The organism is Sphaerisporangium aureirubrum, assembly GCF_042658925.1.
Classification (GTDB): domain Bacteria; phylum Actinomycetota; class Actinomycetes; order Streptosporangiales; family Streptosporangiaceae; genus Sphaerisporangium; species Sphaerisporangium aureirubrum.
Genome location: NZ_JBHSRF010000007.1, coordinates 157,796 through 212,357, shown reverse-complemented (window position 1 = coordinate 212,357; position 54,562 = coordinate 157,796). Strand labels below are relative to the sequence as shown.

54 protein-coding genes, 4 tRNA genes and 1 pseudogene (1 of these 59 only partly in view) are annotated in these 54,562 nt (G+C 69.9%); 30 read left to right on the top strand and 29 right to left on the bottom strand.

What is annotated here, in order from left to right; all coding sequences use genetic code 11:
- Positions 1-26: 26 nt before the first annotated feature.
- Positions 27-1,376, bottom strand: coding sequence for a hypothetical protein (locus ACFP1K_RS08300; RefSeq protein WP_380748674.1), 1,350 nt, complete (start codon positions 1,374-1,376; stop codon positions 27-29).
- A gap of 60 nt (positions 1,377-1,436) precedes the next feature.
- Positions 1,437-2,003, bottom strand: a complete 567-nt coding sequence (locus tag ACFP1K_RS08295; RefSeq protein ID WP_380748672.1) for a gamma carbonic anhydrase family protein — start codon at positions 2,001-2,003, stop codon at positions 1,437-1,439.
- 184 nt (positions 2,004-2,187) lie between these two features.
- On the opposite strand from ACFP1K_RS08295, the gene ACFP1K_RS08290 reads away from it, so the two are divergent.
- Positions 2,188-3,486 (top strand): hypothetical protein, encoded by a 1,299-nt coding sequence (locus tag ACFP1K_RS08290; protein ID WP_380748670.1) that lies wholly within the window; start codon positions 2,188-2,190, stop codon positions 3,484-3,486.
- A gap of 145 nt (positions 3,487-3,631) precedes the next feature.
- Here ACFP1K_RS08290 and ACFP1K_RS08285 read toward each other — a convergent pair whose 3' ends face one another.
- Complete coding sequence (locus tag ACFP1K_RS08285; protein ID WP_380748668.1) at positions 3,632-4,039, bottom strand: hypothetical protein; 408 nt, start codon at positions 4,037-4,039, stop codon at positions 3,632-3,634.
- A gap of 125 nt (positions 4,040-4,164) precedes the next feature.
- On the bottom strand, positions 4,165-4,914 hold the full coding sequence (locus ACFP1K_RS08280) for a GntR family transcriptional regulator (protein ID WP_380748666.1): 750 nt from the start codon (positions 4,912-4,914) through the stop codon (positions 4,165-4,167).
- A 606-nt stretch (positions 4,915-5,520) separates the two neighbouring features.
- On the opposite strand from ACFP1K_RS08280, the gene ACFP1K_RS08275 reads away from it, so the two are divergent.
- Both ACFP1K_RS08275 and ACFP1K_RS08270 read left to right on the top strand, forming a co-directional pair.
- Entirely contained in the window at positions 5,521-5,871 is a 351-nt protein-coding gene (locus ACFP1K_RS08275) for a bifunctional 3-phenylpropionate/cinnamic acid dioxygenase ferredoxin subunit (protein WP_380748664.1), read from the top strand.
- Positions 5,868-6,986, top strand: a complete 1,119-nt coding sequence (locus ACFP1K_RS08270; protein WP_380748662.1) for an aromatic ring-hydroxylating oxygenase subunit alpha — start codon at positions 5,868-5,870, stop codon at positions 6,984-6,986. The genes ACFP1K_RS08275 and ACFP1K_RS08270 overlap by 4 nt, the downstream gene beginning before the upstream one ends.
- Positions 6,987-7,002: 16 nt before the next feature.
- Here ACFP1K_RS08270 and ACFP1K_RS08265 read toward each other — a convergent pair whose 3' ends face one another.
- Positions 7,003-7,773 (bottom strand): IclR family transcriptional regulator, encoded by a 771-nt coding sequence (locus ACFP1K_RS08265; RefSeq protein ID WP_380748660.1) that lies wholly within the window; start codon positions 7,771-7,773, stop codon positions 7,003-7,005.
- A gap of 113 nt (positions 7,774-7,886) precedes the next feature.
- Between ACFP1K_RS08265 and betA the strand changes: the two genes are divergently transcribed.
- From betA to ACFP1K_RS08225, 8 genes are all read left to right on the top strand, one after another.
- Complete coding sequence (betA, locus tag ACFP1K_RS08260; protein ID WP_380748658.1) at positions 7,887-9,542, top strand: choline dehydrogenase; 1,656 nt, start codon at positions 7,887-7,889, stop codon at positions 9,540-9,542.
- Positions 9,543-9,752: 210 nt separating this feature from the next.
- Positions 9,753-10,814 (top strand): quaternary amine ABC transporter ATP-binding protein, encoded by a 1,062-nt coding sequence (locus ACFP1K_RS08255; protein ID WP_380748656.1) that lies wholly within the window; start codon positions 9,753-9,755, stop codon positions 10,812-10,814.
- Positions 10,811-12,790 carry an ABC transporter permease subunit gene (locus tag ACFP1K_RS08250; protein ID WP_380748654.1) on the top strand — a complete coding sequence of 660 codons (1,980 nt, stop codon included), beginning with the start codon at positions 10,811-10,813 and terminating at the stop codon, positions 12,788-12,790. Before ACFP1K_RS08255 ends, ACFP1K_RS08250 begins: the two co-directional genes overlap by 4 nt.
- 101 nt (positions 12,791-12,891) lie before the next feature.
- Positions 12,892-13,890, top strand: a complete 999-nt coding sequence (locus ACFP1K_RS08245) for an ABC transporter substrate-binding protein (RefSeq protein ID WP_380748652.1) — start codon at positions 12,892-12,894, stop codon at positions 13,888-13,890.
- Positions 13,891-14,037: 147 nt separating this feature from the next.
- Positions 14,038-16,461: a GcvT family protein gene (locus tag ACFP1K_RS08240; protein ID WP_380748650.1), complete on the top strand. Its 2,424-nt coding sequence runs from the start codon at positions 14,038-14,040 to the stop codon at positions 16,459-16,461.
- 14 nt (positions 16,462-16,475) lie between these two features.
- Complete coding sequence (locus ACFP1K_RS08235) at positions 16,476-17,672, top strand: sarcosine oxidase subunit beta family protein (RefSeq protein WP_380748648.1); 1,197 nt, start codon at positions 16,476-16,478, stop codon at positions 17,670-17,672.
- A gap of 9 nt (positions 17,673-17,681) precedes the next feature.
- Entirely contained in the window at positions 17,682-18,002 is a 321-nt protein-coding gene (locus tag ACFP1K_RS08230; RefSeq protein WP_380748646.1) for a sarcosine oxidase subunit delta, read from the top strand.
- Complete coding sequence (locus ACFP1K_RS08225) at positions 17,999-21,205, top strand: 2Fe-2S iron-sulfur cluster-binding protein (protein WP_380748644.1); 3,207 nt, start codon at positions 17,999-18,001, stop codon at positions 21,203-21,205. Before ACFP1K_RS08230 ends, ACFP1K_RS08225 begins: the two co-directional genes overlap by 4 nt.
- A gap of 9 nt (positions 21,206-21,214) precedes the next feature.
- Here ACFP1K_RS08225 and ACFP1K_RS08220 read toward each other — a convergent pair whose 3' ends face one another.
- A complete protein-coding gene (locus ACFP1K_RS08220; protein ID WP_380748642.1) occupies positions 21,215-21,832 on the bottom strand; it encodes a hypothetical protein in 618 nt (205 codons plus the stop codon).
- Between the two features lie 157 nt (positions 21,833-21,989).
- On the opposite strand from ACFP1K_RS08220, the gene ACFP1K_RS08215 reads away from it, so the two are divergent.
- Positions 21,990-22,262, top strand: a complete 273-nt coding sequence (locus ACFP1K_RS08215; protein WP_380748640.1) for a hypothetical protein — start codon at positions 21,990-21,992, stop codon at positions 22,260-22,262.
- A 124-nt stretch (positions 22,263-22,386) separates the two neighbouring features.
- Positions 22,387-22,764: a VOC family protein gene (locus ACFP1K_RS08210; RefSeq protein ID WP_380748638.1), complete on the top strand. Its 378-nt coding sequence runs from the start codon at positions 22,387-22,389 to the stop codon at positions 22,762-22,764.
- Positions 22,765-22,771: 7 nt separating this feature from the next.
- Here the strand turns inward: ACFP1K_RS08210 and nhaA are convergent, their stop codons facing one another.
- Positions 22,772-24,571, bottom strand: coding sequence for a Na+/H+ antiporter NhaA (nhaA, locus tag ACFP1K_RS08205; RefSeq protein ID WP_380748636.1), 1,800 nt, complete (start codon positions 24,569-24,571; stop codon positions 22,772-22,774).
- 240 nt (positions 24,572-24,811) lie between these two features.
- Between nhaA and ACFP1K_RS08200 the strand changes: the two genes are divergently transcribed.
- Entirely contained in the window at positions 24,812-25,294 is a 483-nt protein-coding gene (locus tag ACFP1K_RS08200; RefSeq protein WP_380748634.1) for an ester cyclase, read from the top strand.
- 64 nt (positions 25,295-25,358) lie between these two features.
- Here the strand turns inward: ACFP1K_RS08200 and ACFP1K_RS08195 are convergent, their stop codons facing one another.
- On the bottom strand, positions 25,359-25,949 hold the full coding sequence (locus tag ACFP1K_RS08195) for a sugar O-acetyltransferase (protein ID WP_380748632.1): 591 nt from the start codon (positions 25,947-25,949) through the stop codon (positions 25,359-25,361).
- An 87-nt stretch (positions 25,950-26,036) separates the two neighbouring features.
- Here ACFP1K_RS08195 and ACFP1K_RS08190 point away from each other — a divergent pair, with 87 nt between their 5' ends.
- The 3 genes from ACFP1K_RS08190 to ACFP1K_RS08180 all read left to right on the top strand — a co-directional run bounded on the left by ACFP1K_RS08190 (position 26,037) and on the right by ACFP1K_RS08180 (position 29,117).
- Entirely contained in the window at positions 26,037-26,870 is an 834-nt protein-coding gene (locus ACFP1K_RS08190; protein WP_380748630.1) for a TSUP family transporter, read from the top strand.
- A gap of 413 nt (positions 26,871-27,283) precedes the next feature.
- On the top strand, positions 27,284-28,312 hold the full coding sequence (locus tag ACFP1K_RS08185; RefSeq protein WP_380748628.1) for an ArsR/SmtB family transcription factor: 1,029 nt from the start codon (positions 27,284-27,286) through the stop codon (positions 28,310-28,312).
- A gap of 94 nt (positions 28,313-28,406) precedes the next feature.
- Positions 28,407-29,117: a helix-turn-helix domain-containing protein gene (locus ACFP1K_RS08180; RefSeq protein ID WP_380748626.1), complete on the top strand. Its 711-nt coding sequence runs from the start codon at positions 28,407-28,409 to the stop codon at positions 29,115-29,117.
- On the opposite strand, the gene ACFP1K_RS08175 is transcribed toward ACFP1K_RS08180, so the two are convergent.
- The 6 genes and pseudogenes from ACFP1K_RS08175 to ACFP1K_RS08150 all read right to left on the bottom strand — a co-directional run bounded on the left by ACFP1K_RS08175 (position 29,099) and on the right by ACFP1K_RS08150 (position 32,053).
- Entirely contained in the window at positions 29,099-29,677 is a 579-nt protein-coding gene (locus tag ACFP1K_RS08175; protein WP_380748624.1) for a dihydrofolate reductase family protein, read from the bottom strand. The two genes, ACFP1K_RS08180 and ACFP1K_RS08175, sit on opposite strands and share 19 nt — an antisense overlap.
- A gap of 438 nt (positions 29,678-30,115) precedes the next feature.
- The gene (locus ACFP1K_RS08170) at positions 30,116-30,340 is read right to left on the bottom strand and encodes a hypothetical protein (protein ID WP_380748622.1); all 225 of its coding nucleotides are present in this window, start codon (positions 30,338-30,340) and stop codon (positions 30,116-30,118) included.
- 88 nt (positions 30,341-30,428) lie between these two features.
- On the bottom strand, positions 30,429-30,614 hold the full coding sequence (locus ACFP1K_RS08165) for a hypothetical protein (protein ID WP_380748620.1): 186 nt from the start codon (positions 30,612-30,614) through the stop codon (positions 30,429-30,431).
- A gap of 374 nt (positions 30,615-30,988) precedes the next feature.
- A pseudogene (locus ACFP1K_RS08160) lies at positions 30,989-31,279 on the bottom strand (HAD family hydrolase); the annotation flags it as partial.
- 58 nt (positions 31,280-31,337) lie between these two features.
- Complete coding sequence (locus tag ACFP1K_RS08155; protein ID WP_380748618.1) at positions 31,338-31,745, bottom strand: hypothetical protein; 408 nt, start codon at positions 31,743-31,745, stop codon at positions 31,338-31,340.
- Positions 31,742-32,053, bottom strand: coding sequence for a hypothetical protein (locus ACFP1K_RS08150; protein ID WP_380748616.1), 312 nt, complete (start codon positions 32,051-32,053; stop codon positions 31,742-31,744). The genes ACFP1K_RS08155 and ACFP1K_RS08150 overlap by 4 nt, the downstream gene beginning before the upstream one ends.
- Before the next feature lie 180 nt (positions 32,054-32,233).
- Between ACFP1K_RS08150 and ACFP1K_RS08145 the strand changes: the two genes are divergently transcribed.
- Positions 32,234-32,644, top strand: coding sequence for a tyrosine-type recombinase/integrase (locus tag ACFP1K_RS08145; protein ID WP_380748614.1), 411 nt, complete (start codon positions 32,234-32,236; stop codon positions 32,642-32,644).
- A gap of 102 nt (positions 32,645-32,746) precedes the next feature.
- Here ACFP1K_RS08145 and ACFP1K_RS08140 read toward each other — a convergent pair.
- Positions 32,747-32,818: transfer RNA gene (locus tag ACFP1K_RS08140), tRNA-Lys, on the bottom strand.
- Between the two features lie 154 nt (positions 32,819-32,972).
- Between ACFP1K_RS08140 and ACFP1K_RS08135 the strand changes: the two genes are divergently transcribed.
- Positions 32,973-33,383, top strand: coding sequence for a PspC domain-containing protein (locus tag ACFP1K_RS08135; protein ID WP_380748612.1), 411 nt, complete (start codon positions 32,973-32,975; stop codon positions 33,381-33,383).
- On the opposite strand, the gene ACFP1K_RS08130 is transcribed toward ACFP1K_RS08135, so the two are convergent.
- Complete coding sequence (locus ACFP1K_RS08130; RefSeq protein WP_380748610.1) at positions 33,380-34,672, bottom strand: MFS transporter; 1,293 nt, start codon at positions 34,670-34,672, stop codon at positions 33,380-33,382. The two genes, ACFP1K_RS08135 and ACFP1K_RS08130, sit on opposite strands and share 4 nt — an antisense overlap.
- A 150-nt stretch (positions 34,673-34,822) precedes the next feature.
- Positions 34,823-35,164 (bottom strand): metallopeptidase family protein, encoded by a 342-nt coding sequence (locus tag ACFP1K_RS08125; RefSeq protein WP_380748608.1) that lies wholly within the window; start codon positions 35,162-35,164, stop codon positions 34,823-34,825.
- Positions 35,165-35,303: 139 nt separating this feature from the next.
- Between ACFP1K_RS08125 and ACFP1K_RS08120 the strand changes: the two genes are divergently transcribed.
- The 4 genes from ACFP1K_RS08120 (at position 35,304) to ACFP1K_RS08105 (ending at position 37,349) form a co-directional block, all read left to right on the top strand.
- A complete protein-coding gene (locus ACFP1K_RS08120; RefSeq protein WP_380748606.1) occupies positions 35,304-36,911 on the top strand; it encodes a metallophosphoesterase family protein in 1,608 nt (535 codons plus the stop codon).
- A gap of 84 nt (positions 36,912-36,995) precedes the next feature.
- Positions 36,996-37,068 (top strand) — tRNA-Glu (locus ACFP1K_RS08115).
- 107 nt (positions 37,069-37,175) lie between these two features.
- A tRNA-Asp gene (locus tag ACFP1K_RS08110) sits at positions 37,176-37,250 on the top strand.
- A gap of 25 nt (positions 37,251-37,275) precedes the next feature.
- Positions 37,276-37,349 (top strand) — tRNA-Phe (locus tag ACFP1K_RS08105).
- Positions 37,350-37,589: 240 nt separating this feature from the next.
- Here the strand turns inward: ACFP1K_RS08105 and ACFP1K_RS08100 are convergent.
- Positions 37,590-37,910: a hypothetical protein gene (locus ACFP1K_RS08100; RefSeq protein WP_380748605.1), complete on the bottom strand. Its 321-nt coding sequence runs from the start codon at positions 37,908-37,910 to the stop codon at positions 37,590-37,592.
- Between the two features lie 181 nt (positions 37,911-38,091).
- On the opposite strand from ACFP1K_RS08100, the gene ACFP1K_RS08095 reads away from it, so the two are divergent.
- Entirely contained in the window at positions 38,092-39,285 is a 1,194-nt protein-coding gene (locus ACFP1K_RS08095) for an Nramp family divalent metal transporter (RefSeq protein WP_380748603.1), read from the top strand.
- A gap of 15 nt (positions 39,286-39,300) precedes the next feature.
- On the opposite strand, the gene ACFP1K_RS08090 is transcribed toward ACFP1K_RS08095, so the two are convergent.
- Positions 39,301-40,350 carry a cupin domain-containing protein gene (locus tag ACFP1K_RS08090; protein WP_380748601.1) on the bottom strand — a complete coding sequence of 350 codons (1,050 nt, stop codon included), beginning with the start codon at positions 40,348-40,350 and terminating at the stop codon, positions 39,301-39,303.
- Between the two features lie 200 nt (positions 40,351-40,550).
- Here ACFP1K_RS08090 and ACFP1K_RS08085 point away from each other — a divergent pair, with 200 nt between their 5' ends.
- Entirely contained in the window at positions 40,551-41,066 is a 516-nt protein-coding gene (locus ACFP1K_RS08085) for a hypothetical protein (protein ID WP_380748599.1), read from the top strand.
- Between the two features lie 48 nt (positions 41,067-41,114).
- Here ACFP1K_RS08085 and ACFP1K_RS08080 read toward each other — a convergent pair whose 3' ends face one another.
- Together ACFP1K_RS08080 and ACFP1K_RS08075 are read right to left on the bottom strand one after the other, a co-directional pair.
- The gene (locus ACFP1K_RS08080; RefSeq protein ID WP_380748597.1) at positions 41,115-42,029 is read right to left on the bottom strand and encodes a hypothetical protein; all 915 of its coding nucleotides are present in this window, start codon (positions 42,027-42,029) and stop codon (positions 41,115-41,117) included.
- 313 nt (positions 42,030-42,342) lie between these two features.
- Entirely contained in the window at positions 42,343-42,918 is a 576-nt protein-coding gene (locus ACFP1K_RS08075) for a helix-turn-helix domain-containing protein (protein ID WP_380748595.1), read from the bottom strand.
- A gap of 94 nt (positions 42,919-43,012) precedes the next feature.
- Here ACFP1K_RS08075 and ACFP1K_RS08070 point away from each other — a divergent pair, with 94 nt between their 5' ends.
- A complete protein-coding gene (locus ACFP1K_RS08070) occupies positions 43,013-43,663 on the top strand; it encodes a class I SAM-dependent methyltransferase (protein WP_380748593.1) in 651 nt (216 codons plus the stop codon).
- On the opposite strand, the gene ACFP1K_RS08065 is transcribed toward ACFP1K_RS08070, so the two are convergent.
- The 5 genes from ACFP1K_RS08065 to ACFP1K_RS08045 form a co-directional block, all read right to left on the bottom strand.
- Entirely contained in the window at positions 43,649-45,088 is a 1,440-nt protein-coding gene (locus ACFP1K_RS08065; protein ID WP_380748591.1) for an MFS transporter, read from the bottom strand. The genes ACFP1K_RS08070 and ACFP1K_RS08065 overlap by 15 nt on opposite strands.
- Positions 45,089-45,161: 73 nt before the next feature.
- A complete protein-coding gene (locus tag ACFP1K_RS08060) occupies positions 45,162-45,650 on the bottom strand; it encodes a MarR family winged helix-turn-helix transcriptional regulator (RefSeq protein ID WP_380748589.1) in 489 nt (162 codons plus the stop codon).
- 66 nt (positions 45,651-45,716) lie between these two features.
- Positions 45,717-46,547 carry a phosphotransferase enzyme family protein gene (locus tag ACFP1K_RS08055; protein ID WP_380748587.1) on the bottom strand — a complete coding sequence of 277 codons (831 nt, stop codon included), beginning with the start codon at positions 46,545-46,547 and terminating at the stop codon, positions 45,717-45,719.
- 38 nt (positions 46,548-46,585) lie between these two features.
- A complete protein-coding gene (locus ACFP1K_RS08050) occupies positions 46,586-47,233 on the bottom strand; it encodes a hypothetical protein (protein ID WP_380748585.1) in 648 nt (215 codons plus the stop codon).
- On the bottom strand, positions 47,233-47,991 hold the full coding sequence (locus ACFP1K_RS08045; RefSeq protein WP_380748583.1) for a MerR family transcriptional regulator: 759 nt from the start codon (positions 47,989-47,991) through the stop codon (positions 47,233-47,235). The genes ACFP1K_RS08050 and ACFP1K_RS08045 overlap by 1 nt, the downstream gene beginning before the upstream one ends.
- Before the next feature lie 282 nt (positions 47,992-48,273).
- On the opposite strand from ACFP1K_RS08045, the gene ACFP1K_RS08040 reads away from it, so the two are divergent.
- A complete protein-coding gene (locus tag ACFP1K_RS08040) occupies positions 48,274-48,669 on the top strand; it encodes a hypothetical protein (RefSeq protein ID WP_380748581.1) in 396 nt (131 codons plus the stop codon).
- A 55-nt stretch (positions 48,670-48,724) separates the two neighbouring features.
- On the opposite strand, the gene ACFP1K_RS08035 is transcribed toward ACFP1K_RS08040, so the two are convergent.
- On the bottom strand, positions 48,725-49,357 hold the full coding sequence (locus tag ACFP1K_RS08035) for a hypothetical protein (protein WP_380748579.1): 633 nt from the start codon (positions 49,355-49,357) through the stop codon (positions 48,725-48,727).
- Between the two features lie 586 nt (positions 49,358-49,943).
- Between ACFP1K_RS08035 and ACFP1K_RS08030 the strand changes: the two genes are divergently transcribed.
- Positions 49,944-50,546 carry a carboxymuconolactone decarboxylase family protein gene (locus ACFP1K_RS08030; protein ID WP_380748577.1) on the top strand — a complete coding sequence of 201 codons (603 nt, stop codon included), beginning with the start codon at positions 49,944-49,946 and terminating at the stop codon, positions 50,544-50,546.
- A gap of 228 nt (positions 50,547-50,774) precedes the next feature.
- Here ACFP1K_RS08030 and ACFP1K_RS08025 read toward each other — a convergent pair whose 3' ends face one another.
- Positions 50,775-51,170 carry a nuclear transport factor 2 family protein gene (locus ACFP1K_RS08025; RefSeq protein ID WP_380748575.1) on the bottom strand — a complete coding sequence of 132 codons (396 nt, stop codon included), beginning with the start codon at positions 51,168-51,170 and terminating at the stop codon, positions 50,775-50,777.
- A 363-nt stretch (positions 51,171-51,533) separates the two neighbouring features.
- Between ACFP1K_RS08025 and ACFP1K_RS08020 the strand changes: the two genes are divergently transcribed.
- Positions 51,534-52,097: a carboxymuconolactone decarboxylase family protein gene (locus tag ACFP1K_RS08020; protein WP_380748573.1), complete on the top strand. Its 564-nt coding sequence runs from the start codon at positions 51,534-51,536 to the stop codon at positions 52,095-52,097.
- Positions 52,097-53,659: an NAD(P)-binding domain-containing protein gene (locus ACFP1K_RS08015; protein WP_380748571.1), complete on the top strand. Its 1,563-nt coding sequence runs from the start codon at positions 52,097-52,099 to the stop codon at positions 53,657-53,659. The genes ACFP1K_RS08020 and ACFP1K_RS08015 overlap by 1 nt, the downstream gene beginning before the upstream one ends.
- A 36-nt stretch (positions 53,660-53,695) precedes the next feature.
- On the opposite strand, the gene ACFP1K_RS08010 is transcribed toward ACFP1K_RS08015, so the two are convergent.
- Positions 53,696-54,562 carry the 3' portion of a carboxylate-amine ligase gene (locus ACFP1K_RS08010; protein ID WP_380748569.1) on the bottom strand. The gene runs 288 nt beyond the window's last position, so only the last 867 of its 1,155 coding nucleotides appear in the window; the start codon falls outside the window, past its right edge; the stop codon is at positions 53,696-53,698.

The window sequence follows — 54,562 nt, the reverse complement described above, 5'->3', positions numbered from 1 at the left end:
AACCCGTTTAGTCGGGCCCATGGGCGTCAGGTGTGGCGTATCCATTGCGACGAGACATCTGGGACTCCAGGTAATGGGTCCGCGGGGTCGTCGCGCTCGTGGATCAAGCATCGTACCGTGGCGGCGGACACCGGGAACCCGTGGGCGGGCGGCTCGGTCCCGGTCAGCCGGCACCACGCCAGCCCGGTGGCGTACCCCGCCCCGAGGAGCGTGGCCGCCGACGCGCGGTCCGGCGGCAGCACGTCCGGCGCGGGCTCGCCGGCGCGCGGCCAGCAGTCCCTGAGCGGGTGCTCGGGGGCCGACAGCGCCATGTGGTACGTCCGGCGCGACTCGGCGTCCAGCCACGGGTACAGCCGCCCCGTGGCCTCCGGGGCGACGGTCTGCACGTCGGCGGCGAGCAGCGCCGCGGCCACCGTCCGGGGGTCGGCGCCCCGGTCGCCGACGAACGCGAGCGCCTGCACCATGTCGTACAGCACGTGCCGGAAGTGCTCCTCCGGCGCCGTCTCCGGCAGCACGGCCCCGGCGAGGTGGCCGGGGCAGCGGGCCAGCCACGTGCGCCGCAGCGTGGCGGCGTCCCTGGCGTGGTGGTCCAGCCAGGGCCGGGCCGCCAGCGGCTCCACCATCGCCAGCAGCGCCTCCGCGCGCGGGGCGAACCGCCGGTCGGCCCGCAGCACCCGTGCCGTCGCCGTCGCCAGCCCGGCGAGGCGCAGCGCGGCGCCCTGCGCGCCCCGGCCGAGCGGGTCGGCGTACAGGTCGATCAGCGCGGACAGCGGCACCGGCGGCAGCCACCGCACCCAGTCGTCACCCGGCAGCGGCCGGGACAGGAACTCCCCGAACATCGACAGCAGCACCTCGTTGCCGTCGAACGCCGGGGCGTAGGCGCACCACATGACGGTGCCCCAGACCATCGCCACCGCGGCCGGCACGTCGTCGTGGAACGACTCGCGCAGCGGCCCCGCGACCCCGATGAACTCGCCGAGGCCGCGCTGCGCGTCCAGCACGCCGCGCAGGCCCTCGGTGATGCCGCGCGGCACGTCGGGACCGACGAACGCCTGCGCCGACCCGCGGTCGAAGGCCAGATGGGCGGCGCGGGGCAGCAGGTGCTCGGGCACCGCGGGCGCGGGGTACGGGGGCCGGGCGGCCGAGCGCACGTCCTCGGCCGCGGGGGGCGCGGACAGGTGCCACAGGCCGTCGGACCGGTCGTGGCGGTACCAGCGGGCGTGCGCGCCGAACAGCCAGCACCCGCCGTCCTCGGTGGCGATCAGCCGGGCGGCCATCGCCTGCGCCTGCGTGGGAGCCGGTACGTCCGCCCACCGGGGGTCCGCGACCATGGCGCGGACGTCCCGTTCGATGGCGTCGAAAGGATCCCACTGCACGGCGGCAATGCTACTGCCGGGAATGTCCCGGCTCCCGTCCCCTGACACACCGCGCGCGTGTCACGAGGACGGCAGCGGGAGGGCGGCGCGGTGGAGGGCGGCCTTGGCCATGTAGTTGGCCGGGGTGTTCGCGAAGGAGGCGCGGTCGGCTTCGGTGAGCTCGCGGACCACCTTGCCGGGCACCCCGGCGACCAGCACCCCGGACGGGACGCGCCTGCCCGGCGTCACCACGCACCCGGCGGCCACCAGCGTGCCCGCGCCGATCCGCGCGCCGTTCAGCACGATCGCGCCGATGCCGACCAGCGCGCCGCTCTCCACGTGGGCGCCGTGCACCGTCGCGCGGTGGCCGAGGCTGACCCGATCCTCAAGGACGGCGGGCAGCCCCGGGTCGGCGTGCAGGCAGCACAGGTCCTGGATGTTGCACTCCTCGCCGACCTCGACGGCCTCGTCGTCGCCGCGCAGCACCGAGCCGTACCACACGCTGGTCGCCCGCCCGAGCCGCACCCGGCCCACGACGACCGCGGTGGGCGCCACGTAGGCTTCCGGGTGCACGGAAGGCACGGCGTCGCCCAGCGCGGCGAGATACGGCGCGGACGGCACGGCGTGGGGACCGGTCGGCTCACTCATGATCGTCATGATGTCACGCGGGCCGGAGCGCGTTCCCGCCCGGCGGGCGGGCCGTAAGGGTTCGCGAACACGTCAGGCGTTCGGGTTGCGGAGTGCGGCCGATGGCAGGAAAGTCGTGTCCTGACGTGTCGCGTCACCGAACGGAACACCCCCACACTCGCATCCAGACCCCCAGGGCTCAGCCATGACGAACCAGCACGACAGCTTTCCCGACATGATGCACGAGGACCTCGGCTTCGAGGTGGTGATGCGCGGATACAGCCGCCGCCAGGTCCACGACCACATGACCCGCATGCGCAACCAGATCCGCGACCTCGAGGAGCGGCTGGCACGTGCCATCGATCAGGCCGAGCAGGGCCGGGTGGAGCTGGCGGAGGCCCGCAGGCGTCTAGCCGAGGCCCCCCAGGACTACGACGAGATCGGCGAGCGCCTGAGCGCCATCCTGAAGCTCGGCGAGGAGGAGGCGCGCGCCAAGCGGCAGGCGGCCGACAACGACGCCGCCAAGGTGCGCGACGACGCCTCCGCCGAGGCCGAACGCATCCTCACCGCCGCGCAGGCCGAGGCGGAGCGCCGGGTGCACGAAGCGACCACCTCCGCCGAGCGCCTGCTCGCCCAGGCCGGGTCGGACGCCGAGGAGACCCTGGGCGCGGCGCGCTCGGAGTCCGAGGACACCCTGCGCAACGCCCGCGCCGAGGCCGACCGCACGCTGACCTCCGCGCAGCGCGACGCCGAGCGGCTGGTCACCGACGCCAACGCCGAGGCCGAGGCCACCCTCGGCTCCGCGCGGTCCGAGGCCGAGTCCACGCTGAAGACCGCGAAGGCCGAGGCCGGGGACACGCTGGGCTCCGCGCAGCGCCGGGCCTCGTCCCTGGACGAGCACACCGGCCGCCGGGTGACGTTCCTCACCGACACCCACACCGAGGTCATGCGCCGTCTCAACGAGATGGGCATCGTGCTCACCGACCTGCTGAAGCGCGAGAACACCGCGGGCCCGCTCATCGACGAGGCCTCCGTCCTGCCCCCGCGCCCCGTCATCGGTACCGTCGACGACCCCGACACCGACCCCGCGCCGTCCCCCAAGGACTCCGGCCAGGCGGACGACTCCGCCGGTGAGCCCGCCGCCGAGGGCGAGCCCGAGGGCCCCGCCGGCACCGGCCCGGCCGACGACCCCTTCCACGACCGTTTCGACCAGGACTACGGCACCGGCGACGACGTGTTCGGTACCGGCGGGACCTTCGGCAAGAAGCCGCAGCCCGAGTCCGTTCCGCAGGACGCCGCCCCTGCCGCGGAGCCCGTCCGTGACCCGTTCGAATCCCTCACGCCCGACGAGGAGACCCGCGACGTCCGCGGCTCCCGCTACGACCGCCCCGTGGCCACGTCGCCCGACGTCCCCGACGCCCACACCCCCGGCCGCATCCGCGGCTTCTTCGAGAAGGTCGACCCGGCCTCGTCCTCGCCCACCGAGGACGGCTCCCACAAGTAAACGCGACGCCGGCCCCCGCCCGCGGCGGGGGCCCATGGGGCCCACGGGGGAACCCGTGGGCCCGCTGGGCTTGTCGCGGAAATCTCCGCCCCCGATCGGGTCGGAGGTTTTCGCGCCTGTCGCCGGCTGGCGCGGGCGATCAGGTCTACGGGGGTGCCGTCCCGTGTGGATCCGGCTCGTCCGGGCCGGGGGCGGCGGGGGGCGCCTCGGGAGTGGCCGGGCCCGCCTCGCGTGTGGCTCCGTCCGGCTCGGCCGCCCCCACGGTGGCCGAGTCAGGGGTGGGTGGCGCCGGAGGCGGATGGCGGGACGGCTCCAGGAGTGGCGCGGTCACCGGGGTCCGGTGGGCGGCGGACATGCATTCGTGTTGTTCCAGCAGGCCGAGGCGCAGGCCGGCCGGGTCGTCGGCGTCGATGGTCATGGCGCAGCCGGCTTTGCGTTCCGCGTCGCTGAGCGGGTGGTGCCTGGTGGCCCACCAGCGTCCGGCGTCACTCCGCCAGATGGTCCAGTCAGGGAACTCCCGGGCGATTTCGGCGAGGTGCCGGTCAAACGACATCCCGTCCACCCTTCCCGCGGTGAGGGCCAGGTTTGTACCGTTCCTCTTCACGTTGCGGGACATCTCTAGAGAAATCAATGTTCGAGGCGGACAGGTCAACCTAACGCCGGGGGAAAGACCTTGACTCAGGCGTCGAAGTCGTACTGAAGTACATAGGACGCCGCGTCCATGATCATCTTGTTCAGCTCCACGGCCGTCCCTCCGGCGGCGTACGCGGCGCGGCACACCACGATCACCGGTGTCCCCGCGGGCAGGTCGAGCTTGGCCGACTCCTCCGGGGTGGGCATGCGCGCCCGCACCTCCTCGGTGAAGTGCGCGGGCGCGTGCCCGAGGTCGCGCAGCCGCGCGTACACGCCGCCGGGGCCGGTGTCCGGCACGACGATCGGGGTGTCGCTGACGAGCAGGGCCGGAAAGTGGGACGCGGCGATCTGCACGGGCCGCCCGTCCACGGAGTAGCGGCGGCGCCGCACCCACACCTCTTCGCAGTCCAGCACCCGGGCGGCCTCGTCCGCCGCCGGTTCCCTGGTGATGCTGAGGTCGTCCACCGTGTACGGCCGGCCGCTGGTGTCGGAGTCCCAGATGGCGCGCCCGGCGCCCCACTGCTCGCGGGACAGGCGGCGCGAGCCGTGCCGGCGGATGGGGCGGAACCGCCGCACGTACACGCCCGAGCCGCGCTTGGGCACGGCGAGCCCCTCATTGATGAGCACCGCCAGCGCCTGCCTGGCGGTCGCCCGGGCGATGCCGTACTCGGACATGAGGGCGTTCTCGCCCGGTAGCCGGTCCCCGTCCCGCAGGTCGCCGGAGAGGATCGCGTCGCGCAGACGATCCGCTATGCGGCGATAGATGGGGGGTTCGTGTGGTACCGGGGATTCCATCACGCTCTATCACCCTCAGTCACCAATGCAGTTCTGCGTCTCCAGAGAACTTGCCCCGCCTTGTCCACGATCGCACAGATACGCAGGTTGGTCCCGTGCTTCTTTTGTGCGGATCGTGCCTGTGTGGTGATCTTCGGGGGTTTCGCTGAGCCGTTAGCCTGGACCGGTCCCATCCGCTATCCGCCGGACCCGTCACCCCCGGTGGCCCGCCCCGCCGTCCGTCCCCGCCGCGGTGGCGCCGGGACCGCCTCCCACCTGCGACGCCGGTGCGGCGGATGATCCGGCGCGGTGCCGCACGGCCAGAGGAATATGGCCTGGGCGACATATCCCCGGGCTTGCCACCGCGTCGTTTCGGCGGACATCTTTCCGGTGAGGCGTCCCGCACCTCACTGGTGGAACGGTGCCGGAACGGAGGGTCGGGTTACGGGAAGGTGGCGCTCAGGCAAGGGTCGGCCATGCCGTACGGGCATGCCGCGGCGGTCACACGGAGTGGTCGCACCACCGGCCGGGGGCGTATTGACAGCCGCTCACCTGGGTCGCAATCTGTTGCGGATAGCGATTCGCGTTCCGCAGTTCACAACTGAGGGGTTGTCCGCGGTGATTCCTGTGTGTCCCCTCGCGGCTCTGCCGCGGGGCGAGGCCTACCGGCTCGACGTTCATCCACCCGTCGCCGTCTTCCACACCGACGACGGTGAGATATTCGCCGTCGACGACACCTGCACCCACCAGGACGCCTCCCTCTCCGACGGCTGGCTGGAGGGCTGCGAGATCGAGTGCCCGCTGCACGCCAGCCGCTTCGACCTGCGCACCGGCCGGGTCGGCTCCCTGCCCGCCAAGCTGCCCGTGCGCACCCACGGGGTCGTGGTCGAGGACGGCATGATCTACGTGGTGCCGTCCGACGCGCCGCCCAACCTGCCGCCGGGCGTCACCGCCGGCCGGGACAGGAGCGGCGCGTGACCACACCGCCGAGCCTCGTCGCCACCCTCGGCGGGAGCCTCTACACCGACGAGGCGATCTTCCGGCGCGAGCAGGAGCTGATCTTCGAGGCCATGTGGTTCTGCGCGGTGCGCGCCGACGACCTCGGCGAGCCGGGCGCGTACCGCACCGTCCAGGTCGGCGGGGAGAGCGTCATCGTCAGCCGCGCCAGGAACGGCGCGGTGCGCGCGTTCCTCAACGTCTGCCGCCACCGCGGCGCGCGCCTGTGCGTCGAGGAGGCCGGGCGGGTGCGGCGGGCGTTCCAGTGTCCGTACCACGCCTGGACCTACGACCTGGACGGCAAGCTGATCGCCGCCCCGAACCTCACCAAGATGCCCGACGTCGACCGCGCCGAGTACGGCCTTGTCGGCGTGCACGTGCGCGAGTGGCTCGGCTACGTGTGGGTGTGCCTGGCCGAGCGCCCGCCGCCGTTCGAGCAGGACGTGCTCGGCGCGGTGGTGACGCGCCTCGGCGACCTCGCGTCGATCGAGAACTACGGCGTGGAGCGGCTGAAGGTCGGCCGCAGGATCATCTACGACGTGAAGGCCAACTGGAAGCTCATCGTCGAGAACTTCATGGAGTGCTACCACTGCGCGACCATCCACCCCGAGCTCACCGAGGTGCTGCCCGAGTTCGCCGACGGGTACGCCGCGCAGTACTTCGTCGGGCACGGCGCGGAGTTCGGCACGGGCATCGAGGGCTTCACCGTGGACGGCTCACCCGGGGTGGCCCGCATCCCCACCGTCTCCACCGGCCAGGACCGGCGCTACTACGCCATCACCATCCGGCCGCAGGTCTTCGTCAACCTGGTGCCCGACCACGCGATCGTGCACCGCATGTTCCCGCTGGCCGCGGACCGCACCGTCGTGGAGTGCGACTGGCTGTTCCTGCCCGAGGCGGTGGACGGCGGCGCCGACCTCGGCCCGTCGGTGGAGCTGTTCCACCGGGTCAACGAGCAGGACTTCGAGGCGTGCGAGCGCTGCCAGCCCGCGATGGCGTCCCGGGCGTACGCGAAGGGCGGCGTGCTGGTGCCGAGCGAGCACCACATCGCCGAGTTCCACGACTGGGTCGCCGGCCGGATCGGCATCGCCCGCTGACCCGCGCGGGAGGGGGTCAGCCGGAGAACCCCAGGCGATGGCTGATGTCGGCGGCGCCCTCGATGAGGACGGGCGCCAGCTCGTGCATGCGCTTCTCGCTGAAGCGGTACGCCGGGCCGGACGCGCTGACCGCGGCCACCACCTCGCCGTCGTACGAGCGCACCGCGGCGGCCATGGCGTTCAGCCCGATCTCGTACTCCTCCAGCGTCACGGCGTACCCCCGGGCGCGTGCCTCGTCGAGCTGTGGCACCAGTTCCTCCGGCGTGGTGACGGTGGCGGGGGTGAAGCGTTCCAGGCCGCCCGCGGTCAGCAGCTGGTCGCGGTGCCGGTCGTCGAGGTGGGCGAGCAGGACCTTGCCGCTGGAGGTGGCGTGCAGCGGGGTGAGCTGGCCGACCCAGTTGTGCGCGGTGACCGCCGACGGGCCGCGCACCTGGTCGAGGTTGACGGCGAAGTGGGACCGCACGACGGCGATGTTGACGGTCTCGCCGATCTCTTCGGCGAGGCGGCGGCACACCGGGCGGCCCTGCTGGGTGAGGTCCATCCGGGCGGCGACCCCGCCGGCCAGCCTGATGACGCCGAAGCTGAGGCGGTACTTGCCGCGGTCCTCGGCCTGCTCGACCAGGCTCCTGGCCTCCAGGGCGCCGAGCAGGCGGAACGCCGTCGACTTGTGGACGCCGATCTCGGCCGCGATCTCGCTGACCCCGGCCTCACCGCGCTGGGAAAGGATCTCCAGCACGCTGATCGCGCGGTCGACCGACTGCACGCCGGCCGAGGAATCGTTGCCCATAGCGGGGACTGTAGGCGGTCCGCCGCGACGCCGTCCATTTGGTGCAAGGAAGCGGACAGTTGCGAATAACGCCACCATATGCGTCAATCGCAACGAATATCGGCACGCGCCTGGTGCGCGAGCGAGACGAGGGACACATGTACGACTTCGTCATCGTCGGTGGGGGATCAGCGGGCAGCGCGCTGGCGAACAGGCTCTCCGCCGACCCCGCCACCAAGGTCCTCGTCCTGGAGGCCGGCCGGCCGGACTATCCCTGGGACGTCTTCATCCACATGCCCGCCGCGCTGATGTTCCCCATCGGCAGCCGTTTCTACGACTGGAAGTACGAGTCCGAGCCCGAGCCCTTCATGGACGGCCGCCGCGTCTACCACGCGCGCGGCAAGGTGCTCGGCGGGTCGAGCAGCATCAACGGCATGATCTTCCAGCGCGGCAACCCGCTGGACTACGAGCGCTGGGCCGCCGACCCCGGCATGGAGACCTGGGACCACGCGCACTGCCTGCCGTACTTCAAGCGCATGGAGAACTGCACCGCCGACCCCGGCACGCCGTTCCGCGGCCACGACGGGCCGCTGGTGCTGGAGCGCGGCCCGGCGAAGGGGCCGCTGTTCTCGGCGTTCTTCGAGGCCGTGCGGGAGGCCGGGTACCCGCTGACCGATGACGTGAACGGCTACCGCCAGGAGGGCTTCGCGCGCTTCGACCGCAACATCCGCCGGGGCCGCCGCCTGTCGGCCGCGCGGGCGTACCTGCACCCGGTGCGGCGGCGCCCCAACCTGGAGGTGCGGACCCGGGCGTTCGTCACCGAGATCCTCTTCGAGGGGAACCGCGCGGTCGGCGTGCGCTACAACGGCCGCACGGTGCGGGCGGGCGAGGTCGTGCTGTGCGGCGGGGCGATCAACACCCCGCAGCTGCTCCAGTTGTCCGGTGTCGGCGATCCGCGGGTGCTGAAGGCCGCGGGCGTGCGGCCGGTGCACGAGCTGCCGGGTGTCGGGGAGAACCTCCAGGACCACCTGGAGGTCTACGTGCAGTACGCCTGCGCCAAGCCGGTGACGATGCAGCCGGCGATGAAGTGGAGCAGGCGCCCGTGGATCGGCGCGCAGTGGCTGTTCCTGCGCGGCGGTCCCGGCGCCACCAACCACTTCGAGGCGGGCGGCTTCGTGCGGAGCAACGAGGACGTGCGCTACCCCAACCTGATGTTCCACTTCCTGCCGGTCGCGGTGCGCTACGACGGCTCGGCCCCGGCGGGCGGCCACGGGTACCAGGTGCACGTCGGCCCGATGTACTCCGACGCGCGCGGCTCGGTGCGCATCCGCTCGGCCGACCCCCGGGAGCGGCCCGCGCTGCGCTTCAACTACCTGTCCACCGAGCAGGACCGCCGCGAATGGGTCGAGGCGGTGCGGGTGGCGCGGCGCATCCTCACCCAGCCCGCCATGGCGGAGTTCAACGCGGGCGAGCTGTCCCCCGGGCCGTCGGTGGAGACCGACGAGGAGATCCTGCGCTGGGTCGCCAGGGACGGCGAGACGGCGCTGCACCCCTCGTGCACGGCGCGGATGGGCGTGGACGAGCGCGCGGTGGTGGACCCGCTCACCATGCGGGTGCACGGGCTGGACGGGCTGCGCGTGGTGGACGCCTCGGTCATGCCGTACGTGACCAACGGCAACATCTACGCCCCCGTGATGATGGTGGCCGAGAAGGCCGCCGACCTGATCCTCGGGAACACGCCGCTCGCCCCGGAGCCGGTGGAGTTCTACCGGCACACCCTCACCTCGTGAGGCGCGCGGTGGTGCGGCTTTTTTGTCGGCAAGCGAAACATCACGGGCCTTGACGGGGTCCGGCTGAGGGTCGATTCTGTTCCTCGTTAAGCATTCTGGTGCGTCATACGCAACTGAAGCTGCGTGGTGAGGTCTGCCCCCAGGCCTCGCCCCCTTGGCGGCCGGAGGGCCCGAGACGGGCCTTCGCGCCCCTCGACCCGCGAGGTGACCATGACCGCGACGTCGCCGGCCGAAGTCTCGCGGCCCGCCGCCCCCGAGGAACCGGTGGTCCTCGACGTGCGCGGCCTGTGGAAGGTGTTCGGGCCCCGCGCCGAACGGGTGCCGGGCTCGGCGCTCGCCGAGCTGTCCAGGGCCGAGCTGAAGGAGCGCGCCGGCTGTGTCGCCGCGGTGCGCGACGCCACGTTCGGGGTGCGCCAGGGCGAGGTGTTCGTGGTCATGGGCCTGTCCGGCTCGGGCAAGTCGACGCTGGTGCGCTGCCTGACCCGGCTGGTCGAGCCGACCGCGGGCGAGGTCCTGCTGGACGGCCAGGACATCCGCAAGGCCGGGGACAAGGAACTGCGCGAGATCCGCCGCCACCGGTTCGCCATGGTCTTCCAGCACTTCGGCCTGCTGCCGCACCGGCGGGTGCTGGACAACATCGCCTACGGCCTGGAGATCCGCGGCGCCGCCAAGCAGGCCAGGTACGCCAGGGCCACCGAGATGCTCGACCTGGTGGGGCTGTCCGGGTACGGCGGGTCCTACCCCGACGAGCTGTCCGGCGGCATGCAGCAGCGGGTGGGCCTCGCCAGGGCGCTGGCCGTCGACCCCGAGGTGCTGTTCTTCGACGAGCCGTTCTCCGCGTTGGACCCGCTGATCCGCAGGGACATGCAGCAGGAGGTCATCCGGCTGCACAACGAGGTCGGCAAGACGATGATCTTCATCACGCACGACCTGGACGAGGCGCTCAAGCTCGGCGACCGCATCATGGTGATGCGGGATGGCGCCATCGTGCAGATCGGCACGCCCGACCAGGTGGTGGGGGCGCCCGCCGACGACTACGTGCGGGACTTCGTGAGCGAGGTGGACCGGGCCGCCGTGCTCACCCTGCGCTGGATCATGCGCCCGCCGCGCGACGACGACCCGCAGGACGGCCCCGAGCTCGGCCCCGACGTGGTGATCAAGGACGCCGCGCGCACCGTGCTGCGCGCCGACCGTCCCGTGCGGGTGGTCGCCGGCGGCGAGCTGCTCGGCGTGGTGACCGGCGCGGAGATCCTTGAGGTGATCGCCGAGTGACCGCCGTCGCGGCGGCGCGCCGGCCGTTCCTGTCCCGCCCGTACCTGCTCGGCGGGGTCGTCGCCGTGTGGGTGCTGCTGTGGATCGCCTTCCGCGGCCAGGCCACGCTGCCGCTCGGCGGCGCCGAGCTGACGCCGCTGCACCAGCGCATCGGCGCCGCCGCCGAGACGATCGACAACAGCCGGAACTCCAACCCGTTCTTCCTGTACTTCGTGAACTACATCCGGCTGTTCATCGATGAGTTCGTCACCTTCGTCCAGGCGCTGATCAGCCGCCCGTCGTTCGGCCGCCCGGTGCCGGTGATCGGCTGGCTCGGCGTGACGGCCATCGCGACGGCCGTCGCCCTGCTGTGGGGCAACCTCAGGGTCGCCCTGCTCACCGCCGCCGGTTTCGCCTCCTTCGGCCTGCTCGGCCTGTGGGAGGAGAGCATGGACACCCTGGCGCTCACCCTCTCCGCGGTGGTGCTCTCGCTGGCGATCGGCATCCCGCTCGGGATCTGGGCGGGGCTGGACCGGCGGGTCGAGCGGCTGTTCGCGCCGGTGCTCGACTTCATGCAGACGATGCCGACGTTCGTGTACCTCGCGCCGCTGACGCTGTTCTTCCTGATCGGCCCGGCCAGCGCGACCGTCGCCACCATGATCTACGCGATCCCGCCCGCCATCCGCATCACCGCGCACGCCATCAGGCAGGTGCCCAAGGAGAGCGTGGAGGCCGGCCTGTCGCTGGGCTCGACACCCGGGCAGATCCTGCGGAAAGTACGGCTGCCGCTGGCGGGGCGGACCATCGTCGTCGGCGTCAACCAGACGATCATGGCGGCGCTCGCCATGGTCACCATCGCCGCGCTCATCGACGCGCCCGGCCTCGGCAAGACCGTGCTGAAGGCCCTGGAGACCCTGGACGTCGGCACGTCGTTCAACGCGGGCCTGGCCATCGTCATCATGGCGATCGTGCTGGACCGGGCCACCTCCGCGGCCGGGCGCCGCGCCGAGACCGCCCGCCGGGCGCGGCGCGACCGCGGGCCGTGGTGGCGCCGGATCCAGGTCGCCGCCGTCCTCGCGGTCACCGCGGTGCTCGTCTACCTCTCGCACGTCTACGTCTGGGCCGCCGAGTTCCCCGGCACCGGCGACCTCGGCGCGCAGGTGCGCCGCGCCGCCGGGTCGGCCAGCGAATGGGCGCAGGTCAACCTGTACGCCACCACCAACGGCATCAAGAACCTCGTCACCTACGGCCTGCTCAACCCGTTCGAGGCGCTGCTGGCCGGGTCGCCGTGGTGGCTGGTGACCGCCGGGGTCACCGCGGCGGCGCTGGTGGTGGGCGGCACGCGGATCGCGGCCGTCTGCGCGGTCTGCCTGGTGCTGCTGGTAGCGCTCGGCCTGTGGCAGGACAGCATGGTCACCCTCGCCTCGACGCTGGTGGCCACCGTGCTGGTGATGGCGCTCGGCGTCGTCGCCGGCGTGTGGATGGGGCGCGACGACCGGGCCGACCGGGTGATCCGCCCGGTGCTGGACGCCGGGCAGACCATGCCCGCCTTCGTGTACCTCGTCCCCATCCTCGGCCTGTTCGGCGCCACCCGGTTCACCGCGATCCTCGCCGCCGTCGTGTACGCCGCACCGGTGGCGGTCAAGCTGGTCGCCGACGGCGTGCGCGGCGTGTCGGCGAGCGCCGTGGAGGCGGCCACGGCCGCCGGGTCCAGCACCTGGCAGCTCATCTCCAAGGTGCAGCTGCCGATGGCGCGCGCGGCGGTCGCGCTGGCCGCCAGCCAGGGCATCTGTTACGTGCTCGCCATGGTCGTGGTCGGCGGCCTGGTCGGCGCGGGCGCGCTCGGCTACGACGTGGTGTCCGGCTTCGCGCAGCTCCAGCTGCGCGGCAAGGGCCTCGCCGCCGGGCTCGCCATCGTGGTGCTCGGCACCATGCTGGCCGCCGTCACCCGGGCCGCGGCGCGGCGCGCCGACGCGGCGGCGCACGGGCGGCACTGATGGCCGTACCGCGCGAATCGGAAGTTCTTCGGGGGTTCACGTCCGCCCGTAGGGGTGCTCAGCGGCCGCCTCCGGCGGCTTTCGGATAGAGGAGAACCTTGGTGACACTTTCCAGGATCGTGCGGCACTCGGCACCCCGGGCGGCCGTGTTCGCGGCGGCCGTCGGCCTCCTCGTCTCCGGGTGCGGCGGCGCGAAGGTGGGGGAGGGCGCCTCCCCCTCGGGCGCGGCCTCCGCGTCCGGCGCCAAGGCGTGCGGCGCGGTGAACATCGCGATCAACCCCTGGGTCGGGTACGAGGCCAACGCGGCGGTGATCGCGTACGTGGCCGAGAAGGAACTCGGCTGCACGGTGACGAAGAAGGACCTGAAGGAAGAGGTGGCCTGGCAGGGCTTCGCCACCGGCGAGGTCGACGCGGTCGTCGAGAACTGGGGACACGACGACCTGAAGGAGAAGTACATCGAGCAGCAGAAGGTCGCGGTCGAGGCCGGCTCCACCGGCAACAAGGGCGTGATCGGGTGGTACGTGCCGCCGTGGATGGCGGCGAAGTACCCGGACATCACCGACTGGAAGAACCTCAACAAGTACGCCGACCTGTTCAAGACCTCCGAGTCCGGGGGCAAGGGCCAGCTGCTGGACGGCGACCCCTCGTTCGTCACCAACGACGCGGCCCTGGTCAAGAACCTGAAGCTTGACTACAAGGTCGTCTACGCGGGCAGCGAGGCGGCGCTGATCACCGGCTTCCGGCAGGCCGAGGCTCAGCAGAAGCCCATGATCGGCTACTTCTACGAGCCGCAGTGGTTCCTGGCGGAGCTCAAGCTGGTCAAGGTGAACCTCCCCGCCTACACCGACGGCTGCGACGCCGACGCCGAGAAGGTCGCCTGCGACTACCCGCCGTACGAGCTCGACAAGATCGTCAGCACGAAGTTCGCCGGGTCGGGCAGCCCCGCGTACGAGCTGGTCAAGAACTTCACCTGGACCAACGACGACCAGAACCTCGTGGCCAAGTACATCTCGGAGGACAAGATGACCCCCGAGGAGGCCGCGGAGAAGTGGGTCACCGCCAACCCCGACAAGGTCAAGGCCTGGCTCCCCACCGGCTGACGGGCGCTCCCGTCACCCCATGAACGGCCCGGCCGGACTCCAGGGCTCAGTCCGGCCGGGTTCGGGACTCTTGACACCCCTATCGCCGCCGGTCACGCTTGTTGCGGCAAGCGCAGCGTGTTTCATATTGCGCAACGGAGGTGGCGTATGACAGGCCCTCGGGTCGTCGTCATCGGTGCGGGCGTGGTGGGCGCGGCGCTCGCCGAAGAACTGTCGGCCCGCGGCTGGGACGACATCACCGTCCTGGACCAGGGCCCGCTGCCCGTCCCCGGCGGATCCTCCAGCCACGCCCCCGGGCTGGTGTTCCAGACCAACCCGTCCAAGACCATGACCGCGCTCGCCCGGTACACCGTCGAGAAGCTCATGCGGCTCGGGTGCTTCCTGCGGGTCGGCGGCCTGGAGGTGGCCACCACCCCCGAGCGCCTGCGCGAGCTGAGCCGCCGCCACGGCTGGGCCACCTCGTGGGGCGTCCCCGCCGAGCTGCTCGGCCCCGAGGAGACCGTCGCCCGCCACTCGCTGCTCGACCCCGCGCGGGTGCTCGGCGGGTTCCTCGTCCCGACCGACGGCATCGCCAAGGCCGTGCGCGCCGTCGAGGTGCAGCTGGGCATCGCCCGCGAGCGCGGCGTGCGCGTGCTGGACCGGCACGAGGTGCTGGAGGTGCGCACCCACGGCGGCCGGGTCACCGGGGTCGTCACCGACCGGGGAGACTTCCCCGCCGACGTGGTCGTCTGCTGCGCGGGCATCTGGGGCCCCAAGGTCGCCGCGATGGCCGGGATGACGCTGCCCCTCACCCCGCTCGCCCACCAGCTCGCCTGGACCGGGCCGGTGCCCGCGCTGCGCGGGCAGTCCGACGAGGCCGTGCGGCCGATCCTGCGCCACCAGGACGCCGACCTGTACTACCGCGAACGGCACGACCGGCTCGGTGTCGGCTACTACGGCCACCGCGCCATGCCGATCCGCGCGCAGGACATCGTGCCGGTGGGCCGCGCCGAGGTGATGCCGTCGGTGCTGCCGTTCACCGCCGACGACTTCGCCCCGGCCTGGGAGGAGACCCGCTCCCTGCTGCCGTCCACCAGGGACGCCAAGATCGAGGAGGGCGTCAACGGGCTGTTCTCCTTCACCACCGACAACATGCCCCTGCTCGGCCCGTCCCCGGACGTCGAGGGCTTCTGGGTGGCCGAGGCCGTGTGGGTCACCCACTCGGCCGGGGTCGGGCGGGCCGTGGCCGAATGGCTGGTCGACGGCCACTCCACGTCGTTCGACCTGCACGAGTGCGACGTCAACCGCTTCGAGCCGCACCAGCTCGCCCCCGCGTACGTGCTGGCCCGCGACTGCCGCAACTTCGACGAGGTCTACGACATCATCCACCCCCTCCAGCCGCCGGAGCTGCTGCGCCCGCTGCGGGTCAGCCCCTTCCACACCCGCCAGCGCGAGCTGGACGCGTACTTCCTGGAGGCGAACGGCTGGGAACGCCCCCAGTGGTACGGCGCCAACGCCGGGCTCCTCGCGGACCGGGACGTGCCCGCGCCCGGAGACTGGGCGTCCCGTCACTGGTCGCCCATCGTGGGCGCCGAGGCGCTGGCCTCCCGCGAGGGCGTCGCGCTGTACGACATGTCGGCGCTGAAGCGGCTGGAGGTGTCCGGGCCGGGCGCCGCCGCGTTCCTCGACCGCGTGTCGACCGGGGACGCCGGCAAGGCCGTCGGCGCCGTGACGTACTGCCTGCTGCTCGGCGAGGACGGCGGCATCCGCAGCGACATCACCGTGGCCCGGCTCGGCCCCGAGCTGTTCCAGGTCGGCGCCAACGGCAACCTGGACCTCGACCGGCTCACCAGATACCTCCCCGCCGACGGTTCGGTGGCCGTCAGGGACATCACCCCGGGCACCTGCTGCGTCGGCGTCTGGGGGCCGCGGGCCCGCGACGTCGTGGCGCCGCTCACCGACACCGACTTCTCCGCGGCGGGCTTCCGGTACTTCCGGGCCAAGCGCGCGTACATCGGGGCGGTGCCGGTGACCGCGCTGCGGCTGTCGTACATCGGGGAGCTCGGCTGGGAGCTGTACACCACGGCCGACATGGGGCTCGCGCTGTGGGACACGCTGTGGGAGGCCGGGCGGCCGTACGGCATCGTGGCCGGCGGGCGCGGGGCGTTCACCAGCCTGCGCCTGGAGAAGGGCTACCGGTCGTTCGGCACCGACATGACCGACGAGCACGACCCGTACGAGGCCGGGCTCGGCTTCGCCGTGAAGACGGACAAGGGCGACTTCGTCGGGCGCGACGCCCTGGAGCGCCGCCGCGCCTCGGTGACCCGCCGCCTGACGTGCCTCACCGTCGACGATCCCGCGGGCGTGGTCATGGGCAAGGAGCCCGTGTACGACGGCGCCACCCCGGTCGGGTACGTGACCAGCGCCGCCTACGGGTACACGATCGGCAAGGCCATCGCCTACGCGTGGCTGCCCGCCGAGCTGGCGGTGCCCGGGCAGGTGCTGCGCATCGGCTACTTCGACGAGCGGATCACCGCCGTGGTGGCCGCCGAGCCGCTCTTCGACGCCTCGATGACGCGCCTTCGCGCGTGACGCACAGGAGGACCATGACCGAGCAGCTGTGGCACAGCCCCGACCCGGAGGCCGCCTACGACGTGGTGATCGTCGGGGGAGGCGGTCACGGCATCGCGACCGCCTACTACCTGGCCAAGAACCACGGCGTGACCAACGTGGCCGTGCTGGAGAAGGGGTGGCTGGCCGGCGGCAACATGGCGCGCAACACCACCATCATCCGCTCCAACTACCTGTGGGACGAGAGCGCGGGCATCTACGAGCACGCGCTCAAGCTGTGGGAGGGGCTGGAGGAGGAGCTCGGCTTCGAGGTGCTGTTCAGCCAGCGCGGCGTGCTGAACCTCGCGCACAGCCACCAGGACGTGCGGGAGGGGATGCGCAGGGTCAACGCCAACCTGCTCAACGGCGTGGACGCCGAGTGGCTCACCCCCGAGCAGGTCGCCGAGGTCTGCCCCATCGTGAACGTGCGGCAGGACACCCGCTACCCGGTCCTCGGCGGCACCTTCCAGCCCCGGGCCGGGATCGCCAAGCACGACCTCGTCGCCTGGGGGTACGCCAGGGCGGCCTCGGCGCTCGGGGTGCACTTCATCGAGAACTGCGAGGTCACCGGGGTCGAGGTGTCCGCTGGCCGCGCGGTGGCCGTGCGGACCACGCGGGGGAGGATCGCCGCGGGCCGGGTCGCGCTGTCCGCCGCCGGGCACTCGTCCGTGGTGGCGCGCACGGCCGGGGTGCCGCTGCCGGTGCAGAGCCACACGCTGCAGGCGCTGGTCTCCGAGCTGCTCGAACCCGTCCACCCGACCGTGGTCATGTCCAACGCCGTGCACGTCTACGTCAGCCAGGCGCACAAGGGTGAGCTGGTCATGGGGGCGGGCATCGACGCCGCCAACTCCTACCGGCAGCGGGGGGCGTTCCACATCATCGAACGGCAGATGGCCGCGGCGCTGGAGCTGTTCCCGGTCTTCGCCCGCGCGCACGTGCTGCGCACCTGGGGCGGGGTCGTGGACGTCACGCCGGACGCCTCCCCGGTGGTCGGCCTCACGCCCGTCGAGGACCTGTACGTCAACTGCGGCTGGGGGACCGGCGGCTTCAAGGCCACCCCCGGCGTCGGCTGGTGCTTCGCCCACACCGTCGCCACCGGCGCCCCCCACCCGCTGAACGCGCCGTTCACCCTGGACCGCTTCACCACCGGCGCGCTCGTCGACGAGCACGGCGCCGCCGCCGTGGCCCACTGAAGGAACCCGATGCTGCTGATCCCCTGCCCGTGGTGCGGCCCGCGCGACGAGTCCGAGTTCGCCTACGGCGGCCAGGCGGGCGTCGCCTACCCCGCCGACCCCGCCGGGCTCACCGACGAGGAATGGTCCCGGTACCTCTTCTACCGGGACAACCCCAAGGGCCTGTTCCACGAACGCTGGTCCCACTCCTCGGGCTGCCGCCGCTGGTTCACCGTGACCAGGGACACGCTGACCAACGAGATCCTCGCGGACGACCCGCTTCCGGCGTCCACGGGGGACGACGCGGGTCCGCGCGTCCCCGGCATCGGCCACGCGGGAGGGGCGCGATGACGCGGCGCATCGGTGCCGGCAGCGGCGAGCGGCTGCGCTTCACGTTCGACGGCCGGCCGTACGAAGGCCACGAGGGCGACACGCTGGCCGCCGCCCTGCTGGCCAACGGCGTGCGCCGGGTCGGCACCAGCGTCACCCTCGGCCGTCCGCGCGGCATCTTCGGCGCGTGGACCGAGGAGCCCAACGCGGTCGTCCAGATCGAGCACCCGTTCCCCGAGCCAATGGTGCAGGCCACCACCGTCCCCCTGTACGACGGCCTCGCCGCCACCTCCCTCACCGGCCGGGGCCGCCTCGCCGGTGCCCCCGACCCCGCCCGCTACGACACCGTGCACGCCCACTGCGACATCCTGGTCGTGGGCGCGGGCCCCGCGGGCCTGACCGCCGCCCGCGCCGCCGCGGGCACCGGTGCCCGCGTCATCCTGGCCGACGACCGCCCCACTCCCGGCGGCACCCTCCCCGACACCGACGACCAGGTGGAGGGCCGCCCCGGCGCCGCCTGGGCCCTGGACGTCGCCGCCACCCTCGCCACCCTCCCCGACGTCCGCGTCCTGTCCCGCACCACCGTCCTCGGCTACTACGACCACAACTACCTGGTCGCCGTGGAACGCCGCGGCGAGCACGCCGTCACCCGCGAACGCGTGTGGCGCATCCGGGCCCGCCACGTGATCCTCGCCACCGGCGCCTGCGAGCGCCCCCTGGCCTTCGCCGCCAACGACACCCCCGGCGTGATGCTCCTGTCCGCCGCCCGCGCCTACGTGAACCGCTACAAGGTCCTCCCCGGCCACCGCGCCGTGATCTTCACCACCACCCCCGCCCCCGAAGCCACCCTGAACGACCTCGCCACCGCCGGCATCGAGATCGCCGACGTGATCACCCCCCGCTCCCCCCACCTGATAACCGGCGTCCGCACCTCCGGCGAGACCCTCCGGGCCGTCGAAGCAGGCCCCCGAGAGCTGGAAGCCGACCTCCTGCTGATCTCCGGCGGCTGGACCCCCACCACCCACCTGTACAGCCAAGCCGGCGGCCGTCTCCACTACGACGAATCCCTCACAGCCTTCATCCCCACCCCCACCGCACTCCCTCTGACAGTGATCGGCTCCGCCCGAGGCCTCCACACCCTGAGCGACTGCCTCTCTGACGGCGAAGCCACCGGAGCACCACCCCACCTTCTCCCTCCCACCAGCGGGCAAGTCGTGGAGTCCACCGATCCGCTCTGGTTCGTCCCGGCGGACGACTACTCGACGCACTTCGTGGACCTTCAGCGGGACGTCACCGTGGCGGACCTCCAGCGGGCCGTCGGGGTGGGAATGCGGTCGGTGGAGCACGTGAAGCGGTACACCACCGCGGGGACCGCGCACGATCAGGGGAAGACGTCGGGCGTGCTGACCAGCGCGATCGTCGCGCACCTCCTCGGCACCGATCTGGACGCCGTCGGCACGACCACCTTCCGCGCCCCCTACGTCCCGGTGTCGTTCGCGACCCTGGCCGGCCGGGACCGCGGCGACCTGCACGACCCGGTACGGATCACCGCGATGCACGACAGGCACGTCGAGGCGGGCGCCGTCTTCGAGAACGTCGGCCAGTGGAAACGACCCTGGTACTACCCGGAGCCGGGCGAGGACATGACCGCGGCCGTCCTGCGCGAATGCCGCGCCGTCAGGCAAGCCGTGGGCGCCCTCGACGCCTCCACCCTCGGAAAGATCGACGTCCAGGGCCCGGACGCCGCCGAGTTCCTCGACCGCCTCTACACCAACATGATGAGCACGCTAAAGGTCGGAGCCATCCGCTACGGCCTCATGTGCCGCGCCGACGGCATGGTCTTCGACGACGGCACCGCCATCAGGCTCGCCCCGGACCACTACCTCGTCACCACCACCACGGGCAACGCCGCCGCCGTCCTCGACTGGATGGAGGAGTGGCTCCAGACCGAATGGCCCGGCCTACGGGTCCGCTGCACGTCCGTCACCGAACACTGGGCCACGGTGGCCCTCGCGGGCCCGGCGTCCCGGGAGGTGCTGGCGTCCCTGACCCCGGGCCTGGCCGTGGACGCCGGAAGCTTCCCCTTCATGACCTGGCGGGACGCCACCGTCGCCGGCATCCCCGCCAGGGTGTGCCGCATCAGCTTCTCCGGCGAGCTGGCCTACGAGATCAACGTCAGCCGCTGGCACGGCCGCGCCCTGTGGGACGCCGTCATGTCCACCGGCGTCGTCACGCCCTACGGCACCGAGGCCATGCACGTGCTGCGCGCGGAAAAGGGCTACCCCATCGTCGGCCAGGACACCGACGGCACGGTCACCCCCGCCGACCTGGGCATGAACTGGATCGTCTCCCGCAAGAAGCCCGACTTCATCGGCAAGCGCTCCCACACCCGCGCCGACAGCGCCCGCCCGGACCGCCGCCACCTCGTCGGCCTGATCCCCGAGAACCCGGACGTCCTGATCCCCGAGGGCGCCCAGCTGGTGGAGCACGACCGGCTCACCCCTCCGGTCCCCATGCTCGGCCACGTAACCTCCAGCTACCGCAGCACCGCCCTCGCCGGTACCTTCGCCCTGGCCCTGCTCGAAGGCGGCGCCGAACGCACCGGCACCCGTCTGCACGCCGTCTCCACCGGCCGCGTCATCCCGGTCACCGTCACGAGCCCGATCCTGTACGACCCCGAAGGCACCCGCCGCGACGGCGCCCCCCACGAGGTCCCACCCCCCGAGGTCCCCGAGCGAGCCCTCATCCCGACCACCCCCGCGGAAGGTTTCACGGGAATCACCACCCCCCGCCTGCGCGTCCACGAACTCCCCTACCTGCGCATGACGAACGTCCAGGCCCCGCCGCACTCCATGCCCACCCCCGGCACCTGGCGGCGCACGGGCGAGGTGGACGTCGCCTGGCTGGGCCCCGGCGAATGGCTGGTGATCGGTGACGAGCCCCCCACCCGCTCGCCCGACGCGGCGGTGACCGACGTCTCGGCCCAGCGCACCACCCTCGTCGTCGCGGGCGCCGACGCCAGAAACCTCCTGTCCCACGGCTGCGCCCTCGACCTGCACCCGTCGGCGTTCCCCCCGGGCGCGTGCGCCCAGACGACCCTGGCCCGCGCCCAGGTCGTCCTGCTGGCCCGCGACCACGACGAGTTCTGGATCCTGGTCCGCGCGTCCTTCGCCCGCTACCTCACCGCCTGGCTCACCGACGCGGCCACAGACCCCGTACGGTGAGCCCAGGCCTCAGGAGGACGCCAGCCGCCGCCCCTCCGCGAAGAACGCCACCAGGTCGCCCGCCTCGGCCAGGGGCCGGGCCGCGCCGAACGGGGCGTTCCAGAAGGCGCCCTCCCTCGGCTGCCACGGCCCGACATAGGCGTACGGCTCCCCGAGATAACCGTCCCCGAGCGACATCCCGTAGTTGACCTCACTCACCGTCACGCCGAGGTCGAAGTGCTCGGGCCACAACACCGGCGTCTGCTCGGGCGCGAACACGCGCAACGCCGCGTCCCCCCGCGCCAGCGCCTCGGCGAGCACCTTCGCCGCTCCGGGATCCACGGCCGGCACGTCGTCCGCGCTCCCGCCCGACCCGTCGTGGTACAGCCCTTCGGGCGCCCCGGCCCCCGCGCCTGTCGCCGCGCCGAGCTCGCCGATGGTCCGCCCGGCCAAGGCCAGCCGCGTGCCGTCCCCCGTCACCAGGTCGGTGCCGTCGACCCGCAGCTCGGGCTCGGCCACCGTCGCGAACCCGCCCGGAGTCACCCGCAGCCGGATGGTGCCGCTGCGCCGGTACTGCGGCCCGGCCATGAGAAGCTCGGCGACCGCGTGCAGGGCGGCACGGGTGGCCGCCGGCTCTGTCTCGTTCATGGGTACAGATTGGTAGACCCGGCCCAAGCCCGCCACATCGCCCCGTCGGTCTTCATGATAGTCACGCTTAGTGATTGATTCACTACCGGTGAGTGACTACCCTTTGACCCATGTCTTCCGAATCAGCGCCCCGCCCCCGGCCCGCAGGGGTGACGCGGTGACCACCGTGACGATCGCCGAGCTCAACGCGAAGTACAGCAGGCGCTGGCTCGTCTCGGACGCCGTCGGCGGCGGCTGGTACGCCGTCCGCCGCCAGGGCCTGTCCTCCCTCCTCCTCCGGCACGGCCTGTCCAACGTCCGCTGCGCCGCCACCCTGGAGGAACTGGCCGGCCACCTGGCCGCCGAAGCCCGCCTGGAGGCCACGATCGCCCAGTCGTGCACCCCCTCCCCCGGCACCCGCCCCACCCAGCCGGAGCGCTCCCCACGGTAGATCGCGCCTTTCCATAGATCATCCGTGTCCACCTCGACACCCCCCTCCCCGGCCGCCGCGAAAGCGCCTGTTCCGTTCGGTCTGACCGTTTAGCATCTAGGACCACCGGGATCAAGGAGACGACATGGCCGAAACCCCCCGCCTCACCCTGACCGCGACGGTGCTGGACGCGCCTGACGCTCGTGAGCTGGCCCTCTTCTACCAGCGGTTGCTCGGGTGGCCGATCGGCGATGACGAGGGCGACTGGGTCACCCTCCGCCCGCCCGGCGGCGGGGCGGGGCTGTCGTTCCAGACCGAGAAGGCGTACGTCCGTCCCACCTGGCCCGCGGGGGCGGAAGATCAGCTGATGATGGCGCACCTGGACATCGAGGTGGACGACCTGGAGAGCGCGGGCGCCCATGCCGCCGAGGCGGGGGCCACTCTGGCGGTCTTCCAGCCTCAGGACGACGTGCGGGTCTATCTGGACCCGGCAGGGCATCCCTTCTGCCTTTGGATTCGCTGACGACGCTTCAAGAGCGTGTGGCGCCTTGGAGTTCGGTGATCGCCTGGGAAAGGGACTCCAGGTCGTGGTGGCCGTGGTACCGGGCGCCGTTGAGGAAGATCGTCGGGGTGCCGCGGACGCCGCTGCGGCGGCCGGAGTCTTCGTCGGCGGCGATGCGGTCGAGGTGTTCCGGCACGTCGCGCCAGGGCTCGACGTTCAGTGAACGGGCGTATCGCTCCAGGTCGGGGTGGTTCAGGTGGCGCTGGTGGGTGAACAGCGTGTCGTGCATCTCCCAGAACTTCCCGTGGTCGGCGGCGTCCTCGGTGATCAGGGCGGCGGGGGCGGCGTGCGGGTGCAGTTCGCGGAGGGGGAAGTGGCGGAACACGACGCGGAGGTCGGGGTGGCGCTCGCGGAGCTGTTCCAGGACGCCGTGCAGGCGCCCGCAGTACGGGCACTCGAAGTCGCCGTACTCGACCAGTGTCACGGCGGCCGTGGCGGGGCCCCGCACGTGGTCGTTCTCGTGAACGGGTACGGCGAGGGTCTCCGGCAGCTCCTCCTCGGGGGTGGTCCGCGGTGGCGCGCAGACGCCTCCCTGGTCCCAGGCCATCCGGAAGACCAGCCAGCCGAGGAACGCGGCGATCAGCGAGCCCGTGATGATCCCGATCTTTGCGTCGCTGCGGATCGCGGGGTCGGTGAAGGCCAGGTCCACGATGAACAGCGACACCGTGAACCCGATGCCGGACACCGCGGCGCCGCCGAGCATCTGCCCCCAGACCAGGTTGCCCGGCAGGATGCCCCAGTTGAGACGCAGCGGGATCCAGGTGCCGAGCGAGATGCCGACGAGCTTGCCGAGTACCAGGCCGAGCACGATGCCCCAGGTGACGGGGGAGGAGACGGCGTGACGCAGGGACTCGCCGTCCAGCCGCACCCCGGCGTTGGCCAGCGCGAAGATCGGCACGATGACGTAGCTGCTCCACGGGTGGAGCATGAGCTGCAGGCGCTCGTTCACCGACACCGCCTGCCGTACGGTGCGGGCCGCCTGGACGGCCAGCCGGGCGTTCGGGGCGATGGTGAACTCCTGCACGGCCTCGCCCGCGAGCATCACCTGGTGCTCGCGCGGCGCGTACACCAGCACCAGGGCGCCGAGCGCGATGCCGACCAGCGTCGGGTGCACTCCGCTCTCCAGCGTCGTCACCCACAGCGCGAAGCCGAGCATGACGTACGCGGGTGCCCGCCAGAACCGCAGCCAGCGCAGGGTCACGATCAGCGCCAGCAGCGCGACCGCCCACAGCAGCGCGACCACCGACAGGTCCTCGGTGTAGAAGACGGCGATGACGAGGATCGCCAGCACGTCGTCGACGATCGCCAGCGTCAGCAGGAAGGCACGCAGCGGCTCCGGGCAGCGTGCCCCCACGATGGCCAGCACACCGAGCGTGAACGCGGTGTCGGTGGCGATGGGCACCCCCCAGCCACCCGCGGCCGGCCCGCCCGCGTTCAGCAGGAGGTACACCCCCGCCGGCACCAGCATGCCGCCGAGGGCCGCGACCGCGGGAACCGCGATCAGCCGCCGGTCGCGCAGCTGCCCGACGGCCACCTCCCGGGAGATCTCCAGCCCGATGACGAAGAAGAACACCGCCATCAGCCCGTCGTTCACCCAGTGGCGCAGGTCGAGCGAGAACGCGTCCCCGTTGAAGGACAGCCCGAGCGTGAGGTGCCAGAACCGCTCGTAGGTGTCCGCCCAGGGGGAGTTCGCCCACAGCAGCCCGAGCACGGTGGCCCCGAGCAGCACGCTGGTGCTGCCCACTTCGGTCTTGAAGAACGTGCGCATCGATAAAGGTCCCCCGGCGCGAGTTTACGGGGGGTGGTTCCGCCGCGTTCGATCAACCATCGGAACGAAGCCGATTGCTTTTCAGAACCCTCGGGAACTGTTCCGGACATCCGCGCCCGCCGTGGACCTGCGCAAACGATCTAAACTCACTTTACTCACCAAACGCCAAAACCATGATGAACTATGACAGATCACCCCAGTTCGACCATGCGGAAAGCCCTGCAGTGCAAAGGACCATCGATGTCTGATCCCTTGTCAGTCCTGGCCCGGCTAAGAAAAGCTTTCAACCACCACGACCTCGACACGCTGGCCCTGTGCTTCAGCCCTCGCGCCGTCCTGGTGGCCCCCGACGGCCTTGGTCAGGACCGCGAGGAGATCGTCTCCTACTACGCCGAGTTCATCGACGCCTTCCCCGACTCCCACTGCACCCCCCAGACCGTGACCGTCCTCGGCGACACCTTGATCGCCGAGTACACCCTCACCGGCACCAACTCGGGCCCCTGGCTGATGCCGGGCGGCGGCTACCTGGACCCCACCTCCCGCCCCATAACCGTCCGCGCCTGCAGCGTCTCCTCCGTCGAACACGGCTACATCGTCAGCCACCGAATCTTCTACGACCAACTGGAACTCGCGGCCCAACTGGGCGCCTGCCTCTGGTTCCCCCACCCCCACGAGCAAGCCGCCCCCGGCCGCACCACCCGCGAGCCCGCCCAACTCCAATAGCCCACAGCCGGGCCGCCTGGCTCACCGGCGTGAGGGCCGCCATCGGCGGGCCGGTCACGGATCGTCAGGGCCGGTAGCCGGTCTTGTCGGCCTCGGTGATCGGGCGCAGCACCCGGGCGGGGGAGCCGACGGCGATGACGTCGGGCGGGATCGACCGGGTGACCACGCTGCCGGAGCCGACGATCGCGTTGTCGCCGATCGTCACGCCCTGGTTGATGGTGACGTCGCCCCCGATCCAGACGCGATCACCGATCGTCACAGGCTTGGCGTAACAGGCGCCCGCCACGCGTTCGGCCGCGTCGATGGCGTGGTTGGTGGTGTAGATCCCGACGCGGGGCCCGAAGAGCACATGGTCGCCGATGGTGATGCCGCCGCCATCGAGCATCACGCAGTCGAAGTTGGCGTAGAAATGGTCGCCGAGCGTGATGTTGAAGCCGAACTCACAACGGAATGTCGGCTCGAAATGGCAGTCCCGTCCGACGTCCCGCAGCAGGCGCCGCAGGATCGCCTCACGGTGTTCCTGCGACTGCCCGAAACTGTCGTTGTACTCGCTGGTCAGCAGCACGGTGCGCCGGCGTGCCTGGACGAGTTCCTCGGTGAGGTCGTTGTACATCCGGCCGGAAAGAATGTGCACGCGCTGGTCCTCAAGCGTCACTGCGTGTTCCTTGCCTCATCGTTCGTGACAGGGAGGCGTACAGTACCCGGTCACCGAGACACACGAGACGCCTTCCATCTGGGAGCCATGTCATCATCTGGACGACTCGAAGGATGGAGTGCGGCCGGTGAACCCGTGAGTTGGTGGCAAGGATTGATCGGGTGCACCGCGGGCCTTCTCATCGCGGTGGTGACCACCCCCGTCGGGGTGTCCGGAGCCGTCTTCCTGCTACCGGTCCAGTTCAGCGTGCTGAACGTGCCGAGCCCGGCGGTGACGCCCACCAACCTGCTGTACAACGTCGTGGCCGGCCCCGGCGCGCTGCTGCGCTACCGCAGGCGCGGCCACCTCGGCGGCCCGCTGACCCGCCTGCTGGTGCTCGGCACCCTGCCTGGTGTCGTCATCGGCGCGCTCATCCGGGTCTTCATCCTCCCCGATCCCCAGGTGTTCCGCCTCCTGGTCGCGTGCCTGCTCCTCCCCTTGGGCCTGTGGCTGTGCATGCGCACGCTGCGGCCACCTCGCCGCCACGACACGCCGGAAGGTCCCTCTCCGCGTGCCATCACCACGCTCGCGGTGGCGGTCGGGATCGTGGGCGGGATATACGGAATCGGCGGCGGGTCTTTGCTCGGGCCGATCCTGGCCGGACGAGGACTCCCGGTCGCCACGGTCGCGCCCGCCGCGCTGGCCTCCACGTTCCTCACCTCGATCGCCGGAGCGCTCACCTACACCGTCCTGGCGCTGACCACCCCCGGAGACATCTCACCGGACTGGGCGCTGGGTCTGCTGTGTGGTCTGGGCGGCCTGATCGGCGGCTACATCGGCGCCCACCTACAGCCTCGTCTGCCCGAGACCGCTCTGCGGCTGCTGCTGGGCACGTTGGCCATCGCCCTGGCCTGCCTGTACGCCGCACAGGGCCTGAACTGAAAACAGGCTGCCACCGACGTGAGGCGGCTCACGATTCGCGAGCGTGACCACGAGAGCACGTGCCACCGAACTTCTTCCCCCCTTTCTTCTCTCGAACGACTTCATTAGGCGCGCCACGAATTCACACCTCTCGTGGCCCCGGGTGCCCGACCGATGATTTTTGGGCACGGCTGAGTTAGTCATCAGCCTCGCTTTGAGTCTCGGCCCGCGACAACACATTTCGAGCACAGTTGAAACACGCAGGTCAGATGCCTCGTCCCTGTGCGTGACCGTCCTCCCCGGAGCGCGAACCAGGCACCCTCGACCATGCTCCGCACGCAAAACACTGGAAACAAACGGGCTGATTCGGCGATATTCGTTAATGAGAAGCGCAGGCCTTCGACGGGGGAGGCCAAGCGACCGGGGGAGGGCGGATGCGCATTCATTTCACGCGCGCAGATCTGGCGCGCACCCATGTGGCGGACGGGCCGGATGTGATGTGGGAGGTGGTCGGCAGCTTGCAAGCCCTGCAGGGCACCTATGGGCGGAAAGCATTCGGGCACTGGCGCCGGCGGGTGCGCCACGACCTGCATCGCGCGGGCGTAGCGCGGCCGGTGCACAGCCGGCTCTTCCCGGTCGCGCCCCACGCCGCCTATTACCCCGACCTGCTCACGCCTCCTGAGGGCGCCCTCGGCCTGGAGGAAGCCCTGGAAACGATCCTGAGCACGTCCCGGCACCGATTACGCGAAGAGATCGGCCTGCTCGGTGGCAGACCGGGCGCCGGGACCTGGCTGGAGGACCTACGAGCCGCCCGAACAGGTGCGCTGACCGAACTCGGCGACACCGTGCGCGCCTACCACCGGCTCTCGGTGGAGCCGTACTGGCCGACCATCCGCGCCTGCGTCGACAGTGACATCGCTCTCCGCCGCCAGGTCATGCGTGGCGACGGCGTGAACGCCCTGCTCCACAGCTTCCGCCCGATGATGCGCTGGAGCTTCCCGGTTCTGGAGATTGCCGACCATCCCTCCGATCGCGACATCCACCTCAACGGACGCGGCCTGCTGCTGATCCCCTCGTACTTCAGCCACCTGCATCCGGCCACCATCTTCAACCCCGAACTGCCGCAAGCCATCGTCTACCCCGCGCACCACAACCCCGGCGCGTTACAGACGCCGCCGGGCATCGCTCTCAATCGAGTGCTCGGCGAGACCCGCGCCGCGGTCCTGCGAGCCGTAGCCTTCGGCGGCACGACGAGCGAACTGGCCCAGCACCTAGGGGTATCCCTGGCCACAGTCAGCCATCACACCTCCATCCTCCGCGACGCGGGCCTGATCAGAAGCCGCCGCAGAGCCACCGCCATGCTGCACACGCTCAGCCCCCTGGGCGCGGCCTTCCTCACCGGCCGCACACCCTTCGAAACCGAAAACCTGACGGTCATACGCCGAACCGGCTCACTCCCGTGACCAGCGCCTGCTCGGACGCGTCGGCGAGGCGGGCGGTGGTCGGCACCATGGCGGCTCGATTGGGTGTACGACGAACTGTGCCTATCCTTCTCCCGTGGCACTGCGGTTCGAGACTCGCGCGTCCGACTCGCCCTGGGTCGACACCGTGTGGACCTGTACGAGCGAGCGGGTCACGGAGATGACCTCGGTGGCGGCCGTGTGCTGGGGTCTGGTGTTCTGGGAGCGCGAGGGCACGCCTTACGCGAGCATCTCCGGCCCTGAGACCGGGACCGGCACCGCGCCGGTCCCGGAGGGCGCGACCTTCGTCGGCATCGAGTTCGCGGTGGGCACCTGGCTCCGGGCCGTGCCCACCCCGGCCCTGGTCGACCGCGGCGTCGAACTCCCCGACGCCACGCACCGGACCTTCCGGCTGGACGGCAGCCGTTGGGAGACGCCCGGCCCCGACGACGCCGAGGCCCTGGTCGACCGCCTAGTGCGCGCCGGAGCCGTGCTCCGTGACCCGCTCGTCGCCGAGGTCCGTCGAGGCCACCGTCCAATGGTCTCGGGACGCACCCTCGAACGCCGGTTCCGCGCGGCGACCGGGCTCACCCAGGGCGCCGTACGGCAGATCGAACGCGTCCGCAATGCCTCGGCGCTGCTGGCCGCCGGCACCCCGGTCGCCGATGTCATCTCCAAGCTCGAGTACTTCGACGAGCCACACCTGGCCCGTGCGCTGCGCCGCTACGTCGGGTGTACGGCGCGACAACTCCGCGAGGGCACCGTCGGCGCGATCGCCCTGGATCTGGATCAGCCGACGACGTCGTAGATCAACTTGACGATACCGTTCGGGTAGGCCTCGGACGCCCGAAGACTCAATGCCTGCTTGTCTCTGTCCGCCCCGCTGAACAGGCTCTTCCCCGCTCCGAGCAGCACCGGGAACACGAGCAGGTTGTACCGGTCGACCAGTCTCGCGTCCGACAGTCGCCGAGCGAGCTCCGCACTCCCATGAATGAAGATCGCGCCCCCCTCGCCCTTCTTGAGTTCGACGACGTCCTCGGTCGACCGCAGGATCGTCGTAGGCCCCCACCCCTCAACGATGGCGTCGTCGGGCAGCGTGCTCGAGACCACGTACTTGGGCAGCTCCTTGTAAGCGGCATGATCCTCCGAGTCCCGCCAGAACGGTGCGAACACCTCATAGCTACGACGCCCGAACATCAACGCCGTCGTTTCCTCAAGCTCCTCCCCCTTGAGCGAGAACGCCTCAGGCAGAAACTCGATGCCCTTGACCACCCACCCCCCACTCCGGTGCTCTTCCCCCGGCCCACCCCCCGGGGAGTCCACAACACCATCGAGCGAAACAAACGCCGTACAGACCAGATCACGCATGTGCTGCTCCCCTCATTGCCGGCCGACGAGGCCGCCAGGTAGATCGACAAGCGGATGGCAGTTCCACTCCAACGCACCGTGGCGGAGCGCCCACGCCATGCTAGGAAGCCCCACTGCGGCCGTCTTGTATGAAAACGACGGCCAAGGAGGTAATGGACGACGCCACAACCGGACAGTGGCCGCACGTGGTTGAGGCGAAAAATTCCACGATGGGCTCACGGTTATTGTGCAGGTGGGCCGCCGAGGAATCGAACCCTGAACCTTCGGATTTTAAGCTCGGACGATCATGGTTCCAGACAGTTCAATGCAGGTCAGCGGGCATGCGTGGTCTGATCTGAACGCCTTTGGATCACCTTGAACTGCAACCCAAACTGCAACCCGCGCGATTGTGGCTCCCCTGCAATCCTTCGCGCCACGGGAGTAGACGCCCAAGGAAGGTTATATGGAATCCTCCGGCGTTGATTTGGGTGAGCGATACCTCTGCCGGACGTCTCTTATCTGAATCCACAGAATGAGGACAAATATCGCGCCCATGATGGCCTCTGATACCCACCACCATGGCGAGGCGCCGAGGTGAAGCCAGTCCTCGGTGATGGACGAAGGCATGCCCTTGAAGAGCGCCAAACCGTGGATGAGGATGCCGTACGTGGCGACGACAGCCACTAACACAGAACTCCATGTCGGTTGGCGGGGTGAGAGCACCTTCGCCGCACCTTCACGAGGTTGCTTGCCCGCACTGGATCTCACGAGATCAATATGGCACCCCTAACCAGGCATGGGAAGGTGCGTCCTTGGCGTAGTCGCGCGCGCCGTTCAACTCGTCGAGCAGATCGTCAAGGTACAACTCGTAGTGGTCGCCCCACCAGCGGCGTGCCTTGTTGTCCCAGATCCGGTAGCCGCCGGGAACGCCTCTGGCGACGTAGCGCCTCCTGCTCATAGTTCGTCAGCCTGCAATCTCGCCGGTCCAGGGTCAAGCTCGGCGATTAGCCACGTTGCTCGGTGAGCCAGGGTGAGGAACGAATCCTGGATCGTCGATCGCCCCAAGCATGTACGGCGTCCAGCCACGCCGTGGCGATCGTTAGGGCTGCATCTGCACGGCGGCGCGGCAACCCTGGTCGGAGCGTTCGATGAGTACGGTGCGGCAGGCGTGCGGCGCCCGGCCCGTTGTCCGCGCCGTCCGGGACCGGCCCCCAGGCCGCACGCCCGGACGGCGGGCGGGCGGAGGGCCGGGGGTGCGGCGGCGCGCCGCGCCGCCGTCTTGATACTTAACAGAGTAACTCGGCAATATTTTGCGTTCGACGATGTGGCTGGCTATGTGCCGGGTGGGATGAGCTGGGTCATGTCGTTGATGACGGCGTCTGCTCCGGCGTTGTGCAGGAGGTGGTCTTTGTCGGGGGCGTTGGCGTAGCCGATGCTGAGGACTCCGGCGTCTTTGGCGCTTTGGATGTCGCTGACTGAGTCGCCGATGAAGACGGTTAGGGCCGGGTCGGCTCCCAGAGCGTTGAGGGCCTGGGTGATCAGATGAGGGTGGGGTTTGAGTAAGGCGGGATCTTGGAACAGGGTGCGGGCTGAGATGTGGTCGAAGTAGCCGAGTAGGCCGTATCGAAGAGTACGTGTTTGACGTTGGTGAGTATGCGATGGATGGTTGCAGGCTTAGAGATCACCCTTTGTACTCCCGGCTGATGGTGCTCCACATCGACTCGAACCATAGACGAGATTGCTTGATGTACTCGCGTCCGGTGTCGGTGTCGGCGGAGTGGTGAAAGATCGCGGCGTCTTTGCCCATGAGGTCATAGATGCCGCGGCTTTCGTCGCCTATGTGGAGCTCATAGCGTTGTATCGGGTAGTAGCCGAAGAATGCGTCTTGGCCATTGATGAGGTAGAGCTTGAACAGCGGGGCCACCTGGTGGAGCCGGATCTCGGCGGTTGCTTTGTTGATCGCTCCGCGGGCAGCCAACTCGTTGACCGAGTCGAGTATGGCTGTGGCGTGGCGTTGCATGATCGTGGTGGCGCGGGCGCGGAATTCGGGGTCATCGGCGAGATTGTCGGCTTTGCAGGGCAGGGTCATGGGTCTGGTGGTGTCGGGCAGGAGAAGGCGTCTGCACGCTGATCGACGCTCCCACGGGCGAGGACGTCGAGATAGAGCCGCTGACGGCCGCTGAGGCGCGCGCCGTGCTGGAGAAGGCCGTAGATCGTAGAAACGGCACGCGTTGGTCGGTCGCGCTCGCGCTGGGGCTCAGGCAGTGCGAAGCGCTCGGGCTGCGGTGGAAGTACCTCGACCTGGACAAGGGCGTCATCCGCGTGTTCTGGCAAATCAAGCGACAGCGTTTCCAGCACGGCTGCGAGGACCACCATGCCTGCGGAGAACGGCTGCACCGGTATCCCTGCCCGGCTGACTGCCCAAAGGCCAAAAGGACGTCCGGGAGGCGACACCTGTGCCGTCGCCCGTGCCCTCCACGGTGCCGGGAACACGGCGGGAAATGCCCGGCCTTCTGCGCGCCGGACTGCGTCGGGCACGCCCCGTCCTGTCCTGATCGCATCGGCGGTTGGGCGTTCGTGAAACCCAAAGGCAAGGGCCGGCGGACGGTGCTGATTCCGCCACCGCTGATCCCCCTGCTGAAACTGCATGGAGAAGCCCAACGGCAGGAGGAGAAAGCCGCAGGAAAGAAGTGGTGCGGCATGGATCTCGTCTGGAGCCGGACTGATGGAAGCCCAATCGACCCCGGTGACGACTGGGACGAATGGAAAGCACTCCTAAGGGATGCCAGGGTCGGAAAGGATGCCCGGGTCCACGACGCACGTCACACGGCGGCCACGTTGCTGCTGGAACAGGGCGTGGACATCAGCGTCGTGCAGGAAATCCTTGGCCACTCCCAGCTCACCACGACCAAGCGCTACACCCACGTCACGGCGAAGCTCGCCAGCGATGCGGCGGCGCGGATGGGCCGGGCGCTGTGGGATGCATGAGGCCGGGGACTGCAACCCCGTGCTGACAACTGCAACCCGAACTGCAACCCCGGGCAGGCTTACGGATCATGAGATCCAGGAGTCTGCCCTGGTCTTTGAGGGTGGGCCGCCAGGGACTCGAACCCTGAACCTACGGATTAAAAGTCCGCAGCTCTGCCATTGAGCTAGCGGCCCGCATAGATGCAGGGTACTGAGCGTACCGTGACTTGCGCGACCGGCTTGCCGTTGGTGGATCAGGGTGGGGGCGAGGGGGGTTCAGGGGGTCGCCAGGGTTGGGCCAGGGGGAATCCCTATGTGCTAAGGGCGGTGTGGGGGGCAGTCTTGAGACATGAACGAGATGAACTCTTACGGGCACCAGTCGACCAAGGAACTCCGCCGGACTCGGCAGGGGAAGATCATCGCAGGGGTCTGCTCCGGGGCGGGGGAATTCCTGGGGGTCGACGCCAACATCCTGCGGCTCGCGCTCGCAGTCGCCACCTTCTTCGGTGGGCTCGGCATCGGGATCTACGCGGTCGCGTGGCTGCTGATCCCGGAAGAGGGCAAGAGCACCTCCATCGTCCAGGACCTGATCAGTAAGCAGAAGAGCGAGCCCAACTCGGTCTGGCAGCAGGCCTCGGGGCACTTCCAGCAGGCGTCCACCAAGTGGAAGCAGCAGCAGAGCCAGGCGCCGTACGCCGACCAGCCCGTCCAGGACGCGCCTCGGCAGTCCCCGGTCGACGAGCCGCCCGCGAAGTTCTAGGTCACCTGAGTGCGGACCCTGGTGATTATCTCGGCACGAGACTCGGTCCAGAGCATGGCCAGCAACGCGGCCACGGACAACCCGGCCGCCCCGGCGAGGGCGACCACCGGCTCTGGACCGAGCGCTTGGGCGGCGGCTCCGCCGATCAGGATGCCGATGCCCTGGACGCCGAGCAACCCGGACTGCACGAGACCGAAGGCCTGGGCCCGCCGGTTGGCGGGCACACATTGGACGAACGCGGCATTCGCCGCCAACTGATAGGCACCGCCGAATCCGGCGAGCGCCCAGAGCGCGAGGACGACGGCCACCGGCGGCCGCATCGCGCAGCCGATCAGGGGGGCGCAGCTGAGCATCGCCATCCACCCCATGGCCCGCAGGCGCCTGGTGGGGGTGACGCACCGGCCGAAGAAGAACGCGCCGATCACCGTCCCGGTGGGCATGGCGGCCATCAGCAGGCCGGTGAGCAGCGTGACGGTTTGAGGATCCCGGCTGAAGGTCGCGGCGTACGGCACGGCGATGCCCTCGGGAAGTACGTAGAAGCCGCAGAGCCAGGCGAACAGCACCAGAACCCGCAGACGCCGGTCCCCGAAGACGAGCCGTGCTCCTGACTTCGTCATGGCCCACATCGAGACCGGCACACTGCCGTCAGGCTCGGGTGGAGGGCGGCGGCGGACGCCGAGCGCGATGATCAGCGCCGAGGCCAGGAAGGTCGCCGCGTCGAGCGCGAGACCGTAGTGGGCCCCGATCGCCGCGATCAGCCCGGCGCCGGCGGCGAAGCCCAGCATCTGCACCGCTTGGTTGGTCATGTTCTGCAGTGCCGAGCCCGCGACGTACCGGTCCCCTTCGAGGATCTCGGGCAGCAGCGCCGCCCGTGCGGCCGTGAACGGCGAGCTGAGCAGCACCACCAGGAAGACCAGGGCGCACAGCACGAAGAACGGCATGTCGGGCACCGCCATGAGGCCCACCAGGGCGGCACGCGCTAAATCACACACGATCATGATGTGACGCCGCGCGTACTTGTCGGCGAGTCCGGCGAGGAAGGGACCACCGATGATCGGCGGAAGGTACGTCAGCGCGTACACGGCGGCGGTGGCGAGGGGCGCACGGGTGCGGTCGTAGACGAGCAGGGCCAGTGCCACCTGGGCGAGCTGGTCGCCGAGCAAGGAAAGGCACTGCCCGCCCCACAGGGCGCGGAATTCGCCGATGGCGATGACTTCGCCGTATGTCGCTTGGCTTTCGGGCGAGCGGCGGTGCCGCCCGGGCAGCCGGCCTGGCCTCGTGGCCGCCATATTTCTCCGCTGGGCTCGCTGGGCCGTCCTGACAGACCGTGTTCAGTGTGTCACCTACGGTGCCCATGCCGGGCGTGGTTACGCAAGCCCAATCGCAGGATAGGTTCTGCTCACCACCAGGCGACGGAGAAGTTCGCCCAGGTGAGCGGGCTACCAGCCCAGTTCGTGCAAGCGGTCGTCGTCGATTCCGAAATGGTGAGCTATTTCGTGAACGACGGTTATTTGTACCTCCTCGATGACCTCGTCTTCGGTCGCGCACATCCCGCAGATCGGATTGCGGTAGATCTCGATCCGGTCCGGCAGCACGCCCGAGTACCAGTCCCCGCGCTCGGTCAGCGGGATGCCCGTGTAGAGCCCGAGCAGGCCAGGTTCGGGAGGATCGTCGACCACGACGACGACCACGTTGTCCATGACTTGGGCCAGTTCGGGCGGAACGGTGTCCAGAGCCTCGGCAACGAGTTCCTCGAATCTGCCCCGCGAAACCTCGATCACCCTGCCATCGTGTCACCGCACCGGCCCGGCCGCGCACGCCCTCCCCGACCTGGCCGCCGGAAGATTTGACCAACGCATGAACATCGTCTGACTCGTGTCGGCTATGAATTGTGCGACGTTTTCGGGTAGCAAGGCGACGATGACTGTCACAGGGTGGATGGACGCGGGCCGGCGATTCGCCGGACGGCGGGCCGTACGACGTACGACGTCAAGCCTGCTGGTCGCGCTCGTGGCCCTGGCCGGCGCGTGGCTGGGGCTGGCCGTGGGCGCTCATGTGAGCACGGCCGTGGGGCCGGCCGAGATCGGCATGAGCCTCCAGCCGTCGTGGCGGGGGCAGACGGTCCTGGACATCCGCCCGCTCGGGACGCTGCGCTTCGAATCCCATCAGGGGCCGCTGCAACTGCACCTCAGCCTGGACGGCATCCGCGCGGACGTCGCCCAGCGGCTCCTGGAGAGCCCACGCTGGGCCGAGACGCTCCCCGACCTCATCGAGGCCGATCTCCAGTCGGGGCTGCGCGAGTTGTTGCTCAGAGCAGCCATCTGGGCGGTCGCAGGGGCGTTCCTGGCGGGTCTGGTCGTCTTCCGCGGGTGGCGCAAGGCCCTGTGGACGGGGGCGACGAGCATCGCCACCCTCGTGGTCGTCGGAGCGCTGGCCGTGATGACCTTCAACCCCGCCTCCATCTCCGAGCCTCGCTACACCGGCCTGCTCACCGGCGTGCCGTCGCTCATCGGCAGCGCCGAGTCGATCGTCAGCCGGTTCTCCGAGTACCGGGCACAACTCGCCAAGCTGGTGACGAACGTCTCGCAGCTGTACCACGCGGGCGCCACCCTGCCCGTGTACTCACCCGACCCGAACACCCTGCGCGTGCTGCACGTCTCGGATATTCACCTCAACCCTTTGGCCTGGAACACGATCCGATCCCTCATGGAACAGTTCCAGATCAACGTGATCATCGACACCGGGGACATCGCGGACCACGGCACCAGGGCGGAGAACAAGTTCGTCGAGGAGATCGGCAAGCTGAAGGTGCCGTACGTCTACGTACGCGGCAATCACGACTCCACGGACACCGAGCGCGCCATCGCCCGCCAGAAGAACGCCGTCGTCCTGGACGGTGCCGCGAAGACCGTGGCCGGCCTCCGGATCTACGGCCTCGGCGACCCGCGGTTCACCCCCGACAAGAGCGTCGAGGTCGACTCCGACGCCGCGGCCCTCGAACGCCTCGGCCGCTCGCACGCCGCCCGCCTCGTCCCCCCATCGGTCCCCACGAGGAAGCCGTCCCCGGCCGGCAGTCCCTCCCCGGCCGCCTCCAAGGCCAGCGGGACCGAGGCCGCCGCCGCCAAGCTCCCGGTGGACGTGGTCGCCGTGCACGACCCCACCATCGGACGGGCCTTCGACGGCTCCGTACCGCTCGTCCTCGCCGGGCACGTCCACGAACGGTCGACCGAAATGCTCGCCGCCGGCAGCCGGTTGATGATCGAGGGCTCCACCGGCGGCGCGGGCCTGCGCGGCCTGGAACACGACGAACCCACCCCCATCCAGGCCTCCGTCCTGTACTTCGACCGCAAGACGCATCGCCTCCAGGCCTGGGACGATGTCACCCTCGGCGGCCTCGGGGAGCAGTGGGTGCAAATCCAACGTCACGTTGAGAGCGACCCTGGTCGTACAATTCTTCCGGAGCCGTCTTCCACCCCGACGCCATCGGGAGAGAAGACCACCGCAACCGCCACGCCGGTCAGACGGTGACCGCTTTGGCATCGGGGCCCACGGTCCCCTATGCTTCAGAGGTCCCCGACGGACGGCGTCACGGATCCAGGACGAAAGTCCTGAGCCCCCATCGTCTAGCGGCCTAGGACACCGCCCTTTCAAGGCGGCGGCACGGGTTCGAATCCCGTTGGGGGCACGCGTGAGCAGACGCTCACCGGAACGACCGGAGGTCAACGATCTCCGCCGAACTGGTAAGCTAAGCGAGCACAACCCCGGGGCCCCGGCCCCGGTAAAGCACAACGAGGTCCTGTAGAGCAGTTTGGAGTGCTCGCCACCCTGTCAAGGTGGAGGTCGCGGGTTCAAGTCCCGTCAGGACCGCCTGGTAGGTGCCCGTCACCACCGAGGTCAGGTAGCTCAGTCGGTACGAGCGTCCGCCTGAAAAGCGGAAGGTCGGCGGTTCGACCCCGCCCCTGACCACACCATCTGAACAGCTAAAACGCCCCGTGCAAGTTGTGCACGGGGCGTTCTTGTTTGTATTTGACGGAACTTGCCGGGAGTGGAACGGCAAGGGCTCGATCGAGCATGATCAGATAGCAGGGTGCTTTGCCGGCTTTCGGGTTTGGTGTTCCGAAGAGGCGGTGGTGGAGGGTTTTGGGAGAGTCCGCGACATGCGTGAGCTCTGTCGGCGTGTAAGGGTCTGCCTGTGGTTGGGCGGGCTTAGCGCGGGGTGGAGCGGATGCGTTGGGTCAGTAGGACGATCAGGGCTAGTTGGATGACGAGTATCGCCAGGGCGATCAGGGCTGATGTCGCGAGCATCTGTTCTTCCGAAAGGCCGGTGCCGCAGTCCGTCATGTTGCCTTGTGAGGGTGTGACGCAGTTGCGTCCTTGGATCATGATGACGATGAGCCAGTTGACGAGCAGGAGGGGGATCGCGCCAAGGATGACGGCGGGGGTGACGTACTTCGTCTTGGCGGCGGTTTGGTTGATCTTCGGCGGGATATGTTCGGGGCTTCTGCTGGTATCTAAATCACGGCTCACCGAAAACACGCTCCTTTGTGGAGTGGCTGTGCTTCTTGGCGTCTCTGGTGTGGTATCCCTGAGCCCGTATTCCCGTTCTGGGTGACGTGATCAGATGAATGTTGTCTGTGTGGCAATTTAGGGAAGCTCAGTGATTATTCGGAGCAAACCGGTAGAGGTGAGGGGCGCTCGGGTTGGGCCTATGCTGGGGCCGGCGTTTGTGGCGGCTATTGCTTATGTGGATCCTGGGAATGTGGCTACCAATCTTACGGCGGGGGCCACGCTGGGGTACGGGTTGGTGTGGGTTGTTGTCATGGCCAGTCTTGTTGCGATTCTAGTGCAGTTTCAGGCGGCCAAGCTCGGGATGGCTACGGGGATGAGTTTGCCGGAGCTTTGTCGTCGGAGGTTCGGCCGGGTGGGTGGGCGGGTTTTGTGGGTGCAGGCCGAAGTGGTCGTGATTGCTACTGATCTTGCGGAGTTCGTGGGGGCCGCCATTGGGATGCAGTTGTTGTTCGGGGTGCCGGTGGCCGTGTCGGCGGTGGCTACGGCGGTGGTGTCGCTGGCGCTGCTGGAGTTGCGGCGGAAAGGTCGGACGCGGCCGTTCGAGCTCATGAGTGCGGGGGCTCTCATGTTCGTGGGGGCGGGGGTCGGCTACAACATCGTCGTCACGGGGAATCAGTCCGTCAGTGGGCTTGGGGCGGGGCTGGTACCGGGGCTTGGGGGTGCGGGGGCGCTGTTGCTGGCCATGGGGATCGTCGGTGCGACGGTCATGCCTCATGCGGTTTATCTGCATTCGGCGCTGGTGCAGGGGCGGGGGATGAGTGCCGAGGATGCTCGGCGGCAGCCTGTTCTTGTGCGCCGGATTCTGCGGGTGGACTGTTCGCTGGCCTTGGGGGTGGCGACGGTCGTCAATGTGGCGATGATCGCGCTCGGGGCGGGGCTGGGGGTGGCCACGGGTGGGGCTTGGACGGGAGATCTGGTGGCGGCTCATTCGGAGCTGGCGGGGAGGGTTGGGGGGGCCGCGGCATTGGCTTTCGCGGTGGCGTTGTTGTCGTCGGGGATCTCCTCATCGGGGATCGGGACGCTCGCGGGGGACATCGTGATGCGGGGATTTCTGGGGTGGCGGGTGCCTGTGCACGCGCGGCGGATCGTGACGATGACGCCGGCCGTGCTCGCGTTGTTCTCCGGTGCTTCGCTGACGGGGTTGCTGGTGCTCAGCCAGGTGGTCATTTCCTTCGGTGTGCCGGTGGCGCTGTTCCTGCTCGTCTACTTCTGCCGGGATCGGTCGCTGATGGGGGCGCTGGTCAACGCGCCGCAGACGACCTGGATCGCGGGGGTGGCGGCCGCTGTGGTCGCGCTTCTCGGGTGTTCGCTGCCGATTCTGATGCTGTTCTGACCTGCGGCCGGGGAGTCACGCCGAGGTGCGGACCGGGTCGGGGGGATTGGCTCGGGCGACGAACAGTGGGTCGACGGGGGTGTAGGGGAATTGGGGGAGGTCGCGCTCGGGCATGTTGAAACTGGCGGCGAGGACTTCGCGGGAGAACGCCGTGGCGGTGGCGCGGTAGCCGATGTCGCCGGGCATGGACTGGTCGAAGAAGATGAGGAAGTGGATGTCCTCGTCGCCGATGACTTCGATGTGATGTGGGAAGGCCCGGGGCACGAAGTACACGTCGCCGGGACCGAGCAGATACTCGTCGAGGGTGTTGTCGGGGTCCAGGACGCGCATTCGGGCGTGGCCTTTTTCGACGTATCCCATCTCGCCGGTGACCGGATGCCAGTGGGGTTCGCGCATTCCGCTCTCCCTGATGCGCAGGGAGTACATGGAGATGTCCTTCAGGGCGGCCCAATACTGCTTGCGGGCGAGGCGGGCCTCGCCGTAGGCGTAGGACAGCGGCGGATGCTGGCCTTCGGCGTCGAACAGATGGGCGTTGGGCAGTCCGGCCGTGGAGGGGACGTCGGCGGCGCCTGTACGGCGGACGATCTGCTGGGGCGGAGAACGGTCGAAGGCGGCGAACGCCGAGGCGGGCAGGTCGTAGGTGTTGCCGAGCACCGAGTCGGTCATGGCGCTGAGGCTGGAGCGCAGGGAGAAATGCTGAGGGCGTTCGTGGCGTAGCGCCAGAACGAACTCGGCGCGCTCGCCGCCGATGTTCTCGATGTGGTAAATGGCTCCGGACTCGACGTGGTACATCTGGCCGGCGCCGACGATGAACGAGGAGAAGGCGTCGCCATTTCCGAGAATCGACACCAGGACCGTGCCGGAAAGACAGTAGCCGAGCTGATTGGCGTTGACGTTCCACTGCGGCTCGCGGATCGCGCCGGGTTCGAGGACGACACGCTTGATCGAGAGCCTGCTGAGAATCGGCAGAACGGTGGCGTCGACCAGGGTGACCGATCCGAGTTCGTTCTCGAACGCGGGGCGCGCGGTTACCAGGGAGGTGATGTGTGGCGACGTGCTGGTCATGGTTTCCCCTCGTTGCCGCGACCGGTGCGTGGCCACGTTTCCCCAGGTTAGGCAGTGGGTGTCTGCCGTAGCGGGTTGTGCCGCGGCGTGTCGGCAGATCTTGATCTTCCGAGGTCCTCGCCGCACGTGTGGAGATGCTGTGCCCGGCCGCTCGGCACGAGGATGGGAATGTCGAACGCGCGTGTCCCCCGGGAGTTTCTATGCCTTCGTTCCGCTGGAAAGTCGCGACCCGGACTGTCATGGTGGGGACGGCGGTGGCGGCCCTCCTCACCTTGGACGCCGCGCCCGCCTCGGCCGGTACCGTGACGGTGAACTACACCTGCGCCGCGATCACGGGGCCCTGGGGGTACAAGGTCTTCGACGTCAGCGTCACGTCCCCCGCCACGGTGACGAGGGGGCAGACCGCGGCCGTGCAGGTCGCCATGACGGACACCTTCATGTCCACCACCTCGCTGGCGGCGGGGGTGGTCCGCGGCACCATGACGCTCCACCTCGGCGGGGCGGGGTCCGGGACGGTCGACGCCACCGGCCTGACCAACCCCGCCGTCGCGCCCGGCACTCCGTGGCGGGTCTCGGGGGGCAGTGCTCAGGTGACGTTCGCGAACGCCGGCGACGTGACGTTCACGCCCGGCGTGTTCCGGGCCGGCGCCTGGGGGTGCGGCGTGCGGACGGGGTACACCGCCCCGGTCGCGTCCACCACGCACGTGAATCCCTGACGGATCTCCTGGCCCGGACCACGCGGCCCGGGCCATGAGACCAGCCGGTCAGACGCAGCGCAGGACGAACGACTCGCCGGTGCCGTTGTTCGCGTTGAAGGTGCTGCCGGCCACCGAGCCGTCGTCCGAGGCGACGGTGAGCCACATGCTGTGCGTGGTGGACTTCGCCAGGGTGTGGACGTGCTGGCCGAGGCGCCAGATGCCCTCACCGCCGCCGGTGGCCTCGTCCGTGGTGCCGGTGATCAGGCCGTCGCGGTTGATGGCGCGGGTGTCGGCGCTCTTGGGGAGTACGCGCGGCACGCCGTCGGTGTCCCAGTACACGCCGTAGGTGCGGTACGGGGAGGTGTAGCTGATGCGGCCGATCACACGGCCGTTGGAGATCTTGGTGGCGAAGGTGCCGGCCGCGCCGGAGATCTTGGCGAGGGGGGTGATCGTGCCGTTCCTCCACAGGGCGGGGCCGTCGGGGGTGCGCAGCAGTACGGTGCCGTCCTCGTCCGCGGCCTCGGGCTCGTACTTGTCGGGCAGGGCGGTCTCGATCACCTGGCCGGGACGATCGGCCGGCCAGCGCAGCAGGCGGTGCACGTACAAATTGTCGACCCGCACCATGTTCCGGCCTATGACATCGCCGTTCTCATTGGCGGCCAGCGGCCGGAGCTGTCCGTTGTTGGCCGGACGCACGAGTTTTTCCACCTGGCCATTCCGGAAGAGGACCGCGTAACTGGGTCCGGCGGGAGGCGCGATCGGGATGGCCGTCCAGGCCAGCACGGTGCTCGCCCGCGTTTCGTCCGGCACGCCCACGATCGGCTCGTTGCCCACCTTGGTGCCGTAATCAATGAACTGCCCATTCCGCCACGAGACGCCGTGCCAAAAGCCGTCGGCCAGCACGGCGCGACCCGAGAAACCACCCTGGTGGTTCGTCGCGGTGACCTCGGACTGCTTGGTGCCCGCGGGTACGGGTAACACGGATCGCGTCCACGTGCACGCGGCACTCGCGGACGCTGCGCCCGCCGCCGCCGTGCCCGACGCCAGCAGGAGCGCCGTCCCCGCGGCCAAATGGCCGAGCCGTTTCACATTCATGCCATTCCTCTCTTAGGCAAACGCTGTTCTCCACCAGCGTATGCGTTTAGGAATAGCCACCCGCGTTTCCTCTTACTCACGGCAATTTCGAAGAAATTCATCGGTTCAAGGGAAGATGAAAGACGGCCGTGGTGCCGCCCCATTCAGCGGTGCTCTCCACGGCCTGGCCTGGAAGCTGCTCCGCGCCTGACCGGCGTGATCAGGCGGGGTGGGCTCGCAGGTGGGCGCGTTCGCCCTGCGGGCCGAAGAGGACGAGCAGTTCGACGGAGGAGGCGTCCGCGGAGCCGAGCCAGTGCGGGAGGTGGGTGTCGAACTCGGCCACCTCGCCGGGCTTGAGCACCAGGTCGCGGTCGTCGAGCAGCAGGCGCAGACGGCCTTCCAGGACGTAGATCCACTCGTAGCCTTCGTGCGTCTTCAGTTCCGGCTCGGCCGTGGTGGGCTGTGGTGGGATGACCAGTTTGTGGGCCTGCATGCCCCCGGCGCGGCGGCTCAGCGGGACGAAGGTCATGCCGTGACGGTGCACCGGACGCAGGTGCACGCGCGGGTCGCCGGTGTGCGGGGCGCCGACCAGCTCGTCCAGCGGGACGCCGTAGGCATGGGCTAGGGGGAGCAGCAGCTCCAGGTTCGGGCGCCGGGTGCCGTTCTCCAGGCGCGACAACGTGCTCTCCGAGACGCCGGTGGTCCGCGACAGGTCGGCCAGGGTGATGCCGCGCTGCCTGCGCAGCTCACGGAGCTTCGGGCCCACGGCGGCCAGTACGTTCTTCAGCTCGTCCATACCGGTCACCTTGCCGAAACGGCACGAGAAATTGCAACCGGCAGGACCGGGGGTCATTCTCGGGGACCCTCACGAACGAAAGGCGGCACACCCGATGGAACACGGCGTCGAGGCCGAGCACTTCTGGGAGAACCACTACAGCGGACGGGAACAGGTGTGGCGGGGCACCCCCAATGCCCTCCTCGTGGAGACCGTGGCGGGGGAGCCGCCGGGACGCGCGCTGGACCTCGGGTGCGGCGAGGGCGGCGACGCCGTCTGGCTGGCCACCCGCGGCTGGCAGGTGACCGCGGTCGACATCTCCGCGACGGCCCTGTCCCGGACCGCCGCCCGCGCGGCCGGGGCCGGGGCGGGGGCCGGGGATCGTGTCACCACCGAGCGGCACGACCTGGCCCGCACCTTCCCCGGCGGCACGTTCGACCTCGTCAACGCCCAGTACCTGCACACGCCGTTCGACCTCCCCCGGGCACGGGTCCTGCGCGAGGCCGCGCACGCGCTGAACCCGGGCGGGCTGCTGCTCGTCGTCGACCACGGCTCCGTACTTCCGTGGGCCTGGAATCCCGACGCCGACGCTCACTTCCCCGCGCCGCAGGACATCTTCGCCGAACTCGACCTGGACCCGGCCCACTGGCGGCCCGAACGCCTCGACCGCCCGAACCGTCAGGCCACCGGCCCGGCCGGCGAGACGGCCACCGCCACCGACACCGTCGTCGCCGTCCGCCGCCTGACCGGGTCAGTTCCGGCGTGAGGGGTCGCGCAGGACGACCACGGTGACCACGAAGGCGGCCGCCAGGAGTGCGGCGGAGGTGGTGAAGGCCAGGTGGTAGCCCTCGGCCAGCGCGGCAGGCTCGCCGGCGCCGGTGGATCGCAGGGCCTGGGTGCGGGCGGCGGCGAGGGTGGACAGTACGGCCACGCCGGTGGCCATGCCGATCTGCTGGGTGGTGTTGAACAGGCCCGAGGTGAGGCCGGCGTCGCCGGGACTGGCGCCGGACATGCCGAGGGACGTCAGGGCGGGCAGGACCAGGCCGCCGCCCGCGATGAGGACCATCACCGGGAGCAGGTCGGTGAGGTAGTCGGCGTCCACGGGGATACGGGTGAGCCAGGCCATCGCGGCGAACAGCAGGACGAGGCCCGCCATCAGGACGCGGCGTTCGCCGAAGCGGGTGTTGAGGCGGGCGGAGACGAACAGGGAGACGCCGCCGATGGCCAGGGCGGCGGGGAGCATCGCGAGGCCGGTGTCGAGGGCACCGTAGCCGAGGATCTTCTGCATGTAGAGGGCGACGAGGATCTGGAAGGCGAACATGCCCGACAGGGCCAGCATCTGGACCAGGTTGGCGCCGGAGACGTTCCGGGAGCGCAGGATCCGCAGAGGCATCAGGGGAGTCGCGGCGGTCGCCTGGCGGGCCACGAAGGCGGCGAGCAGGGCGAGGGACAGCGCCCCGAGGCCGAGGGTGCGGCCCGCGAGCCACCCGTACCGCTCGATCCCGACCACGGTGTAGAGGCCGAGCATCAGGCCGCCGGTGACGAGGACGGCGCCGATGACGTCGGCCCCGGCGGCGAGGCCGGTGCCGGGCTCGGCGGGCAGGGCGCGGACCGCCAGGGCGATCGTGATCAGGCCGATCGGCAGGTTGATGAAGAAGATCCAGTTCCAGCCGAGCGCGTCGGTGAGGACGCCCCCCAGGACCTGGCCGATCGATGCTCCGGCGGCGCCGGTGAAGCTGAAGACGCCGATCGCCTTCGCCCGCTCCCCGGGCTCGGTGAACAACGTCACCAGGATGCCCAGCACGACCGCGGACGCCATCGCGCTGCCGACGCCTTGGAGGAACCGTGCGGCGATCAGCAGGCCGGGCCCGGTGGCCACGCCGGCGAGCAGCGAGGCGGCGGTGAAGACCACGTTGCCCGCCAGGAACATGGTCTTCCTGCCGATGAGGTCGCCGAGGCGTCCGGCGAGGAGCAGCAGCCCGCCGAAGGCGATCAGGTACGCGTTGACGGTCCAGCTCAGCCCGGCGGGCGAGAAGCCCAGGTCCCGCTGGATGGCCGGCATCGCCACCGTCACGATGCTGCCGTCCAGGATCGTCATCAGCATCGAGGCGGACAGCACGGCGAGCGCCAGCGGGCGCGATCGGGACGTGCCTGTGCGGGTCGGCCGGGGAGAGGGTGCGGTGCGCGGCATGGCCGCCTCCTGTTTCGAAGGGAACAGGAGCGACCGTAGCAGATGGTTTTGTTGTAGACGATCCCTTACGGAGCTATTTGGCGCGCTGCCGTGCGCGCCGCACTCCCTGCGGCGCCTCCACCGGTGTCGCCAGATGCCCCGCCACCAGCCGGTTCAGCGCGCGGACGAGCACCTCGGCCTCGTCCGCGGGCAGTGAGCCCAGCACGTCCCGGTGCACGCCGTCCGCGATCTCCTGGCTCCGCCGTGCCACCACCGCCCCCTTCTCGGTGACCGCGATGATCCGCGCCCGCCGATCGGTGCTGGACGGCCGCCGCTCCGCCAGGCCCGCCTTTTCCAACGCGTCGACCGTGACCACCATCGTGGTCTTGTCCATGTCCCCGATCTCCGCGAGCTGGATCTGGGTCCGCTCCTCCTCCAGCGCGTGCACCAGCACGCAGTGCATGCGCGCCGTCAGCCCGATCTCGGCGAGCGCCGCCGCCATCTTGGTCCGCAGGACGTGTCCGCCGTGATCCAGCAGGAACGACAGATCCGGTTCGGTGCGCGCGGATGCCATGGCGGTCATGCCTCCAGACTAACCAGTGGTCCCGTTACGGATTATCCGCGTGCTTACCAGCGTGACGTGGGCCGATCAGACGTCGGCGAGGAGGCGGGCGGTGACGTCGGTGGCGTGGTCGCGGATCCAGGTGTGGGCGCGGGGGAGGCGGTCCTTGGCGCCCTCGGCCCAGAAGCGGGCGAAGACGGGGTCGATCTCGGCGGCGGCGCGCATGTTCGTGTGGAAGCGGGCGACCATGGCCTTGGCGGCGGGCATGAGGGCCTGGCGCTGGGGAGTGGTCAGGCCGTACGCGTCGGCGAACGCCGCGACGCGGGCGGGGATGTCCAGGCCGGCGAACGCGGGCGGGCGGTCCACCGGGTCCGTCAGGGGAGCCCAGTAGTACAGGGCGTTGGCGACGTCGGTGACGCGGGTCGTCGGCTTGGCGAGGTCGAAGTCGATGAGTGCCGCGGGCAGGCCGTTCCGGAAGACGACGTTGCCGGGGCAGTAGTCCCGGTGGCCGACGATCAGGGACTTGCCGTCGGCGGACGGCGCCGCGGCGGGCGCCGCGGGGGTGCCGCCCCAGACCGCGTCCGGCGGCGGCTCCCATCCCTGAGCCGCGTCGTGCAGGCGGCGGATCAGCCGTGCGAGCGCGACCAGCACCTCTTCCCCCGCGGTGTCCGCGGGAAGGGGGTCGCGCGGCACGTCGCCCGGTACGTACGAGAGGACCTCCCGGCCCTGGTCGTCGACGCCCAGCGGGGCGGGCGCGTCGTGGAAGCCGGCCGACCGGAGGTGCGCCAGGTACGCCTGGATCGTCGCGGTGAACGGCCGGACCGGACGCCGCACGGTGTCGCCCACCCGGACGATGCCCGAAGTGACGCCGTCGCCGATCAGTGGCTCCTCGGTGGGCCGGGGGAGATCATCGGCCATGCGTCAGTATTGCACGGGCACCGAGCCGCCCGCCGGATTCACTCGACGGGCCGGCCGAGGCCCGCGGGGTCCGGGCGTGGGGCCAGCGCGGCGAGCGCGGCGGCGGGGGTGTCGGTGAAGAAGTGGATCCGGGTGGCCTCGGCGCGGCGGCCGAGGGGGAGTGTGACGGTGACGGGCGCGGTCAGTTCGGCCACGACGTTCGTCTGGGAGGAGACCGCCACGCCGAGCCGGGTGCCCGGCAGGGTGACGAAGCCGGGTTCGTTGTAGTTCGTCGACAAGCGCACCGAGGCGATCATGTCGCGGGGGACGCGCAGGTCGAAGAACACGCCGTAGCGGATCCGCAGCTCGGTGGGGGTGACGACGTGCGGCCGGGTGGCGCAGCCGGTGCCGACGGCGGCGATGGCGACGATGGAGTAGAGGTCCAGGACGAGCAGCAGGACGCGCAGCCACTCCGGTGCCCCGATGCCCCGCAGCAGCAGGTCGAGCACGACGGTCTCGACCACCGTGACGAAGACGATGATCAGCAGCGACGAGGCCTGTTCCCGCGCGTACGGCAGCGCGGTGGCGCCCGGCGGGACCTCGTGGCGGCGGCGGGTGGCCCACAGGATGAGGCTGTGGAGGCCCTTGCGGTCGAACTCCATGATCTTGCGCGCCTGCGCCAGCCGGCGGGCCGCGGTCCCGGGCATCACGTCCTCCCGGCCAGGATCCGCACGACCTGCCGGAAGACCTCGGCCTGGGCGGGGGTCATCTCGTCGTCCAGCGTCTCCAGCCACGCGCCCATGGAGTCCCCGTCCGCGGGAAGGTGCTCGATCATCGCCGCCGCCAGATCGTCCGGGAGGTGCGCCGCCAGATCGGCGGCGAGCGCGGGCACGCGGGGGTCGCCGGGGGTCGCTTCGGCGATCTCGTCCAGCCTGGCGTAGAGGGCGTGGCTCCGGGCGAGGGCCGCGGGCTCGGTGAGCGGGCGCATCAGGCCGAGGACCGCCTTCCGGTCGTCAGGGTCGGCCGCGGTGTCCATCAGCGCGAGGAAGTCGCGGTCGACCTCGGCGAACCGGGAGCCCGCGGTGTGAAGGTCGCGCAGCACGGCCGCCATGTCGGGGGACACCGTGGAGTCGGCGTCCAGATCGTCCCGGGCCAGCAGCGTGGCGAGGCGGGCGCGCCGGGCGCCGATCGACTCCTGCTGCCCGGCCAGGTCGGCGTCCAGTTCCATGAGCACCTCGCGCAGCTCACGGCCCTGGTCGTCGGCCAGCACGTCGCGGATCTCGTCCAGTGACAGGCCGAGCTCGGCCAGCCTGCGCACCCGGGCGAGGACGATGGCGTCGCGCAGCCGGTACTCGCGGTAGCCGTTGGCCAGACGGACGGGTTCGGGCAGGAGGCCGAGATGGTGGTAGTGGCGCACGGTCCGGGTGGACACCCCGACCAGCGCGGCGAGCTCGCCGATTCGCATGCCCCTCATTAGAGACGTTGACCCTACGTCAAGGTCAAACCGGTGCACAGCGGGCGGGCGGCCGGGGGGCGATCTCCCTTAAGTCCTAATTGCGAGGGATTTCATATTTAAGCATGTGAGAGGCCATTAAATAGCTATCAAGATCGCGCAATGCCTGTTTGTCGTATGTGAGGTGGGGATAGTAACGCGGATGGGAAGCCGATCATAAGGAGCCGTACGCGCGCGGGGGCCGGACATCGGGAAATGCGCGTGCCGGCTCCGTCGTGTTCAAGGGGGAGAACAATGCCCGACGTCAAGAAATACGCCGCGCTGCTGGCGGCCATGGTGGCGATCACCGGAGGACTAGCCGGACTAGCCACCGTCACCGCCCCGAGCGCCAGCGCGGGCACGTCTCTCGTCATGGGGGGATGGGGCAACCACGACGACGATGACGACGACGATGGCGATGACGACGACGGTGACGGTGATGGCGACGACTACGAGGGTGACTCGCTGGAGGCGGACACCGACGAACTGGACCGCTCCGACGACGTGAGCGAGGACGGCACCGGCACCGGGCTCGGCCTCGGCGGCACGGGGACCGGCACCGGCACCGGTACGGACACCGGCACCGGCATCGCGGATGATCTCGGAACGCCCGTACGCGCCGCCGTCAACGGCCTGGAGTCGGTCGCCTGAGCCGAGCGTTGCGCGGCCACCGCGTCCGGGCGTTCCTCCTGGGAGTGCCCCCCGATCAGGGCCAGAACGGCCGGGCGCGGGCGGCCGCGGCGTTGATCGGCGCCCCGTCGATCTCGGTGAAGATCAGCGGCACGCCGAACGCGGGCCACTCGACCGCGAACTCGAACGGCTCGGGCGGCGGGAGCGGCCACAGCCACATCGACCATCCGCTGCTCGCGAAGTCGTTATTGTTCCGGCTGCTGCCGCCACCGCCGCTGTACTGCAGGATCGGGCCGTCCGGTCGCGGCGGCGGCCACTCGCCGCCCGACTCGGCCCTGCGGTCGACGGTCGTCGCCTTGCTGCCGTCGGAGAAGCGCACGCCGAAGCGCAGGACCTCGTCGTCGAGCGATGCGCCGTGACGGGCGAACGGATGATGGTTGCCGTGCATCAACAGCTCATGCCGCGTGCGCCAGGTGTCCTCGTCCATTCCTTCTGTACGCCGTGCCCCGATCTGCACGGCGATTTTGACCCCCTCGGGGAAAACGGTGCCGCTGACGAGTGCGATGACCAGCGCGTCACCCTCGAACAGCATCCGCTCGATAGGGGATATAGCCCCCAGGATTCCCGTGGGCGGTCCTACCCACGCCGGTAGTGCTCTTTCCTCGAACGGCTCCCGCTCGAGTGGCGGCGGTGCGGTGAAGAACTCCATATCGCCCAAACTACGTAATCCGCATAGTGTCCGCGACGGAATTTCCACCTGAGTTCTCCGTCCGCCCCGGCACGGCTCGGCCGGTCGACGGCGGTCAAGATCGGCGAGCGGAGTGTCCGGGGGGACGCGCTCGGGAGCCCCGCGATTCCCGCCCCGATGATCGTCGGCGGGCGCGCCGCGATGATCGGCTCCCGCGTACGCGAGCGAAGCGCGATGGCCGCGCCAAGAGCCTGGGATATCGTGCGCGAAAGGCGAACAATATGAAGGCGAACGGTCACATTCCCCCGCTTCGGCCGGCCGGCGGAGCATCCCGGCGGCGGTGAATAATTCACTGTCGTCGAATGGCCGCCGGGCGATTTCCTCTGGGCGCGAAGGTTTGTCAAGCCGCCGGTCCTGGCAGGAAGTGGTCGCCGGTGGACAGCATGCTGACCTGCTCGTCGGCTGCCCCGTGGGGGGTGGTGCACGCAGAATCGAGTTGGCGAAAGCGGATATCGATCGGGAAAAGAGGCGGGAAATGGTGAACGGAGTCGGCTCGCCGTTGAAGTCGAACTTGGCCGTTGAATTGTCGGTCCCTGAGGCGGGGTGGATGGTCTGTGACGTCGGCTGGGGTGACGATACGGACGCCACAGGAGCGGCCGGGCCGCACATAGCCCTCGGCACCGACGAGCCCGGAATCCGGGGACTGTTCAGGTTCCGCCCGGAGACGGCGTTTCCGATGAACCAGCTCGTGGACGTGCTGCTGTGCGGTGACAACACCCTGACCAGGGGTGAACGTGAGCTCATCGCGGCCTACGTGTCGTCGTTGAACGAGTGCCGGTTCTGCTTCTACACGCACGCGGCGTTCGCGGCGGTGCGGCTCGACGAGGGCATGGAACTGGTGCGGCAGGTCTGCGCCGACCTGGACACCGCTCCGGTGACGGACAAGATGAAGGCGTTGCTGCGCATCGCGGCCTCGGTGCAGCGCGGGGGCCGCAACGTCTCCGACCAGCAGGTGGCCGAGGCCCGCGCGGCGGACGCGACCGATGTGGAGATCCACGACACCGTGCTGATCGCCGCGGCGTTCTGCATGTTCAACCGCTACGTCGACGGCCTGGCGACCTTCGCGCCCGACGACCCCGCGGTCTACGCGGAGCGCGCGGGCCGTACCGAGGGGTACGTCGCGGTGCTGGCCGACTCGCTCAAGGGCTGACCCCGCGTGGAGCGGGGTCGCGCCACCAGGTTCACCGGCACCGCGGCCGTCGTAGCCCGGTACTCGGCGCACGCGAAGACCGCGCGTCGCCGAGAGGGAAGAGCGGGCATACGGCGGCCGGCCGCCGTGTTCGGTCCCGGATAGCCTGGTGGCGCGAGCGCCCGAGGGGGTGGTCGGGGTAAAAACAGAAAATCGGCTGAAACACGTTCTAGGAGGTCATCCGAACGTTCAGCCGAAGAACTCGTCCACCGCGTAGGAGTCCTGAGGGTAGCTCCAGCGCTCGCTGATCTTGCCGTCGGTGATACGGAAGACGTGGACGCCACGGTCGTCAATCGCGTGGCCGCCGCGCTCGCCATGAGCGCGGAGCATCACGGCCGCGTGCTCGTCATCGGCGAGAAATGCCTGCGGCTCATAGCTCATCGTGTCCTTGGTGATCTCGGACAGCTGTCCGAGGTAACTCAGGACCGCCTCCTTGCCCTGGTACTCCCCGGCCAGCGGCCCGCGGCCGGGAACGTGGAAGACGACGTCGTCACTGAGCAGGGTGCCGCGGAGGTGATCGAAATCACCATTGATCAGGGCGTCATAGCTTTCACGGGCGAGTACGGCGTTCGGATGTTCTGACATGAATCAGCCTCCTCTACAGGAACGGGTTATTTCAGGCGGCGTCGGTGACGCTACGCCACCGTAGGCGGAGCGACAAGGGAGTGAGGTAAGACTTACCGCCGAGTGATCTGGCCATGGCGCCGCGTCGGAAGGGCGGCGACCGCGGTGGTGTTTCGGGCGGTCCGGTCCGGAGTAATTGCCGGTAAGGATTCATCCGAAACACGGCAGACTCCATGGAGGCTGAGAAACCAGTCTACTTATCACCTGGTTCGTACCGGTTGCCGGAAATGTCAGATATATCGGAATAAGGGGTTGTCCGGTTACCCGTTGACAGTGCGCTCACGTGCGTCGATCATCCCCGTAGACGTCGCACAGGGAGTGCCCATGGCCCATATCACCCTGCCCACCGATGAGCCGGGAATCGTCGGCTTGATGCGGTACCGGCCGGAAACCGCAGCCCCACTGAATGCGCTGGCGGAAGTATTGCTGCGCAGTGACAACACCCTGTCCCGCGGTGAGCGGGAACTGATAGCGACGTACGTGTCGTCGCTCAACGACTGCCACTTCTGCGCCTCCTCGCACGCGGCCTTCGCCGCCGCGCAGCTGCCCGCGGGCATGCCCCTGGTGAACGCCGTCCGTCTCGACCCCGACGGCGCTGACGTCACCCCGAAGATGCGGGCGCTGCTCGGCATCGCCGCGGCCGTACAGCAGGGCGGGCTCAAGGTCACCGACCAGGAGATCGGCGCCGCCAGGGCCGCCGGGGCCACCGACGTGGAGATCCACGACACGGTGCTGATCGCCGCCGCGTTCTGCATGTTCAACCGATACGTCGACGGCCTCGGCACGTGGGCACCGGAGGACCCGGCCGCGTACGAGCAGACGGCCTCGCGGATCGTCAGCCATGGTTACGGGAGCTCGCTGAACGACGAGCCGGAGTCGCATAGCTGATGACCGAGCGGGAATCCGACCAACGCGTCCACCGCTATCTGATCATCGGCGCCGGCCCGGCCGGCCTCCAGCTCGCCTACTACCTGCACTCGGCGGGCGCCGACTACCTGGTGCTGGAACGGGACGCCGCACCGGGTTCCTTCTTCCGTGAGTACCCCCGGCACCGCAAGCTGATCTCCATCAACAAGGTGCACATCACGGAGAAGGACCCGGAGATCGCGCTGCGCTGGGACTGGAACTCCCTGCTCAACGACGACCCGGCCATGCTTTTCCCCAACTACACCCACGAGTACTACCCGCACGCCGACGACCTGGTGCGCTACCTCGGCGACTTCCAGCGGCGGCACGCGCTGAACGTGCGCTTCTCCACGCCGGTCGACCGGATCGAGAAGGCGGACGACGGCCTGTTCACCGTGCACACCGCCGGAGAGGAACTCCGGGCCGAGTGCGTGATCGTGGCGACCGGCTGGGGCGGGCCCTACATCCCCGACATCCCGGGCATCGGGCTGGCGACTGGATACGAGGACATGAGCACGGCGGGGACGGACTACACCGGCCGCCGGGTGCTGATCATCGGAAAGGGCAACTCGGCGTTCGAGACCGCCCAGTCCCTGATCGGCCACGCGGCGATCATCCACCTCGCCAGCCCGCACCCGGTGCGGTTCGCCTGGAACACCAAGCACCCCGGCCACGTGCGCGGCCAGTACGGCGCGCTGCTCGACGGCTACTGGTTCAAGACCCTGGACGGTGTGCTCGAATGCACCGTCGACTCCATCCGCCGGGAGGGCGACCGGTTCCGGGTCGACATCACCTACACACTCGCCGAGGGCGAGCGCGCGGTGCTGGAGTACGACACGGTGCTGCGCTGCACCGGTTTCACCATGAACACCGCGTTCTTCGGTGACTCCTGCCGGCCCGAGATGGCCAACGGCGGCAGGATGCCCGCGATCCGCAGCGACTTCCAGTCCGCCAACGTCGACGGGCTGTACTTCGCGGGCACCCTGATGCAGGCCCGCGACTTCAAGCGCGCCTCGTCGGCCTTCATCGACGGCTTCCGCTACAACCTGCGCGCCCTGACGCGCCTGCTGACCGAGAGGTACGAAGGGGTGCCGCTCACCCAGCAGGTGCTGCCGCTCGATCCCGACCAGCTCACCGCGACCATGCTGGAGCGGGTCAACTACAGCTCCGCGCTGTGGACGCAGTTCGAATACCTCTGCGACGTGTACGTGGTCGACGAGGAGGACGGGCGGATCAGGCACTTCGCCGAGCTTCCCGAGGACCACGCGGTCGAGCGCTTCGGCGACCGGCCGTCCTATTTCACTCTCACCCTGCGGTGGGGGCCCAGGGAGAACGGCGACGTGTTCGCCATCCGGCGGCACCCGACGCCGGACCGGGCCGAGGAGTGCGCCTTCCTCCACCCGGTGATCCGCCACTGGCGCGGCGACGAGCTGGTCGCGGAACGGCACCTGCTGGAGGACCTGCAGGCGCAGTGGCGCGACCCGGAACGGCACGTCCGCCCGCTGGCGGAGTTCCTGACCGCCAGGCTCGGCACCCGGCACTGACCGGTCGCGGGGCGGGCCGTCCGGCCCGCCCGGCGATCATCCCTGCGAGGGCCGCTCGTCGATGAGCTGAGCGGCCAGGAAGTCCACGACGTCGGTCAGCCGGCCGTTCCGGTCGAACGCGGCCCGCTGGCGTGCCGCCCCGGTGCCGTTCCGGAGCAGATGGTCGAGCCGTTCCTTCACCATGTCCAGGTCGCCCGCGTCGCACAGCGCCGGGCCGATGAGGTCGAGCAGCGCCGCCACCATGTCGGCGGCGGGCCGCAGCTCCCCGGTGACAGGGTCGAAGCCGTGGCCGTCCAGCCCGTCGCGGGCCGCCCGCCAGTACGCCACGCGCAGCAGCTCGCCCGGCACCGGCGGCCCCGGGTCGCCGGCCTCCACCCGGGACAGGAAGGTCACGACCAGCCCGCGCGCCACCGCCGCCAGCAGCGCGGACTCCTCGACGGTGGCGGGCACGTCGGTGACCCGGACCTCCAGCGTGGGCAGCCGCGCCGACGGCCGCACGTCCCAGAAGATCGTGCCGGGGTCGACCAGCGCCCCCGCCTCGGTCAGCGCCGCCACCGTTCCCTCGAAGTGGGCGAGCGAGCGGAAGTACGGCGGGGGGCCGGCCACCGGCCACTTCGACCAGCTCAGCGCCCGCCAGCTGGCGTACCCGGTGTCCCGGCCCGCCCAGTACGGGGAGTTGGCCATCATCGCGACCAGCACGGGCAGCCACGGCCGCACGTGATTGCCCACCAGCACGGCCCGCTCGCGGTCGGGCAGGTGGACGTGCACGTGGCCCGCGCAGATGGTCTGCTCGTCGTGCAGCGCGCGGTAGGTGGCGATGCCCACGTCGTACCGCGGGTGGTCGGTGATCGGGGGCGGCACGACGTCGCCGAGCACGGGGGTGCCGGAGGCCACGACGCTCAG

Bases quoted from the DNA above. Each gene is read 5' to 3' on its own strand.
- ACFP1K_RS08295 (WP_380748672.1), bottom strand. From the start codon at position 2,003: ATGAGTGAGCCGACCGGTCCCCACGCCGTGCCGTCCGCGCCGTATCTC.
- ACFP1K_RS08290 (WP_380748670.1), top strand. From the start codon at position 2,188: ATGACGAACCAGCACGACAGCTTTCCCGACATGATGCACGAGGACCTC.
- ACFP1K_RS08285 (WP_380748668.1), bottom strand. From the start codon at position 4,039: ATGTCGTTTGACCGGCACCTCGCCGAAATCGCCCGGGAGTTCCCTGAC.
- ACFP1K_RS08280 (WP_380748666.1), bottom strand. From the start codon at position 4,914: ATGGAATCCCCGGTACCACACGAACCCCCCATCTATCGCCGCATAGCG.
- ACFP1K_RS08265 (WP_380748660.1), bottom strand. From the start codon at position 7,773: ATGGGCAACGATTCCTCGGCCGGCGTGCAGTCGGTCGACCGCGCGATC.
- ACFP1K_RS08255 (WP_380748656.1), top strand. From the start codon at position 9,753: ATGACCGCGACGTCGCCGGCCGAAGTCTCGCGGCCCGCCGCCCCCGAG.
- ACFP1K_RS08240 (WP_380748650.1), top strand. From the start codon at position 14,038: ATGACAGGCCCTCGGGTCGTCGTCATCGGTGCGGGCGTGGTGGGCGCG.
- ACFP1K_RS08235 (WP_380748648.1), top strand. From the start codon at position 16,476: ATGACCGAGCAGCTGTGGCACAGCCCCGACCCGGAGGCCGCCTACGAC.
- ACFP1K_RS08230 (WP_380748646.1), top strand. From the start codon at position 17,682: ATGCTGCTGATCCCCTGCCCGTGGTGCGGCCCGCGCGACGAGTCCGAG.
- ACFP1K_RS08225 (WP_380748644.1), top strand. From the start codon at position 17,999: ATGACGCGGCGCATCGGTGCCGGCAGCGGCGAGCGGCTGCGCTTCACG.
- ACFP1K_RS08220 (WP_380748642.1), bottom strand. From the start codon at position 21,832: ATGAACGAGACAGAGCCGGCGGCCACCCGTGCCGCCCTGCACGCGGTC.
- ACFP1K_RS08210 (WP_380748638.1), top strand. From the start codon at position 22,387: ATGGCCGAAACCCCCCGCCTCACCCTGACCGCGACGGTGCTGGACGCG.
- nhaA (WP_380748636.1), bottom strand. From the start codon at position 24,571: ATGCGCACGTTCTTCAAGACCGAAGTGGGCAGCACCAGCGTGCTGCTC.
- ACFP1K_RS08200 (WP_380748634.1), top strand. From the start codon at position 24,812: ATGTCTGATCCCTTGTCAGTCCTGGCCCGGCTAAGAAAAGCTTTCAAC.
- ACFP1K_RS08190 (WP_380748630.1), top strand. From the start codon at position 26,037: ATGTCATCATCTGGACGACTCGAAGGATGGAGTGCGGCCGGTGAACCC.
- ACFP1K_RS08185 (WP_380748628.1), top strand. From the start codon at position 27,284: ATGCGCATTCATTTCACGCGCGCAGATCTGGCGCGCACCCATGTGGCG.
- ACFP1K_RS08175 (WP_380748624.1), bottom strand. From the start codon at position 29,677: ATGCGTGATCTGGTCTGTACGGCGTTTGTTTCGCTCGATGGTGTTGTG.
- ACFP1K_RS08165 (WP_380748620.1), bottom strand. From the start codon at position 30,614: ATGAGCAGGAGGCGCTACGTCGCCAGAGGCGTTCCCGGCGGCTACCGG.
- ACFP1K_RS08155 (WP_380748618.1), bottom strand. From the start codon at position 31,745: ATGACCCTGCCCTGCAAAGCCGACAATCTCGCCGATGACCCCGAATTC.
- ACFP1K_RS08135 (WP_380748612.1), top strand. From the start codon at position 32,973: ATGAACGAGATGAACTCTTACGGGCACCAGTCGACCAAGGAACTCCGC.
- ACFP1K_RS08130 (WP_380748610.1), bottom strand. From the start codon at position 34,672: ATGGCGGCCACGAGGCCAGGCCGGCTGCCCGGGCGGCACCGCCGCTCG.
- ACFP1K_RS08120 (WP_380748606.1), top strand. From the start codon at position 35,304: ATGACTGTCACAGGGTGGATGGACGCGGGCCGGCGATTCGCCGGACGG.
- ACFP1K_RS08095 (WP_380748603.1), top strand. From the start codon at position 38,092: ATGCTGGGGCCGGCGTTTGTGGCGGCTATTGCTTATGTGGATCCTGGG.
- ACFP1K_RS08090 (WP_380748601.1), bottom strand. From the start codon at position 40,350: ATGACCAGCACGTCGCCACACATCACCTCCCTGGTAACCGCGCGCCCC.
- ACFP1K_RS08085 (WP_380748599.1), top strand. From the start codon at position 40,551: ATGCCTTCGTTCCGCTGGAAAGTCGCGACCCGGACTGTCATGGTGGGG.
- ACFP1K_RS08075 (WP_380748595.1), bottom strand. From the start codon at position 42,918: ATGGACGAGCTGAAGAACGTACTGGCCGCCGTGGGCCCGAAGCTCCGT.
- ACFP1K_RS08070 (WP_380748593.1), top strand. From the start codon at position 43,013: ATGGAACACGGCGTCGAGGCCGAGCACTTCTGGGAGAACCACTACAGC.
- ACFP1K_RS08065 (WP_380748591.1), bottom strand. From the start codon at position 45,088: ATGCCGCGCACCGCACCCTCTCCCCGGCCGACCCGCACAGGCACGTCC.
- ACFP1K_RS08060 (WP_380748589.1), bottom strand. From the start codon at position 45,650: ATGACCGCCATGGCATCCGCGCGCACCGAACCGGATCTGTCGTTCCTG.
- ACFP1K_RS08055 (WP_380748587.1), bottom strand. From the start codon at position 46,547: ATGGCCGATGATCTCCCCCGGCCCACCGAGGAGCCACTGATCGGCGAC.
- ACFP1K_RS08050 (WP_380748585.1), bottom strand. From the start codon at position 47,233: ATGCCCGGGACCGCGGCCCGCCGGCTGGCGCAGGCGCGCAAGATCATG.
- ACFP1K_RS08045 (WP_380748583.1), bottom strand. From the start codon at position 47,991: ATGCGAATCGGCGAGCTCGCCGCGCTGGTCGGGGTGTCCACCCGGACC.
- ACFP1K_RS08040 (WP_380748581.1), top strand. From the start codon at position 48,274: ATGCCCGACGTCAAGAAATACGCCGCGCTGCTGGCGGCCATGGTGGCG.
- ACFP1K_RS08035 (WP_380748579.1), bottom strand. From the start codon at position 49,357: ATGGAGTTCTTCACCGCACCGCCGCCACTCGAGCGGGAGCCGTTCGAG.
- ACFP1K_RS08030 (WP_380748577.1), top strand. From the start codon at position 49,944: ATGGTCTGTGACGTCGGCTGGGGTGACGATACGGACGCCACAGGAGCG.
- ACFP1K_RS08025 (WP_380748575.1), bottom strand. From the start codon at position 51,170: ATGTCAGAACATCCGAACGCCGTACTCGCCCGTGAAAGCTATGACGCC.
- ACFP1K_RS08020 (WP_380748573.1), top strand. From the start codon at position 51,534: ATGGCCCATATCACCCTGCCCACCGATGAGCCGGGAATCGTCGGCTTG.
- ACFP1K_RS08015 (WP_380748571.1), top strand. From the start codon at position 52,097: ATGACCGAGCGGGAATCCGACCAACGCGTCCACCGCTATCTGATCATC.